Source organism: Roseivirga ehrenbergii, assembly GCF_001593005.1.
Taxonomy (GTDB): Bacteria; Bacteroidota; Bacteroidia; order Cytophagales; family Cyclobacteriaceae; genus Roseivirga; species Roseivirga ehrenbergii.
The window spans coordinates 1-57,671 of sequence record NZ_LQZQ01000002.1 but is presented as its reverse complement, the minus strand read 5'-3'; the positions used below and the strand labels follow the sequence as shown (position 1 = coordinate 57,671).

At 38.9% G+C, this 57,671-nt stretch carries 46 protein-coding genes and 1 pseudogene (1 of these 47 running past the window's edge); 17 read left to right on the top strand and 30 right to left on the bottom strand.

The features are described 5' to 3' along the window. The 4 genes from crtID to MB14_RS02205 all read left to right on the top strand — a co-directional run. Window positions 1-1,089, top strand: the 3' portion of a protein-coding gene (gene crtID, locus MB14_RS02220) for a bifunctional phytoene desaturase/3,4-desaturase (RefSeq protein ID WP_062588260.1). Its footprint begins 387 nt before the window's first position; 1,089 of the gene's 1,476 nt are visible here — the last part of the coding sequence; its start codon lies beyond the left edge, outside the window; its stop codon occupies window positions 1,087-1,089. Window positions 1,090-1,115: 26 nt separating this feature from the next. Then, window positions 1,116-1,952, top strand: coding sequence for a phytoene/squalene synthase family protein (locus MB14_RS02215; RefSeq protein ID WP_062588258.1), 837 nt, complete (start codon window positions 1,116-1,118; stop codon window positions 1,950-1,952). 74 nt (window positions 1,953-2,026) lie between these two features. Further along, the gene (locus tag MB14_RS02210; protein ID WP_062588256.1) at window positions 2,027-2,872 is read left to right on the top strand and encodes a 4-hydroxy-3-methylbut-2-enyl diphosphate reductase; all 846 of its coding nucleotides are present in this window, start codon (window positions 2,027-2,029) and stop codon (window positions 2,870-2,872) included. Between the two features lie 23 nt (window positions 2,873-2,895). Beyond that, window positions 2,896-3,576, top strand: a complete 681-nt coding sequence (locus MB14_RS02205; protein ID WP_062588254.1) for a fatty acid desaturase — start codon at window positions 2,896-2,898, stop codon at window positions 3,574-3,576. Window positions 3,577-3,647: 71 nt separating this feature from the next. Here MB14_RS02205 and MB14_RS02200 read toward each other — a convergent pair whose 3' ends face one another. Both MB14_RS02200 and MB14_RS02195 read right to left on the bottom strand, forming a co-directional pair. Beyond that, the gene (locus MB14_RS02200) at window positions 3,648-4,322 is read right to left on the bottom strand and encodes an ABC transporter ATP-binding protein (RefSeq protein WP_062588252.1); all 675 of its coding nucleotides are present in this window, start codon (window positions 4,320-4,322) and stop codon (window positions 3,648-3,650) included. A gap of 160 nt (window positions 4,323-4,482) precedes the next feature. Further along, on the bottom strand, window positions 4,483-5,703 hold the full coding sequence (locus MB14_RS02195; protein ID WP_062588249.1) for a Pycsar system effector family protein: 1,221 nt from the start codon (window positions 5,701-5,703) through the stop codon (window positions 4,483-4,485). A gap of 86 nt (window positions 5,704-5,789) precedes the next feature. On the opposite strand from MB14_RS02195, the gene MB14_RS02190 reads away from it, so the two are divergent. Both MB14_RS02190 and MB14_RS02185 read left to right on the top strand, forming a co-directional pair. Beyond that, a complete protein-coding gene (locus tag MB14_RS02190) occupies window positions 5,790-6,626 on the top strand; it encodes an SdiA-regulated domain-containing protein (RefSeq protein ID WP_157716531.1) in 837 nt (278 codons plus the stop codon). 32 nt (window positions 6,627-6,658) lie between these two features. Next, complete coding sequence (locus tag MB14_RS02185; protein WP_062588245.1) at window positions 6,659-10,345, top strand: metallophosphoesterase; 3,687 nt, start codon at window positions 6,659-6,661, stop codon at window positions 10,343-10,345. 8 nt (window positions 10,346-10,353) lie between these two features. On the opposite strand, the gene MB14_RS02180 is transcribed toward MB14_RS02185, so the two are convergent. Further along, window positions 10,354-13,377, bottom strand: a complete 3,024-nt coding sequence (locus tag MB14_RS02180) for a PAS domain-containing protein (protein WP_062588242.1) — start codon at window positions 13,375-13,377, stop codon at window positions 10,354-10,356. Between the two features lie 106 nt (window positions 13,378-13,483). Between MB14_RS02180 and MB14_RS02175 the strand changes: the two genes are divergently transcribed. Then, window positions 13,484-14,263: a LytR/AlgR family response regulator transcription factor gene (locus MB14_RS02175; protein WP_062588240.1), complete on the top strand. Its 780-nt coding sequence runs from the start codon at window positions 13,484-13,486 to the stop codon at window positions 14,261-14,263. Here the strand turns inward: MB14_RS02175 and MB14_RS02170 are convergent. From MB14_RS02170 to MB14_RS02155, 4 genes are all read right to left on the bottom strand, one after another. Beyond that, window positions 14,260-15,198, bottom strand: a complete 939-nt coding sequence (locus MB14_RS02170) for a hypothetical protein (RefSeq protein ID WP_062588238.1) — start codon at window positions 15,196-15,198, stop codon at window positions 14,260-14,262. The two genes, MB14_RS02175 and MB14_RS02170, sit on opposite strands and share 4 nt — an antisense overlap. Before the next feature lie 82 nt (window positions 15,199-15,280). After that, window positions 15,281-15,694 carry a c-type cytochrome gene (locus tag MB14_RS02165; protein WP_053223362.1) on the bottom strand — a complete coding sequence of 138 codons (414 nt, stop codon included), beginning with the start codon at window positions 15,692-15,694 and terminating at the stop codon, window positions 15,281-15,283. A 129-nt stretch (window positions 15,695-15,823) separates the two neighbouring features. Beyond that, complete coding sequence (gene lysA / locus MB14_RS02160) at window positions 15,824-17,056, bottom strand: diaminopimelate decarboxylase (RefSeq protein ID WP_053223361.1); 1,233 nt, start codon at window positions 17,054-17,056, stop codon at window positions 15,824-15,826. A gap of 95 nt (window positions 17,057-17,151) precedes the next feature. After that, the gene (locus tag MB14_RS02155; RefSeq protein ID WP_157716530.1) at window positions 17,152-18,153 is read right to left on the bottom strand and encodes a T9SS type A sorting domain-containing protein; all 1,002 of its coding nucleotides are present in this window, start codon (window positions 18,151-18,153) and stop codon (window positions 17,152-17,154) included. Window positions 18,154-18,293: 140 nt separating this feature from the next. On the opposite strand from MB14_RS02155, the gene MB14_RS02150 reads away from it, so the two are divergent. The 3 genes from MB14_RS02150 (at window position 18,294) to MB14_RS02140 (ending at window position 21,460) form a co-directional block, all read left to right on the top strand. Further along, window positions 18,294-19,844, top strand: a complete 1,551-nt coding sequence (locus MB14_RS02150; RefSeq protein WP_165899471.1) for a sensor histidine kinase — start codon at window positions 18,294-18,296, stop codon at window positions 19,842-19,844. Continuing rightward, complete coding sequence (locus MB14_RS02145; protein ID WP_053223358.1) at window positions 19,837-20,547, top strand: response regulator transcription factor; 711 nt, start codon at window positions 19,837-19,839, stop codon at window positions 20,545-20,547. Before MB14_RS02150 ends, MB14_RS02145 begins: the two co-directional genes overlap by 8 nt. Before the next feature lie 178 nt (window positions 20,548-20,725). Next, window positions 20,726-21,460, top strand: coding sequence for a 1-(5-phosphoribosyl)-5-[(5-phosphoribosylamino)methylideneamino]imidazole-4-carboxamide isomerase (locus MB14_RS02140; RefSeq protein ID WP_062588232.1), 735 nt, complete (start codon window positions 20,726-20,728; stop codon window positions 21,458-21,460). Between the two features lie 5 nt (window positions 21,461-21,465). Here MB14_RS02140 and MB14_RS02135 read toward each other — a convergent pair whose 3' ends face one another. Then, complete coding sequence (locus tag MB14_RS02135) at window positions 21,466-23,844, bottom strand: TonB-dependent receptor (RefSeq protein WP_062588230.1); 2,379 nt, start codon at window positions 23,842-23,844, stop codon at window positions 21,466-21,468. A 77-nt stretch (window positions 23,845-23,921) separates the two neighbouring features. After that, window positions 23,922-24,293, bottom strand: coding sequence for a hypothetical protein (locus MB14_RS02130; protein ID WP_132644034.1), 372 nt, complete (start codon window positions 24,291-24,293; stop codon window positions 23,922-23,924). A 130-nt stretch (window positions 24,294-24,423) separates the two neighbouring features. On the opposite strand from MB14_RS02130, the gene MB14_RS02125 reads away from it, so the two are divergent. Further along, entirely contained in the window at window positions 24,424-24,765 is a 342-nt protein-coding gene (locus MB14_RS02125) for a tRNA-binding protein (protein WP_062588226.1), read from the top strand. A 9-nt stretch (window positions 24,766-24,774) separates the two neighbouring features. Then, window positions 24,775-27,210: a bifunctional UDP-N-acetylmuramoyl-tripeptide:D-alanyl-D-alanine ligase/alanine racemase gene (locus MB14_RS02120; RefSeq protein WP_062588224.1), complete on the top strand. Its 2,436-nt coding sequence runs from the start codon at window positions 24,775-24,777 to the stop codon at window positions 27,208-27,210. Window position 27,211: 1 nt separating this feature from the next. Here MB14_RS02120 and MB14_RS02115 read toward each other — a convergent pair whose 3' ends face one another. From MB14_RS02115 to MB14_RS02070, 11 genes and pseudogenes are all read right to left on the bottom strand, one after another. Further along, window positions 27,212-27,778 (bottom strand): RNA polymerase sigma factor, encoded by a 567-nt coding sequence (locus tag MB14_RS02115; protein WP_062588222.1) that lies wholly within the window; start codon window positions 27,776-27,778, stop codon window positions 27,212-27,214. 112 nt (window positions 27,779-27,890) lie between these two features. Further along, entirely contained in the window at window positions 27,891-28,454 is a 564-nt protein-coding gene (locus tag MB14_RS02110; protein WP_062588220.1) for a hypothetical protein, read from the bottom strand. Between the two features lie 13 nt (window positions 28,455-28,467). Next, window positions 28,468-30,357, bottom strand: coding sequence for an ATP-binding protein (locus tag MB14_RS02105; protein ID WP_062588218.1), 1,890 nt, complete (start codon window positions 30,355-30,357; stop codon window positions 28,468-28,470). Continuing rightward, window positions 30,354-33,833, bottom strand: coding sequence for an Eco57I restriction-modification methylase domain-containing protein (locus tag MB14_RS02100; RefSeq protein WP_062588215.1), 3,480 nt, complete (start codon window positions 33,831-33,833; stop codon window positions 30,354-30,356). Before MB14_RS02100 ends, MB14_RS02105 begins: the two co-directional genes overlap by 4 nt. A gap of 3 nt (window positions 33,834-33,836) precedes the next feature. Then, window positions 33,837-34,940 carry a PDDEXK nuclease domain-containing protein gene (locus tag MB14_RS02095; protein WP_062588213.1) on the bottom strand — a complete coding sequence of 368 codons (1,104 nt, stop codon included), beginning with the start codon at window positions 34,938-34,940 and terminating at the stop codon, window positions 33,837-33,839. After that, window positions 34,937-38,164: a helicase-related protein gene (locus tag MB14_RS02090; RefSeq protein WP_221405450.1), complete on the bottom strand. Its 3,228-nt coding sequence runs from the start codon at window positions 38,162-38,164 to the stop codon at window positions 34,937-34,939. The genes MB14_RS02095 and MB14_RS02090 overlap by 4 nt, the downstream gene beginning before the upstream one ends. Before the next feature lie 175 nt (window positions 38,165-38,339). Next, entirely contained in the window at window positions 38,340-38,705 is a 366-nt protein-coding gene (locus tag MB14_RS02085) for a YccF domain-containing protein (RefSeq protein ID WP_062588209.1), read from the bottom strand. Beyond that, window positions 38,702-39,748: a hypothetical protein gene (locus tag MB14_RS02080; RefSeq protein WP_132644033.1), complete on the bottom strand. Its 1,047-nt coding sequence runs from the start codon at window positions 39,746-39,748 to the stop codon at window positions 38,702-38,704. Before MB14_RS02080 ends, MB14_RS02085 begins: the two co-directional genes overlap by 4 nt. 223 nt (window positions 39,749-39,971) lie before the next feature. Beyond that, window positions 39,972-40,610: a hypothetical protein gene (locus tag MB14_RS02075; protein ID WP_062588204.1), complete on the bottom strand. Its 639-nt coding sequence runs from the start codon at window positions 40,608-40,610 to the stop codon at window positions 39,972-39,974. 381 nt (window positions 40,611-40,991) lie between these two features. Further along, complete coding sequence (locus tag MB14_RS19210; RefSeq protein WP_342775939.1) at window positions 40,992-41,801, bottom strand: PA14 domain-containing protein; 810 nt, start codon at window positions 41,799-41,801, stop codon at window positions 40,992-40,994. Next, window positions 41,781-43,274 (bottom strand): annotated as a pseudogene (locus MB14_RS02070) (beta-N-acetylhexosaminidase); the annotation flags it as partial. The pseudogene MB14_RS02070 and the gene MB14_RS19210, both read right to left, overlap by 21 nt. A gap of 94 nt (window positions 43,275-43,368) precedes the next feature. Here MB14_RS02070 and MB14_RS02065 point away from each other — a divergent pair. Beyond that, window positions 43,369-44,343 carry an isoaspartyl peptidase/L-asparaginase family protein gene (locus MB14_RS02065; protein ID WP_062588202.1) on the top strand — a complete coding sequence of 325 codons (975 nt, stop codon included), beginning with the start codon at window positions 43,369-43,371 and terminating at the stop codon, window positions 44,341-44,343. Here the strand turns inward: MB14_RS02065 and MB14_RS02060 are convergent. The 4 genes from MB14_RS02060 to MB14_RS02045 all read right to left on the bottom strand — a co-directional run bounded on the left by MB14_RS02060 (window position 44,340) and on the right by MB14_RS02045 (window position 49,650). Then, on the bottom strand, window positions 44,340-45,578 hold the full coding sequence (locus MB14_RS02060) for a DUF418 domain-containing protein (RefSeq protein ID WP_132644032.1): 1,239 nt from the start codon (window positions 45,576-45,578) through the stop codon (window positions 44,340-44,342). The genes MB14_RS02065 and MB14_RS02060 overlap by 4 nt on opposite strands. Window positions 45,579-45,618: 40 nt before the next feature. Further along, window positions 45,619-45,945, bottom strand: a complete 327-nt coding sequence (locus MB14_RS02055; protein ID WP_062301365.1) for a Rieske (2Fe-2S) protein — start codon at window positions 45,943-45,945, stop codon at window positions 45,619-45,621. A 4-nt stretch (window positions 45,946-45,949) separates the two neighbouring features. Continuing rightward, window positions 45,950-49,063 carry a S41 family peptidase gene (locus MB14_RS02050; RefSeq protein ID WP_062588197.1) on the bottom strand — a complete coding sequence of 1,038 codons (3,114 nt, stop codon included), beginning with the start codon at window positions 49,061-49,063 and terminating at the stop codon, window positions 45,950-45,952. Between the two features lie 155 nt (window positions 49,064-49,218). Beyond that, on the bottom strand, window positions 49,219-49,650 hold the full coding sequence (locus tag MB14_RS02045) for a VOC family protein (RefSeq protein WP_062588195.1): 432 nt from the start codon (window positions 49,648-49,650) through the stop codon (window positions 49,219-49,221). A 126-nt stretch (window positions 49,651-49,776) separates the two neighbouring features. On the opposite strand from MB14_RS02045, the gene MB14_RS02040 reads away from it, so the two are divergent. Further along, window positions 49,777-50,226 carry an Lrp/AsnC family transcriptional regulator gene (locus tag MB14_RS02040; RefSeq protein ID WP_053223333.1) on the top strand — a complete coding sequence of 150 codons (450 nt, stop codon included), beginning with the start codon at window positions 49,777-49,779 and terminating at the stop codon, window positions 50,224-50,226. A gap of 113 nt (window positions 50,227-50,339) precedes the next feature. Then, the gene (locus MB14_RS02035) at window positions 50,340-52,601 is read left to right on the top strand and encodes a TonB-dependent receptor (protein ID WP_062588193.1); all 2,262 of its coding nucleotides are present in this window, start codon (window positions 50,340-50,342) and stop codon (window positions 52,599-52,601) included. Window positions 52,602-52,618: 17 nt separating this feature from the next. Here MB14_RS02035 and MB14_RS02030 read toward each other — a convergent pair whose 3' ends face one another. Next, window positions 52,619-53,026 (bottom strand): helix-turn-helix domain-containing protein, encoded by a 408-nt coding sequence (locus tag MB14_RS02030; protein WP_062588191.1) that lies wholly within the window; start codon window positions 53,024-53,026, stop codon window positions 52,619-52,621. 133 nt (window positions 53,027-53,159) lie between these two features. After that, a complete protein-coding gene (locus MB14_RS02025) occupies window positions 53,160-53,372 on the bottom strand; it encodes a helix-turn-helix domain-containing protein (protein WP_062588189.1) in 213 nt (70 codons plus the stop codon). Between the two features lie 172 nt (window positions 53,373-53,544). On the opposite strand from MB14_RS02025, the gene MB14_RS02020 reads away from it, so the two are divergent. Continuing rightward, a complete protein-coding gene (locus MB14_RS02020) occupies window positions 53,545-53,826 on the top strand; it encodes a hypothetical protein (RefSeq protein WP_062588187.1) in 282 nt (93 codons plus the stop codon). Window positions 53,827-53,845: 19 nt separating this feature from the next. Here the strand turns inward: MB14_RS02020 and MB14_RS02015 are convergent, their stop codons facing one another. After that, entirely contained in the window at window positions 53,846-54,493 is a 648-nt protein-coding gene (locus MB14_RS02015; protein ID WP_053223328.1) for a porin family protein, read from the bottom strand. 43 nt (window positions 54,494-54,536) lie between these two features. Between MB14_RS02015 and gldB the strand changes: the two genes are divergently transcribed. Beyond that, the gene (gene gldB / locus MB14_RS02010; protein ID WP_132644031.1) at window positions 54,537-55,520 is read left to right on the top strand and encodes a gliding motility lipoprotein GldB; all 984 of its coding nucleotides are present in this window, start codon (window positions 54,537-54,539) and stop codon (window positions 55,518-55,520) included. Here the strand turns inward: gldB and MB14_RS02005 are convergent. The 3 genes from MB14_RS02005 to MB14_RS01995 are packed head-to-tail and all read right to left on the bottom strand — an operon-like array spanning window position 55,517 to window position 57,631. Continuing rightward, window positions 55,517-56,707 (bottom strand): glycosyltransferase family 4 protein, encoded by a 1,191-nt coding sequence (locus MB14_RS02005; RefSeq protein WP_062588183.1) that lies wholly within the window; start codon window positions 56,705-56,707, stop codon window positions 55,517-55,519. The genes gldB and MB14_RS02005 overlap by 4 nt on opposite strands. Before the next feature lie 19 nt (window positions 56,708-56,726). Beyond that, window positions 56,727-57,380 carry an endonuclease III gene (gene nth / locus MB14_RS02000; protein WP_062588181.1) on the bottom strand — a complete coding sequence of 218 codons (654 nt, stop codon included), beginning with the start codon at window positions 57,378-57,380 and terminating at the stop codon, window positions 56,727-56,729. A gap of 14 nt (window positions 57,381-57,394) precedes the next feature. Continuing rightward, window positions 57,395-57,631 carry an aspartate-semialdehyde dehydrogenase gene (locus MB14_RS01995; protein ID WP_062588179.1) on the bottom strand — a complete coding sequence of 79 codons (237 nt, stop codon included), beginning with the start codon at window positions 57,629-57,631 and terminating at the stop codon, window positions 57,395-57,397. Between the last annotated feature and the right edge of the window lie 40 nt (window positions 57,632-57,671).

Genomic DNA, 57,671 nt, shown 5'->3' with positions numbered 1-57,671 from the left:
GCCGAGTATAAGTATGAAGTAGGGATTAATAAATTCGTTTATAAACCTAGCCGTTCCGTACTTGAGTTTGCAAACCCAAAACTAGCCATTGACGCTGTGAGGCTTCAAATCTTTCAATCAATGGCTAATCACGTTCGTAAGTTTTTTAAGAACGAAAGACTTATTCAGCTAATGGAGTTTCCAGTGCTGTTCTTGGGAGCCCTTCCAGAAAATACTCCGGCCATGTACAGCCTAATGAACTATGCGGATATGGCATTAGGAACTTGGTATCCTAAAGGTGGAATGTATAAAATCATCGAAGCGCTGGAAAGTTTGGCTAAAGAAAAAGGGGTTGAAATTCTTACCAATCACGAAGTAACTTCCATCAATTATATAGGAAAGAAGGCCACTAGTGTAAGTACAAACCATGGTGATTTTACGGCTGATGTTGTGGTGGCTGGCGCAGACTACCATCATGTAGACAGCCTTTTGCTCGATAGTAAGACTAGAAATTATGATGAGACTTACTGGGACAAACGCGTAATGGCGCCAAGTTCACTCCTATATTATGTTGGGGTAAACAAAAAGCTAAACGGACTTCTCCATCACAATTTATTTTTCGATACAGACTTTGGGCCGCATGCACATGATATTTATACTGAAGCAAAATGGCCTGAGAAACCGCTTTTTTATATTTCGGCACCCTCCAAAACAGATGACACCGTTGCGCCAGAAGACTGCGAGAATATTTTCATGCTTATTCCAGTGGCCCCAGGTTTAGATGATACCGAAGAAATTAGAGAACACTATTTCGACCTGATTTTGGAACGAATGAAAGATAGAATGGGACTCGATTTCAAGGAAAACATAGTATTCAAACGATCCTTTGCACATAAGGATTTTGTCAAAGATTACAATGCTTTTAAGGGCAATGCATATGGTTTGGCAAATACATTAAACCAAACTGCCATTTTAAAACCACAGTTGGCAAACAAAAAGTTAAACAATCTGTTTTACACCGGTCAACTAACAGTTCCTGGCCCTGGAGTTCCACCAAGTTTAATTTCTGGGCAAGTGGTAGCCAAGGAAATTTTTAAGGTTTTTGCCTAAACGGTGAACAAATTTTGTAACTTATAATGATGGATTTATTCAACCAAACCTCGTTGGAGTGCAGTAAGCTGATTACTCAGCGCTATAGCACCTCATTTACTTTAGGTATAAAAACCTTGGACAAGAAATTCCATATGCCTGTTTACGCCATTTACGGCTTTGTGAGGTATGCCGATGAGATTGTAGATACTTTCCACGATTATGATAAAAGAACTCTTCTTCGAGGTTTCAAAGAGGAAACCTACAAGGCGATTGAAGATGGCGTAAGCTTTAATCCTGTTCTGCATTCGTTTCAGTTGGTGGTGCACCAATACAAAATTGACCATGATCTGATTGAAGCATTTCTATACAGCATGGAGCTGGACTTGGAAGAAACCACATATGACAAAATGGGCTATGAACAATATATATATGGTTCAGCCGAAGTGGTGGGATTAATGTGTTTAAAGGTGTTCTGCGAAAACAATCAAGAACTTTATGACTCGCTTGTGACGCCTGCTAAAAAGCTTGGTGCGGCTTTTCAGAAAGTAAACTTTATAAGAGACATTAAAAGTGATTACGAAGAAAGAGGGCGGGTTTATTTTCCGGGTGTAGATTTTAACCAGTTCACCAAACCCGCAAAAGACTTGATTGAACAGGATATTCAAAAGGATTTTGACGAAGCACTGGAAGGAATTCTTCGTTTACCCAAAGGAGCTAAATTGGGGGTTTACTTGGCTTATAGATACTATTTGAAGCTTTTCAGAAAAATAAAAAGGCTACCAGCTTCGCGCATTAAACAAGAAAGAATAAGGATAAAAGACAGCATGAAAATGCGTATTCTGCTGATGACTTACTTCCAACATAGAATCAAAGTACTCTAGTTTTCGTTTAAAATTAGAGTTTAGATAATCGTAGAAATTTTAAACAAAATAGTTAAACACTTGTTTGTTACCGCATGTTTGACCTCACTGTAGAAATCGATCCTAGTTCAGGCTTCTGTTTCGGAGTAGTATACGCCATTGAAATGGCCGAAGATATTCTGGACGAAACAGGTATGCTTTATTGCTTGGGAGATATTGTGCATAATGATGAAGAGGTTAGACGACTTGAGTCTAAAGGATTGAAAATTATTAATCATGACGAGCTCAAGGAAATAAAGAATGCTCCGGTCTTGATTCGTGCTCATGGCGAACCGCCTTCTACATATCAATTAGCTTTAGAAAATAATATTGAATTGATCGATGCTTCTTGCCCTGTAGTTTTAAAACTTCAGAATAGAATCAAAAACTCTTTCGATAAGGAAGAAAATATCTATATCTATGGCAAACATGGCCACGCTGAAGTAGTTGGGCTTTTAGGTCAGACCAATGAAGAAGCTGTAGTTTTTCAAAATCTAGAAGAACTTGATTTAACTACATTACCTAAGGAAATAACCCTTTACAGCCAAACCACAAAAAGCACCGATAGCTTTTACGAGATCAATAAGGTGCTGGCGGAAAACGGAATTACGGTAAATACGAATGATACCATTTGCCGTCAGGTTTCAAACCGTGACAAAGAATTGAGAAATTTTGCCAAGAATTACGATCGAATTGTGTTTGTGAGTGGCACAAAATCATCAAACGGAAAGGTGCTTTATAATGTGTGTTTAGATCAAAATCCACATACTTACTTTGTTTCCTCGGTTGCTGATTTGAAAGCTGAATGGTTTGGGAAGAATGAGCGTGTTGGTATTTGTGGAGCTACCTCTACGCCAATGTGGCTAATGCAAGAGGTTCAGCAACACTTGCAGAATCTCTAATTGATTATTCCTTTCTTTGTAATATGAATAGCATCAAAAATCATTTTGGGGTGATTATCGCGCTAATCATTATTATGACCTGGGGAGTTTGCCTGGCCTTTGGCTTGAATTTGAATATCAACTTTTCATCTCCTTTCACTTATCTGCTTATTCTGGTTCAAATGCATTTGTACACAGGGCTTTTCATTACCGCCCATGACGGAATGCACGGCACCATTTCTAAAAACAAGCAAACCAATAAACTTATAGGCACGATTAGCGCCTTATTATTCAGTTTCAACTTCTACCATAAACTTTTTCCCAAGCACCACGAACATCATAGGTTTGTGGCTACGGATAAAGATCCTGATTATCACAACGGGGGCTTTTTCCCTTGGTATTTCAGCTTTTTAAAACAGTACATCACTTGGCAGCAAATTGTGCTAATGGCCATTAGCTTCAATATTTTAAAACTCTTTTTTCCGGTGGAAAACCTAATTGTTTTCTGGATGCTACCAGCGGTACTCTCTACTTTCCAGCTTTTCTATTTTGGCACCTATTTACCCCATAAAGGCCATCACTCCCCCGACAATAAGCACTTTTCGCGAAGCCAAAATAAGAACCACTTATGGGCTTTTTTAAACTGTTATTTCTTTGGCTACCACTATGAACATCATGATTCTCCAGGTACACCTTGGTGGCAGTTGTATAAGGTGAAAATTTAATCTGGGTTTTTAGAAAAAATAAAGGCCACACTGAAAGTGTAGCCTCAATTCAAAATTTGGATTATTTTATCTTAATGCGTGCTATCTGTGTCAATGGCGCCATCTACAATATTAATGGTTCGTTTGCCATAGGCTGCATTTTCTTTGGAGTGTGTCACCTGCACAATGGTCATTCCTTCGCTGTTCAGTTTTTGGAAAAGCTTCATAATTTCTTCAGCTTGATCCGAGTGAAGATTACCCGTTGGTTCATCTGCTAAAAGCAATTTTGGCTGGCCAATTAGCGCACGTGCTACGCCTACCAATTGCTGCTGCCCGCCTGAAAGCTGTTCTGGGAAAAGATCTTTTTTGGCTACCATTTGGAAACGGTCTAGCATTTCGGCCACCAAACTTTTTCTTTCAGAAGATTTAACGCCTTTATATAAAAGTGGGGTTTCGATGTTTTCGTAAACTGTCAGTTCATCAATTAAATGATAAGCCTGAAATACGAATCCGATATGGTGTTTATGAAGTTCAGATCGTTTTCTTTCCTTCATCTTATGAATAGGCTCATCTAAAAAGTAGTACTCACCTTGTGAAGGCTCGTCAAGCATGCCAATAATATTCATCACCGTGGATTTTCCAGCGCCACTTGGCCCCATGATAGTAACAAACTCGCCTTGCTTAATTTCTAGATCGATACCTTTTAGAATGAACGTTCTTTGGTATTTTGAATCGATGAACTTATCGACATCTTTTAGTTTAATCATTGTGGTTGATTTAGATTCTGACCTTTCTGCATTTACCAATTAACATGCCAAGGCCTAATTTATTCATACTAAGTAGTTAAGCAAAATTTCCTTGTTCAATAATGTACAAATTCGGTCACCTTCGTTCGATTTTGAGACTTCTTTTAATTTGTACCAGCTTCTAAAATGTATAGAAACTTGGGGTGTCTTGAGGCGGGAAAAACATCATGGCACATAAAAACGCAATAATTGAAAGCACAAAACCTATCATAAAGATAGTGTATGCTATTCGCAACAGGCGATATTTCTTACCCAGTACGACCCCTAAAAAGTAAATGTCTTTGGTAAGGCTACCATATAGATACTCGCTGTCCTTCATCATCTCTCGCATTCCCCATTGGTAGCGGTCTAGTTTCATTTTATGAAAATTACCAAAGAAGAGTAGGTTGGTTTTTTTGTTCAATACATCTTCGTCTGTAAACACGCCAGACGAAACATTGGGTCTTGTGGCTAGAATGGCAAACACTATGGTAAACAAACATACCACCACTAGCATAATGGTTGGAATAACTAGGTTTGGATATTCGTATAGTTTTCTAACCAAAACAGAAACCACTACAGAAAGAATAATGGTGTTTACCGAAATCATAATGTTGGCCTTGTTATCTGCCATAGCGCTCAACTCTAAATGATTTTTAGAGGTAGTTCTAAACATTGTTTCAATTCCTCGGTCGGGTTTTTGGGCTGCTTTTCGTTCTAGCTTTTCTACTTTCTCTTCGAGTTTCTTAATGTAATTGTCATTCTGCCCCTTATTTTTCTTTTTTATTGACTTGAGGTTTTTCTTTTTAATAGGCTCTAAATGTTGTTTGCCATATTCAGTAAAATACTCATGATCTTTAAAGAAGTTGAAGTTCATGGTATTCCAGTCCTCCAATTTTATTTCATGTCCTTTAATTTTTTCTACTTCAGTATGCATTTTTTCCGCCATCATACTGTAGTCGTTGCATGCCAAGTGATGTAAGTCAGCATCGCATAGTACCTCTTCCACCAAGTTTTTTGGAGCTTGTGGCATTTGAGTAGCCATAATACAGCCTTCAACTTTTTGGATTTTCTCTTCGGGGTAGCCTTCTTTTACCAAAAACTCACGGGCCATTTTAGCACTCGCCTTTTCATGTTTTATACAGCCCGACTTATAGCCTAAATCGTGAAACCAAGCAGCAATGGTTACCATTTCAAGATCTTCATCAGAAAGGCCACTTTCTTTACCTATGGTTTCTGCGGCCTTAACTACCCTACTGGTGTGGTATAGGTCGTGATAAACAAAGTCAGAAGGAATGTCGTTTTCTAAGACTTCTTTCGCATACAGTGCTACCTTTTCTAATATCAAATTCTGATCAATCATTCCTTAAATATAATCTGCTCATTTTGGATTACATAAAACTACCTTTTTTGGTGAATTATATATCTATTATTTTTGTTCGGATGAACATGAAACGAACGTCTATTCTATTCATTATTATATACCTGCTTACTTTTCCCTCTTCGGCTTGGGCTCAAAATAAGGGTGATTTCCCCTATAACCTCGAATCACCTTCTGAAACTTATCGACTTCCAGCCATTTTAGAAGAGGTATCAGCCCTTAGTTATTACGGACCCAGCCAATTGGCTACACTGAATGACGAACAGGGTAGGGTTTATATCTATGACTTCAACAAACGGGAGATAGTTCAACGCATTCGCTTCGAAGGCAATGGAGATTTTGAAGGCTTAGAATTAGTAGGTAAAAACATGTATGCTATTAAAAGCAATGGTAAGCTGTATAAGTTCAATATTGATATTGAAGGGGTTGTTGAGTCGATTGACACTCCCTTTACTTCTGAAAATGATGTTGAAGGCTTGGGGTACGACAAGAATAGTAATACATTATTGATTGCTCTAAAGGGAAAGGGAGATATTGACAATGTGAAAGTAAAAGGAAAAGCAGTGTATGGCTATAATCTAACTACTGAAAAATTCTCGAAAACACCTCTGTTTGTTTTACAAGACAAAGACCTTGAACGCGTACTGGGTTCAAACAGTACAAAATTTCGCCCATCTGCCATAGCGGTTCACCCCATTAGCAATGAAATTTATATGATTGCCTCGGTGGGCTCCGCATTGGTTGTTTTTAATAATGACGGAAGTCCTAAAAATCTAAGTATTTTAAAGAGAAGTCTTTTTCCTCAACCAGAAGGCATTGCCTTTATGCCTAATGGCGACTTGTTTATATCTAATGAGGGGGGAGATGGAGGAACTATCCATCGTTTCAAAATGAAACAAAAGTGAACCAGTTAATTTTTACACAGTATTACTGCTCTATGAAAAGCATTGTTATAGTTACCTTAAGTCTGTTTTTATTCGCAACGTCAGTATATGGTTTTCAGGAAAAAGAACAGCCCATTTACTCTGTTTTTTTAGTTGGCGATGCGGGTGAACCAGGTGAAAACCCGGTACTAGACTTGCTAAAAATAGAACTAGATAAAGTGGGCGATCGTGGTGCAGTGCTGTTTCTAGGCGATAATATCTATCCTCAAGGTATGCCACCTAGAGGGCATAAGCTAAGGCCAGAAGCAGAAATTGCTATTGATGGACAAATCAACGCGGTTAAGGATTTTCAGGGCAAAAAATTCTTTGTACCTGGCAATCACGATTGGGCACAAGGCCGGCCTGATGGTTTTGATTGGCTAAAGATTCAAGAGAAATATGTGGAAGATAAACTCGATAGCCAAAATGTTTGGGTTCCGACCAGAGGTTGCCCTGGCCCCGTTGAGGTTGATTTAAATGAAAATATCACACTGATTGTGGTAGATACCCAATGGTTTTTACACCGCGGTGACAAACCTGCCGAAGGCTCAGACTGTGAGGCGATTACTATTGTTGATGTAATGGCCAATTTTCAAGATGCACTAAAAAGGAATGCTCATAAAAAGGTAATAGTAGCTTCGCATCACCCTAAATACACTTATGGAATTCATGGAGGTATTTTTAGTCTAAAGGATCACCTTTTCCCTCTAACGGCCTCTAGTAGAACTAAGAATTTATATATCCCTTTGCCTGTTTTGGGCTCTATATATCCTTTATACAGAAAATGGTTTGGTAATATTCAAGATACAGCCCACCCAGTATACCGTCAATTTAGAGACGCGATGGTTTTGCTTATGAAAAACCATCCAGATATTGTTGATGTAGCTGGTCATGAACATGCCCTCCAACATATTAAAAAAGAAGGGATAGACTTTGTAGTAAGCGGATCGGGCTCGAAAAATAATGCACATGTAAAGCAAAAAGGAGATGCCTTGTTTGCCACCAACACCATGGGTTATGGTCGTTTAGATTACTATTCAGATGGAAAAACGGAATTAAAATTTATTACTCCAGAGAATGAAAAGCCTTCTGAAATATATAGTAAAGTTCTTTCTGAAAAACCTTTTAAACCAGCTCCGGCTGATTTGTTAAAATCCTTTGCTAATGTATCTTTTGCTGGAAAAGACACTCTTTTTGCGGCAAGTGAGCTTTATCATGAGCGAAGTAACTTCCATTTAAAAATGTTTGGAGAGAACTATCGAAATGAGTGGGCAACTAAAATTAATGTTCCGTTTTTTGATATTGGAAGCGAGAAAGGCGGTTTAAAAATTATTAAAAGAGGAGGAGGGCACCAAACCATTTCGCTTAGGTTAGAAGCTGCAGATGGAAAACAGTATGTGCTCAGATCGATGGATAAGAACCCAGCGCTTACCTTGCCTCAAGAGTTTCGCCAAACCTTTATTAAGGAGATTGTTCAGGATGGAATTTCGGCTTCGCACCCGTATGCACCTTTTATTATTCCCACACTTGCCGATGCCGCAGGGATTTTCCATGCCAACCCCAAAGTGGTTTATATTCCTGACGATCCAAGGTTTGGAATTCACAGACAAGATTTTGCGAATACGCTGGCATTGTTTGAAGAGAGAGCCAACAAAGAGAATATTGAAGAGCCCTTTTTTGGAGAAGGAGACGATGTACTCTCCAGTCCAGATTTGTATGAAAAACTTAGAAATGATAACGACAACCATGTAGACCAAGTTTTTGTGGCTCGAAATCGCCTTTTTGATTTTTGGTTAGGTGATTGGGACCGTCATGATGACCAATGGAGATGGGTAGAGTACGATAAAAAGGATGATGAAAAACTATACAAGCCCATTCCAAGAGATAGAGATGTAGCCTTTTTTGCAGGTGAAGGAATTTTTAAAAAAATAGCGTCTTCAAAATGGGCTCAACCTGCGCTTAGGGGTTTTCACGATGACATTGATTATATGCCAAGTATGGGTTCTTACCGAATTCGCTACTTCGACCGTATTTTTATGACTGAAGTTTCAATGGAGGATTGGCTTGAACAGGCACGTGAATTAAAAGCTGCCCTAACCGATGAAATCATTGAATCTTCGATTAGACAATGGCCCAATCAAATCTATGATTTACACGGAGAGGAGATTATTCGAAAACTGAAAAACAGGAGGGACAACCTAGAGAAATATGCTAAAGAATATTACCTGTTGATTTCAAAAGAGGTAGATATTTTGGCTAGTGACAAACAAGAACTCTTTAAAGTAGAAAGGTTGGATGATGAGCATACTAAAGTTGTGGTTCATAAAATTTCTAAAAAAGGAAACCTAGATAAAATCATTTATGAACGCACATTTAAAACCTCGGAAACAGATGAAATACGCCTTTTTGGTTTTGATGGAAACGATAGGTATGAAATTACTGGGGATGTAAATAAGGGCATTAAAGTAAGAATTATTGCTGGAGACGATGATGATGTTATTGTTGACAATAGTAAGGTGAAAGGCCTCGGAAAAAAGACAATTGTATATGATTCAAAGAGTGGAACTGATCTAGAAACCAGTTCAGAAACAAGAGATTTAACAACAGATAAAGATCCCAATATTAATGCTCACAATCGTCAGGAGTTTGATTTTAACCTGTTGGCTCCTTTGGTATCTGTAAATTACAATTCAGATGATGGGTTGTTTTTAGGAGGCGGTGTCTTTATTAAAACTGATGGTTTCAGAAAGTCTCCTTATGCTACTAAACATAAGATTTCTGGTAACTATGCCGTAGGAACTTCTTCGTATCAATTCTCTTACGACTTAGATGTAATTGATGCTTTCGGAAAATTGGATTTTGCGTTATCGGCTGATGCTAAGGCTCCTAATTTTGTGAATAACTTCTTTGGAATGGGTAACGAAACGCCTTATGATAAAGACATTGAAGAGAGGTATTACCGTACCAGATTTGAGGAGTACTCAATAAGACCAACTCTCACTTTGAATTTGGGCAAAGGCGCTTCTCTAAATTTTGGGCCTACTTTTAGAGCCATAGAAGTAGAAGAAAGCTCAGATAGATTTATCAATGATTTTGCTAATACTGACCCTTTAGGGGCAAGTGTTTTTGAACAAAAAGTTTATGCTGGGGGAACCTTAGGTTTTCATTTTAACGAAACGTTAGGTCAGCTTATTCCAAAGACTGGGTTAAATTTTAATGCTGTTTTAGACTACAACGCTGGTTTTAATTCCTTTTCTGGAAATAGTGCCCAGCTTAAAACCGATGCTTCATTCAGGTGGAGTTTTCGAGAGCCGTCTAGAACGGTATTCGCCACCAGAATGGGCTACCAAAAAGTATTCGGAGATTATGAGTTTTTTCAGTCGGCTCAGCTCGATGGTTTTAATACCTTAAGAGGCTATAGACGTTTCCGTTTTTCAGGAGAAAGCAGCTTGTATCATCAAGTGGAAATGAGGGTGAAACTATTCGATTGGAGATCTTTTTATTTGCCTTCCCAAGTAGGAATGATCTTGTTTAACGACTTAGGTAGAGTTTGGGTAGATGGAGAATCATCCAATAAAATTCACCATGGCTATGGAGGTGGATTCTATGTTACCCCGTTCAATTTTGCTGCTATCAACATCTTACTAGCTGTTTCTGAAGAAAGTGTTTTGCCACTCGTTAAGTTTGGTTTCTATTTTTAAGTCTGTAATTAAACATCAGGTAAATCTATAAAGAAGGAAGTTCCTTTTCCGAGTTCGCTTTCAAATGAAACCGTACCTCCATGGATTTCTACAAACTGTTTAACAATGATAAGGCCTAACCCTGTACCATCAATGTCGCCAACATTGGTGGCGCGCGAAAAGGATTCGAAAAGCCCTTTTTGATCTTTCTCTGGAATTCCGATACCATAATCTTTGATTTGCACACGAATGCCCACCTTTTTATAAGTTACGATAACTTCTGGGTCGGGTCTGTTTTCAGAATATTTTAAGGCATTATTAATGAGGTTTGAAAGTGAATGACCAATAAGCTGACTGTCGAGTTCAACTTGCCTTTCTTCACCTTTAATTTTAACCAGTACATTCCGAGATTTATGCTGAACGCTGTTCTCTAAAACGACTTGTTTAATAATACCTGTTAAAGAGGTAATGTCCTTTTTAATTACTGTTTTACCAACATCCAATCTACCAAGTGTAAATACATCTTTGAGTAAGGAATTCATTCTTTCTAGCTCCGTTCTTATTCGGCCAACATGTTTTTTGAGTTTGGTATTGGGGTTAGGGTCAGCATCTAAATACATGTTTATGAGCTCGTTACTCGACTGAATTGTTGTGAGGGGAGTTCTAAATTCATGAGAGGCCATTGAAATGAAACTCGACTTCAGTTTTCCCAGTTGCCTTTCTTTCTCTAGCGCTTTAATTCTTTCAGAAATATCTCGAGTAGATGACTGAAGGTATAAGAAGTTGCCGTTAGAATCTTCTATTGAACTGTACGATGATTCTACCCATACCCATTCTTCATCTTGGGCCTGAATTCTATAGGTAACCTTAACGTTTTTGCTTTTATTTTCAATTACTTGATTAATAACCGATTGAACAAAGGGTTGTTCTTCAGGATGAATTAAATCAGAATAAAAAGTGTCCAAAAGGGCGTCCTGCTCATAGCCAAGTAAGAATTTTAAAGATGGTGAGATGAATGAAATTCTGCCTTCAAAGTCTTGTAAAGCAATAACATCTCCTGAGTTTTCAGAAACCAGTTTGTATTGTTCTTCTTTTTCATGCAGTTTCTGTTCTGTTAGTACTTTTTCTGTTATATCACGCTTATTGCTTCTAATAAAGATGATTTCACCTGACTCATTCAGAATTACTCCCCCTTGTGCTTCTAACCAACGCCAGTTATTCTGTTTGTCTCTAAATCTGAAATTAATTTTTTCGTCTTTTAATTTTTCATCTATAGTAGCTTTCATTCTATTAGCCACCTCAGGCAGGTCTTCGGGGTGAATAAATGACATGGAGTTTTGGCCAATCATTTCGTGGGTTTCGTAGCCTAGAATATCTTTCACCGAAGGCGACACAAAGTCATAAACACCATCTGGATTCATGAGCGTAACTATGTCGTGCGAGTTTTCTGTAATGAGCTTGTAGCGTTCTTGGCTTTCTTTTAATTTTTGAGCCGCAATAAATCGCTCCGTTACATCTCTGGTTGAAGTAAGCAGATATAAAGGGTCTCCCTCATTGTCGGTAATTAAACCTCCTCTACTTTCTAACCATACATAATGGCCATTTTTATGCTTGGCTTTGAAGGTGACGCTGGCCATTTTCGTCTCTTGATTAATTACGCTTAGCATGGCTTGCGATACCTGAATGAGCCCATCTTTTTCGATGAACTCACGTAGTCTAAGCTCTTCTAATTCTGTGGCGTCATAACCGATAATATCTTTAGACGCGGGGCTTACAAAAATGAAAGTTCCATCGGGAGTTTGTAAACAAATACAATCACTAGAGTTTTCAGAAATGAGCTTATACTTGGCCTCACTTTCTCTGAGTTTCGATTGCGCTTGTTTTAGTGAAGTAATGTTAGAAAGCGAGCCTACAATTCTTTTTGGAAGGCCTTTTCCTTCACTATAGAGTATTTTTGCCTTAATAAAAATCCATAGAATTCGGCCATCTTTTCCTACCATTCTAGTCTCCACTTCAAGCTCTTCATTTTTGGTTTCGAACTTATTGTGAATGAGCTGAAGAAATTCTAACCTGTCCTCTTCATGAATAAATTTTGCTAGCAGATTTTTATCAAGCGGATTTTTTTCAGGCTTTAAATCCATTGCCTCCCAGAATTGAGGTGAGAGATAAGATTTAGATTTTTTAAAATCGTATTCCCAAATCACATCATTGGTTCCTTCCACCGCCAGCTGGTATCTGTCGTTACTTTGCTTTAGCTCCCTTTCAAGTGATTTTCTTACCGTAATATCTTGAAGAATAGTAATGTAACAAGGCTCGTTTTGAAACTCTAGTGGCATTGTTGAAGCACTAACCCAGTATGATGCTCCCTTATTATTCTGGAGCATGAGTTCGTGGTTTTGTACCGATCCGTTTTTTACTAAGGTTTCGAGGTATGACTTACGCCCTTCAAAGTTTTGGTAAAACTGAATTACTTTCTTCCCCAAAAACTCGTCAGGGTTCATTCCATACACCTCAAAAAGCATCTCGTTGGCAAAAATTGCTTTTCCAGTATCTTGTGTTGAAATAAAAACGGGGTCGGGCAAAGCCTCTACAATGCTTTTAAGTCGTTGCTGGCTTAACTCCAAATCTCTTCTGGATCTTCTGATATCATCAATATCAGTGGTGATGCCATCTAACCGAACAGGTTTACCATCTTTATAAAATACTTTAACCCTATCACGAACATATCGGTAGTTGTCTTTCCCCCTTAAAGCCCTATACGCATAGTTGCCGCTACCTACATTAAGAACATTTACAACTTCGTCAAGAATTCGCTCTTGGTCATCAGGGTGAATTGTGCTTTGCCATTCCTCAATAGTGGAGGCTGCTTTGTCATAAATTTCACCCGGAGTTCTGGTTAATGGATCGTTTAAATAAATAATTTCATAGGGCTCTACCGACATGTCGATACTCCAAACTACTTCTAAGAGGTTTTTAACTACAGACTCATAATTGATACTTTTTGCGTTTGTATCTGGTATTTCGTCTGTAGAATCATTGAAAACGTTTTGCATAACAACTATGGCCTCTGTGAATTAATTTGTCTAAATTTAAGATAGCATATTCAGTAATTACTGACAAAAAAACAATTCACCCAACACACCTAAATAGAAATTAAAAATGGCTGTAATCAACAATGACTATGACCAATCGCCACGAATTCTCATAGTTGAAGATGAACCTTTTATTGCGGAAAACCTGCAGGAAATGCTGGGCATTTTCGGTTATGAGCAAACCGAAATAGCCAATTCGGCAAATCAGGCGATCAAAGCAATTAAAGCTTCATTACCCGATCTTATATTGCTGGATGTAAAGATTAAAGGCGACCAAGATGGGATAGAGCTAGGCGGTATTATTCACGAGCAGTATAAAGTGCCTTTTGTTTACATTACCTCTTATTCCGACAAGGAAACCGTTAACCGCGCAAAACACACTCGTCCATTAGGTTTTATTGTAAAGCCTTTTACCAAAGATGACGTTTATGCGGCCATTGAGGTAGCATTATTTAATAAACAAAGAATTGCAGCCAGCTCAGGCATTAGCAATATATCCACCCTAAACCCAACTACTTACAGCAATGACTCCATCTTCATTAAAAAGAAAACATTGCTAGAAAAAGTAAAGTATTCTGACCTAATGTGGATTGAAGCAGACGGGAATCATATCACTCTACATGCCACAAAGGACAGAAGCTATACCGTTAGAAAATCACTCAAGGAAATTACAGATAAGCTTCCGAAAGATAAATTTCTCAGAGTACATAAATCGTTTGTAGTACAAGTAGACGCAGTTACCGCCATTGATACGAATCATGTGCATATGGAAGATAAGAAAATTCCGATTGGCAGATCGTATTACAATGCCTTTACAGCTACTTTGAATACGATTAGCGCAAGTTAATTTCTTCTATAAAAAAGCAACGGAACAGGATCGGCAGAATTCTTTTCGCTTACAGTAAAAAATCCGGAGCCATCTGTTGAAAAGCAGATGGCTTCTCCTTGTGGCTCGGCTGTATAGGCTAATCTGCTAGGTTTTTCAGTTAGCGCATCCTTAACCGTTGTTCCATTGGCTCTGGGCCAGTGGTAAATTTCAAAATAGGTTTTGATCAAAATTTCAGAACCATCCATAGAAATATCGCCTCCCACAAAACCAGAATAAGGCATGTTTATTAAAAACTCTGCGGTGTCCATTTCTATTAATGACTGAGGGTAAGGCAATTTGTAAAGTCCTACTTGTGACTCACGTTTAGAAACGATATAAATGTCTTTGGTCAATGGGTCAACCATTAGGCTTTCGGCATCTCTTGCTCCATTTGAATACACGTAATTAATGGCCTCTACATTTGAAAGAGTTTGCGAACTTGGAATATTTGTAATGTTCAAATCAGGTTCGGATACTCTGTATATGGTTAAATTAGATCTTCTCGCACTATTGTCTCCAATGTCGCCCACGTATAAGTACTGAATGGCATCATCAGGCCCAGGACCCATCGCAATATCTTCCCAGTCTATATTTTGAGCTCCTTCTAATCTGGCTTTGCTGGCATCGGCTCCAGTTTTCGACATTAGATATACGATGGGTTCGCCACCGCTATCATTGTGTGTCCATAAATAGTTGCTGTTAGAACGGCTCGCTACAAGGCCTGAGGCTTCATCAATATCTTCAGAAGCAATTGTACCTACTTCTTGAGCAGCGGAAAATAAATTACTGATTTCAGCACTGTCTGCTGGAGTATCATCACCAGAAACTTCTTTACAGCCTGCGGCTACAAATGTTGTTAGCACAAAAAGTGTCAGTCCAGTTTTTAGGGTTTTCATTACAGCCTTAACGCTCATTTTCTTAAAAGTATTTCTGTTTGTTTTAGAAAAGACTTGGTGTAAACAAAAATAGCCTCAAACGAGGCTATTAGATATTGTTTTATTTTTTTGCCCGAACTTTGGCTACGTGTTCTGCCGTAACTTTATCGCCTTTATTGCCCCAAGAGTTTCGAACGTAGTTAAGTACATCGGCAATGTCTTTGTCGTCTAAACCGGTTGCTGGCATCACTCCTTTATACTTTTTGCCATTTACAGTGATTTCACCTTGCTGGCCTTTAATCAATACGTTAATTGATCTGTCGAGGTCTTTCATTAAATAATCAGACTTAGCTAATGGAGGAAAAACATTGGCAATACCTTGTCCTTCGTTCATATGACAAGCCATGCAAAGCCCTTCGTAAACACTTTTGCCGTCAGCCATGCTCTTTTTTAACTCGGCATCTTGAACGGTAGTGAAGCTGAATGAAATTGTGGCAATGGCCAAAACCGCAAATAGAATGTATGTTTTTTTCATCTCTCTTAGATTGTATTGTTAGTAAAAGTATGAGAATATTTTGAAACCCGTAACTCTAAAAACAAAAAAGCCAGAAGCCGCTTGTTTCAATTTGTTCTTATACAGAAACCGAACCAAAAACTAATTATTCTAAATGTCTATCTCAACCTGATTGCGAACTAAATCCTCGAACACCTCTCTTTGTCTGATTAGCTTTGCTTCGCCTTTGTAAATCAGAACTTCGGCAGGCTTTAACCTTGAATTATAGTTAGAGGCCATACTAAAGGCATATGCACCAGCATTTTTGAAGGCAATAATATCGCCTTCTTTTACCTCATTCATTTTTCTGTCTAATCCAAAAGTGTCGGTTTCACAGATATAGCCCACTACGGTGTAAATTCGCTTTGTGCCATTTGGGTTCGACAAGTTCATTATTTCATGGTACGAATCGTACATCATAGGACGAATCAGATGATTCATTCCAGAATCAACCCCTACAAAGGCGGTGGCTGGTGTGGTTTTAACTACGTTGGTTTTTGTGAGAAAAACACCTGCTTCACTTACTAAAAACTTACCTGGTTCAAACCACATTTCTAACTCGCGGCCATATTCTTTACAGAAATCCTTGAAAGCGGCACTTAATTTCTCGCCAAGCTCTTCGATATCGGTTACAATATCGGCCTCTTTATAGCCTACTTTAAAGCCACTACCGAAATCGATAAATTCTAAATCTTTAAAACTTTTAGCGGCATCAAATAAAATAGCGGCAGCTCTTAAAAACACCTCGGCATCTAAAATATCAGAACCCGTGTGCATGTGTAAACCCGTAACATTCAGTCCGTATGTATTTACAACTCTAACAATATGCTGAAGTTGATAGATAGAAATTCCGAATTTAGAGTCGGCATGACCGGTTGAAATTTTCTTGTTTCCACCCGCCATAATATGTGGGTTCAAGCGGATGCAAACCGGTACGGTATCATGGAATTCGTTTCCGAATTGTTCAAGAATAGAAATATTATCGAGGTTAATCATCACCCCTAATTCCACCGCTTCTTTTATTTCAGAAATAGAAACACAGTTGGGAGTATATAAAATTTGATTGGGCTCAAAACCAGCTTTTAGTCCCAATTGTACCTCTTGAATAGAAACACAGTCGAGTTCGGAACCAATGCTACGTAAGAGCTTAAGAATTGAAATATTTGTAAGGGCTTTAGTGGCATATTTTACCTTCATTTTAACTCCGCTAAAAGCAGAAGTAAGCTTTTTAAACTGAGCTTCAATTTTATCGGCATCATACACATATAACGGAGAGCCATACGTTTCGGTAAGCTCTACTAAATCTACACCTTGAATGGTGTATCGGTCATTCACTAAATCCATTTCAAATAAATTAAGGGGCAAATATACTGTGTAGAAAAATAAAAAAGAGGAAGATCGACCAAACCTTCCTCTTTGAAAATGAGAATGAATATTTTTTACTCAATAATCACCCTTTTTGTAAGCGTTTTATTGTTCTGAATTACTTGTAAAATATATAAACCTTCCTTTTCATCTGAAATATCAATGTTGAAGCTAAAGCTCGATTCGCCTGATGAATCAGTTTTGCTATATATTACCTTTCCAGTTGGGCTTACAATTTTGACTTGTAATGGCCCGCGGCTAGTAGTTTCTATTTCTAGATCAAACCGCCCATCGCTTGGGTTCGGGTAAAAGCTTATGTCTTTAATCTCAATCGGCTCCATTTTATCTGCTCCAACTACTTCTTTATCCTTGTCTTTTGCTGCGCGAACAAAAACTCGAGCTCGTGAGATTAAATGGAAACCTTCATCATCATTATCGTTGCCAAAACCCCATGCGCTAGAGTTTCCACTGTCATTATCAAAATCGAAGTCAAAATTCATACTGCCAAACCTGTTTTTCAAAGCATCTCTGATCGAGTCCATGTCCATAATCTCGTCTCCATTCCGAAACATTTTTCCATTTTTGAAATGAAAGTTCAATCGGTTTTGGAGTGAATCCATGTTCATAAAAAAAGGATCGTCATTATCAAAATTGAAGAAGAAGTTGTTGGTTCCAAAGCCTCCGCGCATCATTGATTCCATGTATTTGCGCATATTATCAATGTCGAAATCAAACATGGATGGGCCGCTGCCGAAGGACCTTAATGAAGAGCCAAAACCTGAGTTTCCTCCGCCAAAGTTCCAGCCACTTAAATCGATGCCATTTTTCTCTAAATCTGGATCACCGTTAATTTCATCGTAGCTATCATATGTTTTTTCAAAAGTCTTGGTGTCATTTCCCTCTTTCATTACCACCTTGAGCTTTATTTTACCATCTTCAGTGGTATTTATAGAAACCGACTGCGATTGACTACGTTCTTGGGTTTGTGCATGACCAACAAAACTGGTAGCGATTAAAATTACTATGGCAATGAATGCCACGATTTTTAGTGTTTTTTTATTCCCTGACCTATTCATCTTTTTAACCTTTAAGTTGTTGATACGAAAGTATTTAATAAACGAAAATGGCATTGTTAAAAGGCGGTTAAATCATGTTAATTTTTGTTAAGCCCATAACCATGACCATTTTATTAAAGTACTTTTGAACCATGAGTAGAATGAAGATAAGATGGTTGATAGGATTGCTGAGCATAGCCATGCTTGGTTTGATCGTCTTCCAATTTTATTGGATCAAGGAAGTAACTAAGGTAAACGAAGAGCGGTTTACCCAGAATGTTCAAACCGCATTAAATGAGGTAACCAATAAGTTGGCTCGGCAAAATGATACTAACTTTTTGCAGACAGATGTTAGCCAAATGATGCCAAGTTTGCCCGAAAGAATGAGGCAAAGGGATAGTTTGATCAATCAATATAAGCCTCAAAATAGGCGGCCAATGCCCTATCTCGATCCAAGTTTGATTACATATAACCTTGCAATAGATGAGACCAATAATAAAATTGATTTTGATATAAATCTGGGCTTAATGCTTCAAGATTTTTATTCTCAAACCTATCCTAACCTTGAGCAGGAGCGCTTTCAGTTAGAACAACAAATGAAGAATAGATTAAGATCTATTCAGAAAGACTGGGCAGAACATTTGGTAGGAAGTAATAATCTCTTTTCTAGGGTAAACCCAGCAGAGTTAGATACGCTTCTAAAAAGAGAAATGAGAAATCGCGGGATTGACTTAGAATACAATTATGGAATTATTGAACGTAGAACAGGAAAGACCAATTTGATAAATACTTCAAGTGTAGATGATTTAGAGAATATCAAAAACTCAAAATTACAGGCCAACCTCTTTCCAACAGATTTACAACCTAAAGATTATTTTCTAAGCGTTTATTTCCCTAGCCAAAAGCAATTTCTTTTGAAGCAGGGTTTGTTGCCGCTATCAGCTTCTGGGCTGTTAATGCTAATTTTGATTGGTTGTTTTACTTATGCTGTTGTAGTCATTCTTCGTCAGAAAAGGATTTCTGAAATCAAGAACGATTTCATTAATAACATGACGCATGAGTTTAAAACGCCTATTGCTACGGTTTCTTTGGCTACCGAAGCACTTCAAGATGCCGACCTTCGCAAGAATGAAGGCATAGTAGACCGATACATTCAAGTTATTCGGGACGAGAATAAAAGGCTAGGGATGCAAGTAGAAAAGGTACTTCAAATTGCTAGTCTGGATAAAAAAGACTTTAGGTTGAAATTTGAAACTGCCGATGTGCATGATATTATTGAGAAGGCATTGGTGAATATTGACATTTTAGTACAGAAACGTCAGGGCTCCATTTCTAGCCAGTTATTGGCTTCAAATCCAATTATTGAGGCGGATAAGGTGCATCTTACTAATATCATTTACAACCTGTTAGATAACGCCAATAAGTATTCTCCAGAGCCCCCAGAAATACATATTAGAACGGAAAACATTTCAACAGGCGTTATCATAAAAATATCCGATAAAGGTATTGGTATGAGCCGAGAAGATATTGACAAAATTTTCGAAAAATTTTACCGTGTTTCTACAGGCAATATTCACGATGTTAAAGGGTTTGGCCTTGGGTTATCTTACGTAAAAAACATTGTTGAAATGCACAAAGGAACCATTTCTGTGAAAAGCGACCTAGGAAAAGGAAGCACATTTAAAGTATATTTACCTTTCAATCATGGCTAGTTTTAAAATATTACTTGTAGAAGACGACCCTAACTTGGGTCAAATTTTAAACGAATACCTTTCGCTGAAAGGATATGAAACGAAGCTTTGCCGCGATGGTGAGGAGGGCGTTAAGGCATTCAAACGCGAAGCTTTTGACCTTTGTCTTTTTGATGTGATGCTTCCAAAAAAGGATGGTTTTTCTATGGCTAAAGAGATTAGGAGAGACGATAAAGTAACTCCAATTATTTTTCTCACGGCCAAATCTATGAAAGAAGATACCATTGAAGGCTTTAAAATTGGAGGTGACGACTACATTACCAAGCCTTTTAGTATGGAAGAGTTGCTACTACGTATTCAAGCCATACTTCGAAGAACGGCTGAAAAGAATCCTCAAATTTCTGATCAAAAGATTTTTGAGTTTGGCTCATTTCGATTTGATTTTGATAAACAAATACTCTCTTGGGATGGGGGTGAGAATAGGCTTACATCCAAAGAATCTGAGCTTTTAAGGTTATTGTGTTTGCATGAAAATCAGCCCTTAGACCGATCTACTGCTTTGAAAATTATTTGGAGAGACGATAGTTATTTTAATGCTCGAAGCATGGATGTGTACATTGCTAAGCTCAGAAAAATGTTGAAAGCAGATGAATCGGTTCAAATCATTACCATTCATGGGTCTGGTTTTAAGTTAATAACGGAGGGACATGCAGAAAAGGAATAGGTAATTAAAAGGTGTTGTCTTTTAACTAGCTAATATTTCGCCCTTCTGCGCTTTGAATTTTGACCCAAAAAGCCTATTTTACTAGGCTTGAATTCTAACATAATATTAATATCGTTTTTTTCTTTTTGGTGTTAGAAACTGCTAATTTTGGCTCTGCAAGCTTTATATTCTCAACTATATGATAAAAATTGTTCCTTCTATATCGATTATCAACGGAAAACTAACCCGCTTAAAACAAGGTGATTACGAACATGGTACTGTTTACAAAGACAGTCCTGTAGACATTGCTAGAAGGTTTGAAGATTGTGGGGTAAAGAAAATCCATATCGTTGATTTAGATGGGGCAAGAAGCGGCACTCCCGTAAACTACCATGTATTAGAGTCAATAGTAGGTTATACAAAACTGAAAGTAGACTATAGTGGTGGTATTGCAACTGATGGTGATATCAGTAAGGCTTACGAATATGGAGCTACTTCAATTACCGCTGCCTCTATTGCTACTTCAGATAAAGAGCAGTTTGGTTCTTGGCTTGTTTCTTACGGAAGAGAAAAAATTATTTTAGGAGCCGATGCTAGGAATGGGAAAATAGCCATTAGAGGATGGCAAAAAGACACCAATATTGATTTGTTCGATCATATTGATTACTACTACATGCGTGGACTCAAATATGTAAAGAGCACGGATGTAGCTAAAGACGGTATTCAAGAAGGCCCTAACTTCGAGATGTACAAGGAAATCGTATCTCGCTTTAAAGGAATTCACGTGTTGGCCAGCGGTGGAGTAAGAAATATAGACGACATCAAAAAGCTAGAAGAAATTGGTGTTAAATCTGTGATTTTTGGAAGAGCATATTACGAAGGTAACTTGACTCTTAAAGACATAGAGAAGTTTATAGTAAGCCAATCTAAGTAGGCCTTTTAAAAGCTATAATTCAGTTTTATACTAAAGTTTCTGCCTACCTCATCTGAGTAGTAGCGTAATCTATTCATGTAGTCACGATAGCTATTGTTGAACATGTTCTCAACAGAAGCGTAAACGGCAATGTAGTTTTCAGATACTGGCACTTTAAAGCCAACGCTAAAACCAAAATTGGTATAACCCGCTGGTGCGGCCAAAAAGTCAAATACGGTTTTATCGTTCGAGAAAAGATCAGAATTTGTGGCATTCGCTTCTATTACTTCAGAAATACTCACCACCCTTGGTGCATTTCTTTGCTTGTCTACCATATCGGCTGATAATGAAATGTATGGGTCTGTTAACCAACCGTCATTAAAATTGTAGGTAACTCCAGCCGAAAATCTATTGGTCGGAATATTAATTAACGGTCCGTTATTCAACTGATCTTCTGCCTTTATCAATGAAAGTTTACCTGTGACATCAAAATGCTCATTGAGATGATATTTTAGATCTGTGTCTAGTCCAATAAACGAAGCATCTGTTTGAGTGTAACTCAACAACGGAAAAGCGCCTTGAATGGTCAGTTCAACATTCTCTGGTCTTAAATAAATGTAATCATATATGTAATTGTAGTATGCAGATATGTTTACATCGAAGTTCTCAGAGGCCTTTTCAAAGCTACTGATCCACTTAATGGCCTTTTCGCTTAGAAGGTTCTCATTCCCCATTTCAATGGCTGCAGAGCCATGGTGAAGTCCCCCACTGTACAGCTCATTAATATGAGGTGCACGCCAGGCAGTTCCTAAATTGGTTCTGAAATTCCAGCCTGAGGGAAGAAAAAATACGGCTCCAAGCGAGCCGGTAATATTATTAAAATCAAATTCTGGTTTTAGAAGGTTGTTTTGTGAGTCAAAGCGTTTGACTAGGTAGTGTTTATAGTCATATCGAACCCCCGCTTCCAATTCATATGAATTTTGAATGTATCGCCATATTCCATGTACCCCTACAGTCCAATTGTCAAAATTGGGGATCAATGGTTTAATACCGGTTTCTGAGTCGTTCGAATTTCCTTGAAAAAGAAAACTGGCGCCAATATCTCCCTTAAAATCACCAATCGGCTTCATGTCTAAGTCGAGTTCCACGGTATGAGTGATGAGCTCTAGCGAAAGCGCAGGAATGGTAGATCGGCCTCCTCGTCTAATGTCAAATTCTTTTCTTTGGTTTCTCTGAAGCCCATATTGCATGTTAAAAGTACCAAGGTTACTCCAATCCGTATGTCCATTTAATTTGAGTAATTGATGCTGAACATGTTGCCTGGGGTTGTTGATGTCGTAACTGAAATCGCTGATGTATAACGGTCTGTCACTTCCAATAGCACGTTCTAAATCGGTGAGGTTTCCCGTATGGGCGCTTCTGAGCACACCCATTTCGGCATCAAAACTACTGAAGTATAATTCCAGTCCTCCTTTTTCTTTATGATAACCCAGCCCAATTGAAAAATTTTTTTCTAGTGTACCGGTGTTAGTAAGTCTATAATTTGGTGCTTTAGAATCTCCAGCCTTTTTATAACTGCCCTGAAGTCTCCAACCAAAGCCATTAAGTCCTTCAATTCCTCCTTCCACCATAGCACTACCAGTATACATGCCATTATTTGAGTTACCCACAGCATTTAGTGAACCTGAAACTCCAGCCGATTCAGGTAAATCAGGTGGGTTTACTAAAATAACGCCCCCTATAGCATCTGACCCATACTTTACTGCCGCAGCACCTTTAATTAATTGAAGGTTAGTCGCTACAAATGGGTCAATTTCTGGCGCATGCTCTTGTCCCCATTGCTGACCTTCTTGTCTTATACCGTTATTCAAAATTAGAATACGGCTGCTGTGTAAGCCGTGAATTACGGGCTTGGCTATATTTGGGCCAGTCTGAAGCATATTTACTCCAGACATACCTGAAAGGGTCTTTCCTAAAGATTCGCCACTCTTTCTAAAAAGCTCTTCTTTTTTAAATTCAAGTTGTTTTAAGGTTGCAATTTCTTCCGCTTTTTCAGCTTCAACTGTTACTTCACTTAAATCCTTGATTTCTGGAACCAATTCTACCTGAATTTTGGTGTCCTTTGTAATACTTATAGTTTCTTTATAAGGGGTATAGCCAACAAATCGTATTAAGATTTCATAGCTTCCTGGACAAAGATTCGTTATTTCAAATTCGCCATTTTCGTTTGCAATTGCCCGGTTTTGAGTATGTGTAATTTCGATTGTGGCTAAAGGAATTGTTTCACCACTTTCTTTTTCAACGATAATTCCAGAGAGTTTTAAGTCACAATTGGTTTGAGCTAAACCAGAAAGGTTAAAAAAGCCGAGAAGTAAAACTAATAAAGATAGACGCTTGAGAATCATAGGGGCAAAGTATGCGTAAATGCAACGTCATTGCAATAATGAATTTTCAAAAGGTCAAAAGAGGTTAAAGAAGGTATTTATTTCTTCTCAAAAACCTCAGAGGGCTTAAATTTATAGAAGATGTAGTAAAGAAAATTGAACGAAAGCGCAGATTGGCTATCTTCTTTATTCGCAACTTTCGGTTGGTTGTTCTTTTTCTCTGGTGATTTTTCTAGAGAAATAGAATTTAACTCGCTGCCTAAAATGGTAGACTCAGAAGTGCCAAGAGGCATATCGCGTTTGCCTTCAGTAAGAAAATCAACTGGAAGAATACTGTCTTGACTAGCTGTGTTTTCTTGTCTAGGAATAGGTAAGAGCACTTCTTCACCCTCTTGACCCAAGGCACTCATAGAATGCATGGACATCCCTAAAATTCCGAAAGTGAAGATACGAAGTAGTTGTCTATTCATAGTATTTATCTCATGGGGCGATAAAATTAATAAAAAATCGCAATTATCTAAACGGTCAATATTTTATTTTGTTTAGTTTTCTTACCTAACCACTAACTTAGTGTTAAAACTCTGTAAACAATAATCTTATATGAATAATCTTATCAGTTGGTCGGATTTTGAAAAAGTTGACGTTCGGGTCGGGACAATAATACAAGTGGAGGATTTTGAGAAGGCAAGAAAACCAGCTTGGATTCTACATGTAGATCTTGGAACTGATTTGGGAATTAAGAAATCAAGCGCCCAAATTAAGCATCACTATGCTAAATCAGATTTGCTTAACACTCAAGTAATATGTGTAGTGAATTTTCCTCCAAAACAAATAGCTAATATTAAGTCAGAAATTTTAGTGACGGGCTTTCCTGATGAGGACGGAAATATAATATTGGCAAGACCCGACAAGGCCGTGCCGAATGGTGCTAAACTTTTTTAATTTTAAGCCTTGAAACTCTCTCAGATTTTTGAAGCAATTGATGGCGAATATCTATCTAAAGGAATTGATAACGATATCGCACATTTAATGACCGATAGTAGAAAGGCCTTTGATCTAGAGTCTGGGCTTTTCTTTGCTATTGATGGTCTCCATCATGATGGTCATTCTTTTATTCCCGAATTGATTAAAGCGGGGTTTCAAAATTTTGTGGTTGAAAAGGAGATTGGGCCAGTACCTTCTCAAACAAACGTTATTAAAGTGTCTTCCTCAGTTAAGGCGCTGCAGGCAATAGCGGAAGCCAAAAGGGCTTCGTTCAATAAGTCAGTTGTGGCAATTACAGGTAGCAATGGAAAAACCATTATAAAAGAATGGTTGGCTCAAATGCTTTCCGAAAAGTTGAATGTTTGTAAGAGCCCAAAGAGTTTTAATTCGCAAATTGGTGTACCTCTTTCCGTTTGGCCTTTAAGCGCAGCGCATGATTTAGGAATTTTTGAGACAGGAATTTCGGAGCCTGGCGAAATGAGTGCTCTGAAAAAGGTAATTAAGCCTACGCACGGAATCCTTACTAATATTGGTTCGGCACATGAGCAATACTTTAGCTCAATCAGTCAAAAGCTAGATGAAAAGCTCATTCTGTTTGAAGGCATAGATGAGCTCTACTATCGCAATGATAACCCCCTGATTGATGAAGGGCTGAATAGGATGGGAAATTCTCCCAAGCGTAGAATCTCTTGGGGCTTTAATTCCAAAGCCGATCTTCAAGTCGAAAAAAAGGAAGGTTCGTTTTTTATGCTCAAAAGTAAAACCGAGTCCTTCAGCTTAAAAGTACATTCTGTTAATGATACTTATGTAGAAAACATAATGCACTGTATCTGTTTCGCATATTTTAATGGTTGGTCTCCGTCAGAAATTCAAAAAGGGATAGATGCTTTGCGGCCAGTAAAAATGCGTCTGGAATTGAAAAAGGGAATTAACCAAACCTACATTATAGATGATACCTATAATAATGATTTGGCTGGGCTTGAAATTGCGCTCGACTTTTTGTCTCAACAAAAGCATTACCCCAAAAAATCACTGATTCTTTCCGACATTCCACAGTCGGCCCCGAAAGAAACTACATATGCGCGTGTGGCCGAACTGGTACAAGAAAAAGGAATTACACAACTTTATGCTATTGGAAACGAACTTGCCGACTTTAAAAGCTTATTTCCAACTTCAACCAAATTTTACCCTTCAACCGAAGACTTTCTTCAGCATTCGACAGATAGTTTTGAGAAAGAAGTTGTTCTGATTAAAGGCGCCCGAAGTTTTGGCTTTGAACAAATCGCGAAGCAGCTAACAGAGCGTATTCACCGCACGGTACTAGAAATTGATTTAGATGCGGTGACGCACAACCTTAATGTATACCGTCACCTGTTAAAGCCAGAAACCAAACTGTTGATAATGGTGAAGGCATTGGCTTATGGAAGTGGAGGATCTGAAATTGCTCATCTTTTACAGTTTCATAAGGTAGATTATTTGGGCGTGGCTTATGTAGATGAAGCCGTTCAGTTACGAAAAGCAGGAATCAACCTTCCGATTATGGTGATTAACCCTTCGGAGGAAGATTTACCTAATTTGGTGACTTATAATATCGAGCCTGAAATCTACAGTTTCGCGCAACTAAAAGTTTTTTCAGAGTTTTACTCGAAAAGGGGCATTGAGCTGAAAGGCCACTTTACCATCAATACTGGAATGAACCGCTTAGGTTTTGACCCAGAAGATTTGGAAGCTTTAGTCAATGAAATTAAGCATCTGCCCCATGTTAAAGTACTAAGTTTGTACACGCATTTGGCGGCATCAGACGAAGCAGAGCACAATGAATTTTCGCTTCAACAATTACGCACTTTTAAAAACTATGTTGAAAAAGTAGAGCAGCAACTGGGTATAAAAACTATAAAACATGCATTAAACTCAGCCGGAATTGTGGGTTACCCCGAATACCAATTCGATATGGTGCGATTAGGCATTGGGCTTTATGGAATTGAGCCTAGTGGTAATTTACAACATGAGCTGAAGTCGATTAGCACCTTGAAAACGGTGATTTCGCAAATCAGAAATGTGAAGAAGGGGGAAACGATTGGTTACGGAAGAAAAGGAAAAGTGACCAAGAACATGCGCATTGCTACCATTGCGATTGGCTATGCCGATGGCTTCTCAAGAATTTTCAGTAACGGAAATGGCGAAGTAATGCTGAACGGACAAATGGCCAAGGTGATTGGCAATGTGTGCATGGACATGACGATGATAGACATTTCTAATATTGAAGCCGAAGAAGGGGATTCCGTCATCATTTTTGGTGAAAAGCCGACCATTTCCGACTTGGCTAAAAACGCGAAAACAATTCCTTACGAAATATTGACCAATGTAAGCGATCGAGTAAAACGGGTTTACTTTGCCGAATAGATTAATTGTGATTGCTGTATTTAGAATATAGCTTGTTGATTTTTTCTTTGGCTCTGGAAAGACGCATTTTCACGGCACTTTCCGAAATGCCCATGGTTTGCTCAATTTCTTTAATCGAGTGTTTTTCTTTGTATTTGAGTAGTAGAATCAACTTTTCTTCAGGCGTAATTTCTTCCAATAGTTTAAACAAAGCGGTTTCCATGGCGTCTTTGTCCAATACATCCTCATCCACCAAGTCGATCATTTCGTCCATCAACTTTTCAGAAATTACGGTGTGCGTTTTCTTTTTCTCCTTCCGCAAATAATCAATGCAGGTGTGGTGGATAATGGAATAGAGCCAGGTTTTAAATTTTGCATCGCTGCGGAAATTCTTGAGCTGCATAAACACCTTGATCAGAATCTCCTGACAGAGATCTTCTGAAACGTCTTCATTCTTTACGTAGCTACGACACTTCTTAATAATATAAGTTTCATACCTTCTGGTAATGATCTCGAAATAGCGTTCGTGCCCTCCTGCTCTAAAGAATGCAATTACCTCCTCGTCCGATAAGTTGTCGTTTTTTAGCATAAAGCTTTAACCCAATGTTGTTTTCTTAAGCCTTGACTCAAGAAATACAAAGGTAGAAAAATACATGATCGTTTTTTGGAAAGGTTGGTGTGGTTAATTTCCTTTTGCAATGCTATTTCCTAGTCATCAATGTCACGAGCTTTTCACCATTAGGCAATTTGAATTTACTGTTGGCCTGAGAAGTACCTTGACCATATTTTGAGAAATAGTGAACAAATGTTCTGTTATGAGCTTCATTGAGTGAGCCAGCATTAATAGACTCAAAGAAGAGTAAGTTTCCAGCAACAATTCTATTTACAATACAATTGCAAGAAGCAAGACTAACGGAAGTAGTTTTATAGTAGTAGAGGTCTTCCAATAGCTCGGTTTCAAAAGTAACCTTGATCTTTTCTTGGTCATCTGAGGTTAGAATTTGAGAGTTGATGGTAAAGTATAGTTTGTCTCCTTTTGATAAGATTTTCTTATGCCATTGAAAATGATCGAGCCTTTCAATGTCCTGCTCTATTTCTTTGGCAGTTCTCGGTTTGTGTATTTCATTAAGCGGATCATTCTGCAATAAAGCAGCATCAGATCGCACCACTAGCACCAGCTCTTCCCCATCCTTAATCAATACTCGCTGATTAGTCTTTGTGTCGTAAAAGTGACCGTATTTGTAAATGACATTAAGTGGTTTCATAATGTTTGTTTATTTACCAAGCTAGAGAATTCTTGTAATCTTCAATTGTGGTTTGGTTTCCGCCTCTGGGAGTATAGGCTAATTCTGTAAGTGGATTTACTACGGCTATTAAATGCGCAGTTGCAGGTTGTGCTATTAAATAAGCATGTATAGTATTGTAACTACCTAAGAATGAATTGTAGTTGAAGTTAACATCATTGGCAGTATGTGTTCGGACCTGAGTTTTAACCCCATTAATTGTGTCATAACTGACAACACACCGACACTTCCCGGATGATACTTGTATAGCGCCATTCGTATCTTTGTATAAGTAGTGGTTTTCTTCCGCTCTCAATTTAAAATGCCCTGTATGACTAGGGTTGACTTGAAAAGTGAGATCGTATTTTTCATTGACTGAGATGAATAGGCGGTATTGATGACTGAGAGAGATTAGATGACTTTCCAATGAGGGAAGCACTCTTTGGAGGTCTATTAGTTCTGCTTTATAAATAGGCGAGCTCAAATTATTATGAGATAAGGGATGCAGTAAAGAATGTAAATATGGATTAAGACTAGCCAACATGACCAACCCAACTGAGTCATTAATTTTACTGAGAAATTTCTCGGCACTTTTTAATAGATCTTTTAGCCTATAAGCTTCGATCTTAGACTGGTCTTCATTTCTAATTTCATGCTCAGGCAGCTGCTTGGAAAGGATTTCTTCTAAATGCTTCCTAAAGTAATTAGCAGAAGCAGGATAATCAGGGTTCGAGTCGTGATGTAGATATTGAACTGCTTTATCATAGGCACTATCCTTTTCGATAATCAGTGGTCGAGTAAAAGTTACGTTGACTGGCTTTTCCTTTTTGGCATAGAACTCCAAGAACTTCCATGACTGACCAGAATTTTTGAATAGGTTTTTGGCGAGTTCAAACCAATGTCTATCATAGGTAGTAATGAACATCTGGTAATCTGGAAAGGAATGCTGTAATATTTTGGTCACAGGAATGCGGTTACCAGAGTCCAAGCCAATAAAAATATCGTCAAGGAAAAGCACCTTGTATTGAATGTTTTGAGGAATGTTTCGCTGAGCTGCTAGGTATAAGCAAATGGCCAATGCCGACATTCTAGCCTCATTCAAAATGTCAGAATAATTGGTCAAGGCTACTCCATCAAGAGTAATATCAAGCCTCAAATCTTTAATGACATTCCATTGCCATTTGCCTCTGCCATAGTCAAAACGCATTGGGGCTAAGGTATAATTAACTCGCATGTTTTGTTTGAAGAATCGAAGTAGATAAGCATTGACCTGCCGGGAGATTCTATTAAGTGTCAGCCTAAGGTTGGATTCGAATTCTGCCAGATCAGTTATGGCATTTCCATGTATCCGTTCATTCCGGTTATATACGTTGAAAAGGTCGTGATCAATCTGTTTCCATTTCTCTCCAATCCTATATCGAGCTGCGGGAATGGGATATTTGTAAAGCAAGTTTAGGACGATAAATTCAAATAAATTAGGCCTTTCTTCCTTATGTAGGTATACCTCTAAGAGTCTTCGATAATCTAAGAAACCCTTCACCAAATCGGCATTCTGTATAAATGGCTGGTTATTAGTAAACCCCGGATCGTTGAGTGAATGGTTGGTATCTGTACCTAGTATTTTATCCTTTGTTTGATCATCAAAATCAGTGAATGTCACCTGAAGGCTTCCTCGTGTTTGTGGATCATGATGATTCCTAATAAATGAAAATGTTGGATCATTCGAAGCCTCTAAAAAATCTCGCAACCCCTTAAATAACGAAGACTTGCCACTGCCATTTTCCCCATAGATTAGAACGTTTTCTCCATTTTCCAGTAAAACAGGGTCATATTTACCATAAAAGGCACGATAATTTTCTAGCGTTATGGAAGTGATCTTTTTCAAAGGCTCTCTTCTATCAATTTAATCTCGGGAATATTGGTGGCGCTTACAAAGACCGTCATGATGGGGTGACTTGGTTTTGTGAGGTCTTTATGCGTTTTAAAGATCAGCCTGTACTTTTCTTTATCTTCAGGGACATCTGAAATATTAGGTAGCTCGGTGAGGTGCTTGGCCACTTCGCAGCCATGGGTTTTCATCGAAGCCTCAAAGTAGAGTTCATAAACTAGCAGTTCCAGTAGGTTTTGGAAAAAATCAACGATGGAAAGTGCTTCATTGAAATCTGCTTCGTGCTTTTTGATGTAAATGATGTAATCTACTAGCTTATCAAAAACCGAAGTATCTTCAATTCGCTTGATTGGAATCTTTTCAAAATAGGTTTTGCTCAACTCATAGGTATCTCCAAGCAACTCAGGAAAGCGTTTTCTAAAAGCAAATTTCCATAGCCTGGAATTAAACACTGCGGTGAGATATTTCAGTTTTTCACCCGTCATGATAAAACACTTCTGATTGGTATAGTAACCATCTTCATCATAAGTGAAAGGCATATACTTGGTCATGTTCGGAAATATGATCTTAGACTTCTCAAATTCCCTATGATAAGAAATACTATCCTGTGTCTCAAACCACTTGTAGGAGCCTGCCTTCCTGCCCTTCCAGGCACCTTTGTGTCCTTTTGGCTTTGGCTCCAGCCTTTCCTTTCTTGTCTCAAGAAAATCTCTAATGGCAGGATAACTATCTATCTCTATGTTCAGACTAGGAAATGTAGCTATCAAATATAAATCCGAAAAATCAGGACAGTAGGCCTTAACATCCTCACCTCGTAAAACTGGTTTTATTAACTCCTCATTCTTCGAATCCAAGTTGAAAAGGGTTTCAAGCTCCTTTGCCTTTATAATAAAGGCATCATTGTAACCTGTGACAACACCTCGAAACATTATATTCTTCCAGCTTGTCAATGGCTTCCCTTTGAGTTCAATTTGCTTAACAAGTTTGTATTCTTCTGGTAAATAGGCAATCCAAGATTCTTTGTTTGGATGATCTACAAAGGCTAGATTATGGAGTACGAATTGATAGAGATTAGAGGTGTTTTTAAAGGAGTTAGGAATGCGGCAAATAGGCAGAATATCCTGCTCAGTCTTCTCAGATTTGAAAATTAGAATATTGGTATAGGTAGTAGCACTGGTAAACATCTGGGCCATACCAAAATCTACCAGTGCCAAAATTTTGGTGTTTTTAGTAAAAAACTCACGGGTCTTTATCCCATAGTCTGTTTTCATCCATTTATTGGAAGTAATATAGGCCAGTATGCCTTTTTTGCGCAGCAACTGTTGTCCACGCTCATAAAAGAGGCTGTATACATCACCTGATCGGGCAAAAGTAACAAAACCTTCATTTTGGTATTTTTTACCAAGTGCCCCGCCATCTTTCTGCAATTGCACATAAGGCGGGTTGCCAATTACAATATCAAAGGCTTTTACCCCATACATCCATTCAGGGTCAAACCAATTGGCCTTTTCATGGCTAAAGGGCTTCCAGGTGCTGATTTTAAAAGCACGGCTATTGGTATCTACATTTTTACCCAGCTTTAGCTGCTCTTTTTCTATGCGTTTTCTTATCTCTTCAAAACGCTGCTTAATTTGTTCCTTTTCAATGCCATAGCTTTGCAAATAGTCTATGCGCAATCGCTTCAGGTTGTCTAGATCGTCATTGACATTAAAGAGGCCACCAAAGTCAGTTTCTTTGGGCAGTTTAATTAAAGTATCCGCTGTTACAAACTTAAACTCCAAGTTCGGCAGTGGTTCTATGCCCCGGTTGGGTTTTTGATCATCGATATTTTCATCTACAATCAGGGTAAGGAAGCAACGCAGTTTGGAGATTTCAGCAGCAATCGGCTGAATATCTACCCCATAGAGTGAGTTTTGGATAATGCCAATTTTGCGAGAGTATTCTGGGTTACCTTTCAGCTTCTCTTTTACGGCCTTGCGGGCTGTAGCATCATTATTTTCATTGATCCGCTGCTGGGTCCACCAAGTTGCTTCAGTATCTAGCTTTTGCAAGCCCGTTACTATTTTCTGTAATACCCCCATGGGGAAGGCTCCCGAACCACAAGCAGGGTCTAATATTTTTACTTTATCCAAGGCTTTAAGTACTTCGCTACGATCGGTCTCGCTCAACCCTTTTTGCTCTCCTTCTGCCATATTAAAAATAGGGCGGAGTAGGTCGGGTTCTAGTGAGGTTTTGGTATGCAGGTATTGCACCAGGCTTTCGGTGGCCATATAGTCCACAATTTCACGGGGAGTATAAAAGCTACCCGTGGCTTTTCGGGCGGTCTCACCGCTGTCGGGGTCTATTTCAGCTAGCAAGTTCTCGAAGATACGGCCTAGCATTTCGGGGTCAACGCTTACTTCCACATCGGCCACCGAGTTTTCATCAATGGTAAAGTTGTATTTCTCCAGCTCTTCAAAGAAAGCCAGAAACCACTCATCGGGAATGATGAGGGTATTAATATTGGTGGAAAGGCCTGTTCCAGCATCTACTTTATAAAAGTCATCTTTATCAGGTTCAAACAGCCCACCGTTGAGAAAAGGAACTTGCGCTGTGCCCTCGGGCAATCCTTCAATGCGCTCTTCCATTTTGGTATTGAGAGTTTGGAAGAAAAGGGGTTCTAGAATGCCATGATAGTAACCAGGGTTTTGCTTTACCGCTTGTGAGGAAAGTAAATTTTCTGGCAAAAGCGCTTGCTGGGTATCTGATTTCTTCTCTTTTAAAAACCAACAAAAAACTGCTCTACCAATTAGCCTCACTCCAAACTCCTGAAAGGTTCTTCGGCTGTCTTTACCAACTCCTGGTATTTTGAGTAAAGCTTGGTAATCATGCGCATTTCTACCTTTGCCATAGCTACCACCAATGAGTTGATAGAATTTGTCGGCAACGATGTGGTAAAACTCCTGATTGAGAGCTTCTACGCTGAATGCATCTAGTAGGTCTTTTAAAGCCAAGGCTTTCCCCGCCAACTTACTTAGGCGCATCGAAGGTGTGAGCGTTTTTTCTCCTTCACCTAACAGGTAGGTGTAGCGCTTGGGTTCAGTGGCTTGTTTTACCACCTCTCCTTCATCGTTGAGCACCTTAATTTCTGATACAAAAGAGAGTCGCCAATTTATGCCTTGTTCAAAAACAATTAAGGCTGCGTCTACATCGTATTGGTAAACCTTGCGGAGCAGTTCGCGCAAGCCTACTTTATTTCTTTCCAACCAAACTGTGGGTTTGATTATTACTTTGTAGATACCTACTATTCTGCCTTCGGCTGTAGTAAAACTCCCCAGTTCATAGGCTGCTTCGGCCCTGTCGTTGCTGGGCAATGAAATGGGTCGGGGACTATTGAACAATCGGTTGGCTCCAAATACTTCTCGGAGTACGCGCAGCCACTGACTTTCGTCATAGGCACTGGAGAAGATTAGTTGTAGTTCATTTTTGTCCATTTATTAAATGTTCTTTAATTCTTGTCGTACAAAGTCTTCCAGTTTCTTGGTAGTGGGCAGTTGCAGCATATACTTGCGTACAAATAGCTGATCGTCCATACCCGCTGTGGCATACTCTACGAGGGCCTCATTTTTGTCCGTAACCAACAATATACCTACCGGAGGGTTGTCAGTTGCTTCTTGTACCTCCTTTTTATAATAATTGAGGTAGGTATTCAATTGGCCAGCATTGGCATGGCTAAATTCTTCCACCTTTAATTCGATTAAGATATGGCATTTTAAAATCCGATGATAGAATACCAAGTCAATAAAAAAGTATTCATCTCCAATAAGGATTCTTTTTTGCCTTGCTTCAAAGCAAAAACCATGGCCTAGTTCGCGAATAAATTCTTGTAAGTGGTCAATAAGCGCGGTTTCCAAATCACTTTCTTCGACTGCCGCTTGCTGAGGAAGGCCAAGAAACTCAAGGGCATATAAATCTTTGATTACGGGTCTGTCATCTACCGAAGGCAATGTGTTTCGGTGAACGGTTTCAAGCAGTTTTTCAGGTGACTGAGACATGCCACTACGCTCGTATAGCAATGCTGCTATTTGTCTTTTCAGTTCATGGGTAGACCAAATGCCCCTGATGGCTTCTACAGCGTAAAAAGCGCGCTTGATAGGGTCATTGATTCTGAGCAATAGCGTTATGTGAGAAAAGGAAAGCTGATTGACGGTTTTTTCTTCTACTTCTGCATAAATGGGGGCTTTCGATTGCTCCGAAAGGAGCTTATCAAATTGGGCAGGCACCACCTGCCCAATTGAGAATTCGGTTTGCTGCAATTGGGCAGACACCGACTGCCCAATTGAAGGATAGCTTTCATAGAACTGCCGGAACAACTTTAAGTTTCTTACAGAGAAACCCGGCTTGTCAATTTTTTTGGAGATATTTTCTAATACCTTTTTACCATAGGCCGCTCTATCTTCCCCCTTTTGCTCATACTCAACAATATAAAAGCCGATTAACCAATTGCGTAAAGTCAACAGTCGGTTTACTGCCTTATTGGCTTCATTCTTTAGACCTGAGTCCAAAAGTTCTATATGACCTATGACTTCCTCGAACTTCATGAAACAAAGGTTTCAGTGATTACAATTTCGGGGGAAACATTCAGATCGATTTCATCTAATAAATCGTCATCTCCTTCCACAAAGGCATCATATTTTTTAGCAAGTCCAATTACTAAATTGTCTGCTTGAGCATAGGTAATTGCCTTTTTCTGAAGCTGATTTTTTAACTTTCGTAGCTCATTCGGTAAAGGCGTATAAGTACCTTCATCTACTAATAATATTAAGGCATCGGCAGCTTTTTTCACCTCCTTGCGTTGACTAATTCCTTTAATATCATCTCTGAGAAACTTCTTGGCCTGAGCTGAAATGGCATCAGCCTTGTCCTGAGTGGTTACGATTTCAGTGGTACCTCCTAAAAAATCTTTATCGAATTCATTAAGTGCCGCTTGCACATGTGTATAGTGGTGTTTGGGAATCTCTCTTATTCCCTGTTCATTCAATTTCGCTTCAAAAGCTTCGGCTACTTCTAGAAAAGTCAAAGGCTTCACTTTTTTATCATGACTTACATGGTAAAACTCTGTTCTATAAGCGGACTTCAAAAAGATGTAGGTGGCGTCTAAAGAAGTATCTGTATTGGCATTTTTATTATTTCTAATCGTTCGGGCTTTGAGCGGGAAGTTTTTAATGCGTTTAAATTCGGTTGGGTAATCGTCTTTGAATTGGCGAATAAACTGCAAATAGAGTAATCGCTTATCTTCTTGATCGACCATACCTTCTTTGAAAAGCTCAAACTGCTCTACCATCTCTTCATGGGTAAAGATTTGGGCATCTTCACCAAAGGCCGTATGGAAACCTTGTAACTTTGTTAATGCCTTTTTATAAAGTTTAATTTCTTCATCGCCTTGCTGTGACGGGTAAAAGTTATAATTATAAATGACCCCAGCCACACTACCAATTCTATTGACACGTCCCAATCTTTGCATTAAGCGAGTTGCATTCCATGGCGTGTCATAATTGACTAAAACATTGGCGCGGTGCAAGTTTACTCCTTCGGCCAATACGTCCGTTGTGATTAAGATATCATAGTCACTTTTCTGCTCGCCAACATAGTTCGCGTCAAAGTTCTGTAAAATGGTTTCAAATATTTTCTTTCGATTGGCCGAAGAAATCTTCAATACTGTTTTACCAAGTCTTTCGAGTATGTTCTCGGCCAAATATTCAGCGGTATCATTACTTTCAGTAAAAATGATCAATTGCCCCGTTGGATTAATTGCCTTGTCTAAAAGCTGATCTTCTAACTTAAAAAAGAACTCATCAAGTTTAGGGTCTTCTTTTACTCCTTCCCAGGTTTTAACAAGTTGCTTCAATAAGCCGCGATCTTTTTCCAACCCTGTCAAGAACTCCTCTTGAAAATCTTCTTTATAAAACCTGCGATTCTTCGGCTTTTCAATCCCTAACTCATCAATCAGACCTTCAATTTCCTCCATGGTATGACCTTTCTCGATAAGCGCGTTAATGTTAAGGTCAGGAGCGATAAGTACCCTGTCATTATTGAACATTTCGATCATACGCTCTGTAGACACCAGCAAATTGTTCAATGTAATTTTAAAAGCATGAAAACTACTCTCAAGCCTTTTTATCATCAAGGTTTTCATAATACTGGCTAATGATTTAGAAACCAATTCTGCCTGATCATAGAATTCTTCCTGAATTTCTGGTTTTAAATAACGGATAGCCTGATATCGGTTATAGTTAATTTTATCCTCATCGGTCAGGTAAAAAATAGTTTTATAAAAAAGCTTACTAAGCCTCGGATTTAGATCATATACAATTGCTCGGGGTAAGGAAAGTTCAGGAAAACGAATTCCTTGATCGGATAGGTCATTTTCATACTTTGGATAGTTTTTAAGGTCTTTTCGAGTTCTCCTTACTGTAACTTGTTCAATAATCTTTTCCCGAATATTGGCATATAGCGCTCTAATCTTATCAAGATTCGGTTTCTTGGATGCGATTAGCTCTCGGTATTCTCTAGTAATTGGGCCAAAGAATGCCTGTAAGTTAGTTACATGAAGAGTGCTTTTCCGTGCATTTTGAAATAGTAGTAGTTGATGATAAAGGTCTTGCGGTCGGTTATTTAGTGGGGTAGCAGAAATTAAAATTACTTTCTTATTCTTACCCTCAATAAGCCCTTCTCCATTTCTAGGGGCTTTACAAATTCTTTGTAATTGCCCAAACATTTGAGAGGTATGGTTTCTATATCGATGCGCTTCATCTACTAAAACCAAGTCATAATCCTCTTTAGCCCAATAGTTCAGGTCACTTCCCTCTACAAGCTTTTCTAACCTTCCATTAGTGACAAATTTAGCGTGTCTATCAATGCCGAATAGACGGAAAGTATTCTTCCAGTTTTTCTCTAATGCAGGAGGATAAACAACTAGAATTTTTGTGTTCAGAGAACCATTTGCAATAAGAAACCTCTTAGCAATCATAGCTGCAACAACTGTTTTTCCTAAGCCCACAACATCGGCCAAAAAAAAGCCATTATGTTCCATAAGCATTTGAAAACCTTGATTTACTGCATCAACCTGATAGCTTAACTTTTTGTAGCTTTTAGGTAAGTCCCCAACTGTATCTGGATCGTAATCAATATTATTTCCAAAATATTCGATCAAGAGCTTAATGTATAATTCAAACGGGGTGAACTCTTGACCTATGTGAGTTTTCTTTTTGAAACTCTGAATATCGGCTGGAAGAATTGATGTAGACTCTTCCCAAAGCCTTCGAAACTCCTCTTTTGTGTAGCTGACATCATCATAATCTTTCAGAGCAATATTTAGCTCATAATTTGGTGATTGCTTTATACCCAAACCTGCCATGGTCAGGTTAGAAGACCCCATAACAACCCAACCATCAGAGTGTTCATTGTGAAGCTCTGGGAGAAACAGATAGAATTTAGCATGAATTGCTTTTGACGTGTGTGCTCTTACCTCTATTCTCCCTTCAATCAAATCATTAACAAAATCCAAAATACCATTTTCAACCTCTTGAGAATATTTCGCTTCTTTTAAGTCTTGAATAAACCATTTCAGAAATTCTGACTTGGCCTTTTCTTCACTGCCAAAATAAAGCAATCCCTTTCTCTGCGAATCCGCAAACATTTGATCGACATTAATACCAACAAGTATTTTGATTTCCTTTATATTCTTGAGGTAAGGTTGCAGCGCGAAGTAACCAGATGATCTAAAATAACCCACGACAGCATGAAATGCATATACGCTTTTCATGTGTTCCAGAATGCCGGAGAACTTTTGAAAAAGGGTATTAGATTGTGTGTTGTTAAAAAACTTGGTCGACATTCAATTGTTGTATTATAATGATTGTACTTAGGGTGTAAATTCCATTTTACAAAGTCCGAAATTATATCTCAATAATAAAAAAGTAGGCCTATTATTCTCGACATCAAATCCCCCTCCCAAACGGAGCAAAGGCCAAGCCTGCGAGTTTGAAGTGTTGCATTCCGAAAGGAATACCTATGATAGTAATGCAGAAGATAACGCCCCAAAAAAGATGGGTAAGAAAGACCCAGAAGCCACCAAAAATAAACCAGATAATATTTAGCGGAAGCGAAAGGCAGCCGGTAAGCGTTCTGCCCGGTTGAACTTGCTGCCCAAAAGGTGCAAAGCCTACAATGGCCAGTTTAAAGCACTGAATTCCAAACGGAATTCCTACAATGGTAAGACATAAGGCAATGCCACCAATAATGTATTCCAAGGCGATCATCCAACCCCCAAATACAATCCAGATTATGTTTCCGATTAAACTCATTTTACTTTCTTAAGCTCATAAATATAGAACTTATTATAATCGAGTTCCTCTTCCTCGTTTACATAAGGGACTAAAAATTGAGTTTCACTTAATCTTACATATCTGCCAAGGTCAATATCAGTTTCTAGCACCATTTTATCCTTAACAAAAAAAGAATATAGAGTTTCACTTTCAGACTTGGCGTATTTGAGTGCTTCCTCAAAGCGGATAATGTTGGTTGGCTCTTTAGCCCCTGTTTTATACCTAATCATAGTAATTTCACCATAGCTATTCACATCTAAAATACTACTGTTCAGTACTCTATAAACATAATTTAACTCGTTAGACCTGCCGAAATTTTTGAGTGGGTTCTTATGCTGATCTTCATAAGGTATACCTTGTGGTGTTCTGAAATTTTTCAAATCCAAATTAGATGTACTCACAAATTCGAACCGGTTATTCTTGAGTTCATATTTGTACATTTTCGGCTCCAAAGGCAACATTAAAATCAGTTCTTCCTTCTGCTTATTATAGCTAATTTTAGGCTCATGTCCGTCAAAATAAAGCTCACTAGTCCTGTAAATTGAATTTTCTGGATAAGGTAGCAATTCTGTTGGCTCTTGGCTTTTTGAATTAAATGCCTCCAACATCATAGCAGTATTAAAATGGCCTTCCTTTAATTCGACATTGCCGTTATAATTCTGACTTTTCGCCTTGATTACAGTGTTTACTCCATTTATTTCTACCGCATCGGGCTTCCCGCTAATATATGATAATGGTATATAGCCAGAGCCAGGAGTGAACTTTTCAAGATAATTCCAGTCGGCATCGAAGAAATAGTAAGCGCCAGCTCCCTCTACAACTATATTATCTCCCAAATAGCCCAATCCACTCATTCCAGGACCAAAGTGCCCCGGCCCCTCTCCAGTCAGATCGACTGAACTTAACACATTCCCTTCTGCATCAATTTCCATACAAGCCTTACTTTGAGTACCATAGGCTAAGAAACGATTCGTTTTTGGATTGAAATCTGTGATCTGAAGTGGCTCTAAAACTGGTACCATTAAAGAATCTACTTTAACCAGCTCATAATTCCCTTCAAGGTTTGAGTTTTCACTCTCGGTGGAACTGTTTGAAGAACAGGAAACTATAGCGAATGTTGAAAAAATTGCTATTCCGAGGGACTTAAAATGGTTTGCTTTCATATCAATATGAAAGCTAATAAATTATTGAAAAAAGAATAAACTATTCCGCCATTTTATTCAATCAGCAGACCAGTCAATGAGCCTAAATGTCCTTAAAAGAAAGCACCTCTAAACTCTCGGTATTCAATTCAAAAACCGTTGTGATGTTTTGCGCTTGATTGAGTTGGTACTCGTGTAAATAAAAAGTAGATGCTTTTCCGCTGAGGTCAAGATGATAAGCAGAAAGATTAAAGTGGCTCAAAGCATTATTAATAGCAAAAAGCTGATCGGTGAAAAGCTGCTGCTGTGCACGATAGTTTTCGGGGAAAGTTGATTGGTTTGATTTAAGTTTGGTCTTAAGCGCATTGTCTAATTTTATGTTTTCCAGAATTAACTCATCAATCAAATCGATTTCAAAATTGTTTTCCATGCTAAGAAAGGCTTGGATGACAGGGCTTTCAAATTCCACAGAAAGGTTTAAGGCCATGTTTACCTTTGTTCTCACCGTATCTTGAATGGCCAGAACGGAAGTCATTAATGTCATATCAGACGATAGAAAATCATTGTCTATACGTTGAAAACGAACGGGGTTATAGGCAATATCATTATCCAAATGCTCTAGAATGAAATAGCGAATTTCGGCCTGAAATCGATCTTCATCATTTCTCCGGTCGCAACTGAACAGAGAAAATGCAGTCAGGACAAGGGCTAGCAAGATGTTTTTCCTAAATATTTTATTCATAACATAGTGTAATCGTAGGTGTGAATTCGGCAATTTTCAGAGTTTGAAAATTCATCTTGAAAAATAGACATACCTAGGTTAAGACTAGAAATGCTGAGCAAAGAAAAAACCTGTTTTTAACTCGGCTTCGTGAAGCCATTCGAATATAGGAGAATGACATGATAGTGTTTTTTGAGTTTGACCTATCCAATATCTTTAAAATAAATGAGTTGCCAAAGGATAGTTTTCTTCATTTTTAATCTGTCTGTTCAATTGAGTTAAGCCAAATACACCCACCTATTGATAGCACTACGGACGGATTCTTTCAGCCGATATTTGTGTATCGAGAAATATGCTTTCTGCGATTTGGCGTGAGCCTTCAGGATCGCATAAATGCGAAATCTAATGCTTAAACATGTTAGCCGGAATAGCTTGCTTCTCTATATCAGGACCTTGAAAGGCAACAGATAAGGTTTCACCCCCACCAGCCTCAAAATACTTAAGTAGAAAATTATGATAGCCAGCCCTCAAGGCAATTTCTCCCATTCGTTCCTGAGCGCCATGAAGACCATCATTATCAACCACCTTTTCACCATCAATATTAAGTACACTACCATCATCAGAAGTGGTGTAAAAAATGTAAATGCCATCGGTAGGAACATTGATGAGCCCCTGGAATACCAGACCAAATTGATCGGGTTGATTAGTAGGCAAGACTACATTGTCGGAAACAAAAGTAGAAGAAGCTATTCCTTCAATTTGGTTTACGCTTGAATAATTTCGAGCGTAAAGCATGGTTTGTAATCCATTATTTACTTTTAGCGGGTTCAAGGATTCAACCAACTCAGCTTTCTTGTAAACTCCCTGAACGATAGGACTGGATTTTCCTGTGGAAGTAACGGTTACCGCCTTTACTTGCAATTCTTTTTCAGCTATATTCAGAATGAATGGAGCGGTATATTCTATTGAATTTTCCGAAGGCTCACTTCCATCTGTTGTATAGAAAATTTTGGCGTCCGAATACGGCACTGAAAGTTCAATCTCAATTTCTTCGGAAAGTGTTAAGCCTTGCTTCAAACCTGCCGGAGCAGCCACATGATAATTGATGTTCTTTGAATCGAGCAGCTTGTATTGGTATTTTAGCTTCTTCTGAAACCTTTCCCAGTTCTTATTTTCAGGCTTCGTCCAAACTGTTTCCGAAAGGGCCAGCATACGCGGAAAAACCATGTATTCAACATGATCAGAGGTTTTCATATACTCTGTCCAAACATTGGCCTGAGCACCTAGCACATGCTTTTGGTTCTCTTTAGAAAGTTCTTCAGGAATTGGTTCGTAATCCTACACATCTTGAAGTGTAGTAAAACCGCCAATGGCCAAAGGTTCTCCTTCTGGGCCTGCTTGGTAATGGTCAAAATAGGCAACGCTGTTTGGTGTCATAATTACGTCATGGCCTTGCTCTGCCGCTTCAATGCCTCCGGCTTCCCCTCTCCACGACATTACCGTGGCTTCAGGTGCTAGGCCTCCTTCTAAAATTTCGTCCCAACCGATGAGTTTTTTGCCCTTACTAATTAAGAACTTTTCAATTCTTTTGATGAAATAACTCTGTAACTCAAACTCATCTTTTAAACCTTCACGCTTAATTACTGCTTGTGCTACTGCGCTTTCTTTCCATCGGTCTTTTGGCGCTTCATCGCCTCCAATATGGATGTACTGACCTGGGAACAGCTCAACGACTTCTGAAAGTACATTTTCTAAGAAAGTGAACGTTTCTTCGCTTGGGCAGTAGATGTTCTTATCGACACCCCAGATGGTACTCACTTCAAACGGACCTGGCGTACAGCCCAGCTCTGGATAAGCCGCTAAAGCTGCCACACTATGCCCTGGCATTTCAATTTCTGGAATCACATTGATCTGTCTTTCCATGGCATAAGCCACAATTTCTTTTACTTCTTCTTGGGTGTAAAAACCACTATGAGGAATACCGTCTCCTACATATGGACTAAAGTTTTTCTCTACCATGGTTTCCTTACGTATGCTGCCCACTTCGGTAAGTTTAGGGTATTGCTTGATTTCAATTCTCCAACCTTGGTCTTCGGTAAGGTGCCAATGGAAGTTGTTCATTTTGTAAAAGGCCATCATGTCCAAGTACTTTTTCACGAACTCAACAGGAAAAAAATGACGACCCACATCAAGGTGCATTCCACGATATACGAACCGAGGCTCGTCATTAATTTTCATTACAGGAAGTTTTACAGCCTCTCCATCGAGGGGCAGCATTTGAATTAATGATTGAACGGCATAGAACAAACCTTTGCCATTGGCAGCTTCTATTTTAACACCCTCTTTAGTAGTACTCAGTACATAGGCTTCGAGGTTATCTGAACCAATTGACTTTTGTTGAATAGCAATGAAATTATTGCTTGGTACATCTTCTTTTACTTTCACCGTCCAGTTAATTTCAGCAAAATAGTCTTTCAAATAATTGGCGATTTTTTGTTCTTCTTCATTTACGGCCACAATGGTTAAGCCCGAAGAAATGACCATCGTTTCGTTGTTTGTGGTTTCAATGCTTTGAGGCTGAGGAACAATTTGAACCGAGCTAACCGCCAGATCTTCATAAGAATTAGATTGGCATGAAGAGGCCAGAATGGCGAATACGCCAACAATCGCTACTATTTTTTTCATTCGGGAAGATATTGAGATTCAAACAAATATAAAATCAATGTGAAAAGGTATGTCACAGGTCGGTACATTTTTTTAACTTCCTAAAATTTTTACCATGAGCAATCGCAGAAAATTCATCAAATCAGGCATACTAGGAGGCCTTGCAGTAACCACCGGAAGTTTATCCACTTTGGCTTGTGCCACTCCAGCCAAAGCGGGCCAAAAACCCATTGTTATTTCTACCTGGAACCACGGAATGCAAGCCAATGTTGGCGCTTGGGAGGTTTTGTCTAAAGGAGGAAAATCTGTTGATGCTGTGGAACAAGGGGTAAGAATTACCGAAGCCGACCCTGATAATGCTACGGTAGGAATTGGTGGTTTTCCAGATCGCGATGGCATCGTAACGCTCGATGCTTGTATTATGGATCATAATGAAAACTGTGGATCAGTCGCTTTTCTTCAAGACATTATGCACCCCATTTCTGTGGCGAGAAAGGTGATGGACGATACACCTCATGTGATGTTAGTGGGAGAAGGCGCCAAGCAATTCGCTTTAGAAAAAGGCTTTAAAGAAGAAAACTTACTTACGCCAAAGGCTGAAAAGGCTTGGAAAAACTGGCTTAAAAATCAGGACTACAAACCGAAGATTAATGTTGAAAACCACGACACCATCGGTATGTTGGCTTTAGATGCAGACGGTGACCTTTCTGGCGCTTGTACGACCAGCGGTGCGGCTTGGAAAATGCACGGTCGAGTGGGTGATTCACCAATTATCGGAGCTGGACTGTACGTTGACAATGAAATTGGAGCTGCCACTGCCACTGGCTTGGGTGAATTTGTGATTAAGATTTGCGGATCACACATGATTGTTGAGCTGATGCGCCAAGGTTATCCTCCACAAGAAGCTTGCAAAGAAGCAGTAGATCGAATTATAAGAAAGTACAAAAACAACTACATGGATTTGCAGGTGGGCTTTTTGGCTTTAAGCAAAACAGGAGAGTATGGAGCTTATGGAATTCACAAAGGGTTCAATTATGCTGTGAAATCTAATACACAAGATGAATTGATAGATTCTAAATCTGCGGTTTAATCTACTTTTCGAATGGCCTGTAAACGGCCATAGCTGAGCGATCGCCAAATCCATTCGAAGGGACCATACTGAAAATAGCTAAGCCAAATAGTGGAAAAGGCAATCTGGAAAATCCAGATGAGCAATACAGCTACCGCTTGAGCCGAACGGTCTAAATCGCCATAGAGGCTTAAGCCATGTCCGTAAAATATAAAACTGCATATAATAGACTGAAACAGGTAGTTAGAAAGACTCATTCTACCTACGTAAGAAAGGCTCTTGGCAATAAAACTTCGGGTGGAAATCTTACAGATGAAAGCAATTAGTCCACAATAGCCAATGGCCAATAAAACACTGCCCCAATAGTTAAATTGAGAAAAATAGAAGTAACTCAATTCGAAATCCCAACGATAATGGAAATCAAGTATAACACCTCCAATTACCATTGGTAGTCCGATTCCAATACCATAGATGGCCATTTTAGACAGGTACTTTTTCGATTGTTTAGTGGTAAGTGCCCCTTTTTTGTAAAAGGCCATGCCTAAGAGAATAAGCCCGCTTACTTTCCAAAATATTTCCGATAGAAACACTTTGGTTTGCATGTTTAATGCTTCCGGAACTCTGATAAGCATTTGCCTTTCCCAACTGCTAGTGTAATGGTCAATCTGGTAAGAAATTGTAGCTGCACTTGGGTTCCATACTTCCTCTTCAAGGCTTTGAAACTGACCTGCTTCCCAAAACGGAATGCTGTACGCCAATAAAAGTTTAAGCACCGAGCCTAGTACTAGAAATATTATTCCAGCCCTAAAAAGATAGGCTTTACTCTTGCTTCGGAAAGCAAACATAAAGAAGCCACAAATGGAAAAAGCGACTAGCAAATCCCCGTACCAAAGCAGATATGCATGGAAAACACCAATGATAAGTAGCCAGAAAAGTCTGCGGTACTGTAAGTTGCCTGATCGTAAATGCTCTTTTTTTGCTTTTTGAGAGATCAGAATAATGCTGGCGCCAAAAAGCATGGCTAAAATGGCCAGAAACTTCTCATTGGCAAATACATGGCTCAACAACCAAACATAGAAATTTATGCCTTCTAGGTTTTCGAAAGAGGTTGGGTTCAAGTAGGCGGAAGCTGGCATTGCAAAACTCTGAATACTCATTAATAGAATACCGAGCACGGCAACTCCCCTCAAAATATCTAGAGATATTACCCGTTTTTGGGTGTCGATGGGCTGAAGAATGTATGATGAACCTGCCAAAACTGGACTAATATTAGTGAATTAGTTTTTAATCGTGAAATCAATCATTGACTTGCAGAAAAACGCCATCATTTTCAATTTTTAAAGAATGAATTTTCAATGGCTTTGTTCGTTGTTCACATTCCATCCCATCTTTCAAACTAAAACGATAAGCATGAAGCGGACAAACCACTTCATGCTTATAATTAATTGCCCCTTCAAGCAAAGAATGCTGATTATGAGGGCAAAGATGGTCAAACACGTGGAATTCTCCTTGATTTAAAACTAAGCAAATCTTTTTGTCTCCAATTCTAATAATCTTTCGCCCTTCATCTCCTAGCCTTTGCAGCAGCTCCTCTTTGGAATCAAAGAGTTTATATGATGTCATGGTGCTAATTTTTCAGTTGCTTCATCACTTCTTCAATAGCTCGATCGAGCTGTGGATCTCTGCCATTAATGCGGTCTTTAAAATCCATGTTTACCAAAATATCAGGGCTTACACCTTCACTTTCCAAATTTTTACCGTCCATGGTATAACAACCCCAAGAAGGCAAGCGGTAAGAAGAACCATCGACCAAGCCTGCCGAGCTTGTGAAAATAATCCAGCGGTAAGTTTCGGTACCTATTATTTTACCCAAACCAAGTTCTTTAAAGCCTGCTGCAGTCATTTCTGCATCGCTTAACGATTGCTCGTTAATTAATAGCACCATTGGCTTGGCGCCTGCTCCAAAATTGGCCTGAGTAGTAAGTTTTCCTTCTCTGAATTTCCATTGCAAATAAGGCTTTTGGGCTAAGAATTTAAGCACCTCATCATGTACGTTTCCACCCGTATTGTATCTCAAATCTAAAATGAGACCTTCACGATTATAGCCTTCAGAAGTCATTTCGATTAAGAAATTTTCAAGCGAACCTGTACTCATGTTTTTCATGTGAACATAGGCCACTTGCTCATTGGTGGCTTTATCTACTTTGCTTTGGTTGTCGGCAATCCATTCGTCATACAAGTTGCCACGCAAGGCACCCATACTAGAAGGGTGCACTTTCACGGTTAAGCTCTCTTTTCCTCGTTTTATGCCCAACGTAATTTCCTCGTCTACCGAAGGTTGCGCCAAGTAATACTCGCGGTTCATTTGCGAATCCACTTCCATTCCATTAATCGAAGTGATAATGTCACCTTTTCGGATGTTCTTATTCGAATAATCGGCTGGCCCTTCACTAACCACTTTTGCGATTTCATATGGGTTTTCGTTCGAGAATAGTACTCCTAAATTCAAGCTTTGTGTCTCATAATAGGTGCGTTCTTCCCTTCCTCCAGAATTGAAGCCCATGTGCGAAGAGTTTAATTCGCCCAATAAATCATTCAGGAGCACACGTAATTCATCTCTACTTTTTACATGTGGAAGAAATTGGGCGTACTGCGTTCTAAGCTTTGGCCAATCGGCACCATGAAAGGTTTCGTTGTAGAAGTTCTCTTCAATGCCCGCCCAAGTTTCATCATACATCTGATCGAACTCGTTGCGTAGCGATTTTCTGAATGTAAAGTCCGTTTCAATCTCACTTATTTTATTTTGTGTCAGATTTAGCTTGCTAATGCTGCTAGCATTTAATAGGTAATGCGTTTTGTTTACGGTAATAATGTCTCCACCCACACGGCCTGTTCCAGCTATTTTTTCTGTCTTGTTTCTTTCGAAAGGTTCAATGGTCGTCACCCAAAGCGAACGCTGATTTTCATCGTGGTTAGAAGAATAAATCACATGGGTTTTGTCACCAGACTTGATTACTACGGGGTTGCTCTGTGCCCCAAAATTAGGGCTGATTCGCTCTAAACTTCTCAGCCAGTCCTGATCAAAGTCGATTGAAACCGCCACTTTGCTGCTGTCGTTTTTCTTCTCTTTTTCGAAAATCTCATTCAGTTTATCTGATTTAAACGCTTCTTCTTGACGAGAAAGTGGCACTCGGTACACTCTGCCATTCTGCATACCAAAAGGGTAACTCGGCTTGGTTCTGTCCGACACAAAATAGAGGTATTTACCATCAGGTCCCCAAAATGGGCTAGTTTCGGGCACTCCTGTTTTAGTGTAATTGGTTAATTTTTTGGAAAGAATATGATAGAGATAAACATCATCTTCGAAATCGTTTCTAACCGTAAAGGCAATGTATTGGCCATCGGGCGAGAATCTTGGTGTTGGGTTGTATAGCCCCCAAAGTTCTTCTCTGGCAATGGTTTCGCTTTTCAGCGTGTTTAAATCCAACAAACGCACCTCATTGATTCCGCTAAAGTAAACCCCATGCGTTTTTTCTTTATTGAGTTCAAGGTTTCTGGCCGACTGGTCATCTTGTGTCAGTTGCTTTTCTTTGGCCTGTAGGTCAGCCGCGTCAATGCTAAAAAGGTTGGTGTAACCCTTCACAGTTTGCGTATAAACCAAAGTTTTATTGTCTTTAAGCCACTTTACTTCGGTTACCCTTTCCTTAGGATTAGTGCTTACCTGCCGTATAAACTTACCGCTGATGTCTGAAACGAAAAGTTCGCCCCTCGATACAAAGGCCATTTTCTTTTCATCTCCAGAAATATCGAAGGCAGAAATATTTCCTTTGGTGTTAAAGTCTGTCGTTTTGGCTAGGGTTGAATTTTCAAAAATTGAGATTTTGAGTTTCTCGCTCTTCTTACTGGCTACATCGTAAACATATAGCTGGTAATCTCTTTCAAAAACAACTTTACCACCATTCGCATTTACCTGTGGTGTTTTAATAGAAGTATTGAAACTGGTCAGCTGAGTTTTATTGCCATTTGCAAGCGCATACAAATTGTATTGCTCATTGGCTTCGTCCGACACAAAGTATACATTCCCTTTTCGGTCGATTGTTGCCCACATATCTTTTCCATCGTAATTGGTGTGCACCTCAAAATCGCCTGTCTTTTGATTGTATGATTTGATTTCTGGATTAAAGGCGCCTTTGTATCGCTTTCGGGCTACTTGATTGCTGCTTTCCCAGCTTTCGTTAAAATAAATTGAACCATCGGGGTGAATGGCCAAGTTGTGTGGCCAGTTGAAGTAATGCTCGAAAAGGCGCTTAGGCGTACCTCCGTCAACCGTTACCGAATAAGCCGATCGGCTATTGTATCGGTTAGACTGAAAGTAAATGGTTTTGCTGTCCCAAGCCCAGGTTTCCATCTGGTCGTTTGATGAATTAAAGGTCAGTTGCTTGATTTTGCCACCGTTATAAGGCATCAAGTAGATGTCGTTATTTCCGTATTGTTCCGAAGAAAAAGCAATCCATTTGCCATCGGGGCTCACGCGCGGGTAACTCTCATTACCGTCCATGGCTGTAATTCGGCTGGCTGTACCTCCAGCAGTAGCTACTTTCCATAAATCGCCTTCATAAGCAAAAATAACCTCCGAACCATCTGGATTTAGGCTAGGCGTGGAGGCAAAGTATACATCACTTTGCGCATGAAGTGACGTGGCAAAAATTAGTAAAGCGAGTATCGAATAAGTCTTTTTCATACAAAATTGATTCATGATGGAAGCCTATTACATGGCAAAACGGCTGTTCTACCATGTAACTAGTGATTAAATGTATCAGATTTGTACTTTACTTTCAAACGTCTGCCAAGAATCGGTTGAATTCGCAATCGCAAAAACTGTCGATTTTAAGGAGTTTAACCTTTGGCAAATAATTGATCGATATTTTTGAAAGCTTTAAACTCTAGAGCGTTGCCGTCAGGGTCTAGAAAAAACATGGTCGCTTGTTCTCCAACTTCGCCTTTAAAACGGACATATGGTTCTATAACGAAATGGATTTCTTCAGCTTTTAACCGTTCCGACAAATCCACCCATTCGCTCCAGTCTAATACTACACCAAAGTGAGGAACGGGAACATCATGTCCGTCTACAGGGTTAGATTGAGCTTTGTCGATTTCTTGATCCTTAGAGGTTTTGTGAATAACGAGTTGATGACCAAAAAAATTGAAGTCGACCCACTTTTCAGCGCTTCTTCCTTCGGCACAACCTAAGGCTCGACCATAAAATTCTCGGCATACTTCCAAGTTTTGCACAGGAATAGCCAAGTGAAATGGATTAGGTTTTTTCATTTTGTTTAAAAGGTTAATTCATTACAAAGATCTTTTGAGATTGCTTCATTATAAAATTGATTGAATTGTGTAAATTTGATATTTCAGTTTTATGAACGCTTTTATTAGTAATTAGCAGTTGATTCAATGATTGATGTTTTAGATTTAAAAATCCTGAAGGTTTTGGAGAAAAACTCAAGGCTTTCCTTTGCCGAAATCGGGAGGCTTGTTGGTCTTTCCCCTTCTGCCACAAGAGAGCGTGTTCAAAAGCTAGAAGAGAAAGGGGTGATTTCTAATTATACAGTAGAAATCAACAGTCGGTTACTTGGGTATGATATTGAGGCTTTTATCTCGGTGAAGGTATTTCACGGCAAACTCAAGTCTTTTTTAAGTGTTGTAGGAACTTACCCTGAAGTAAAAAGAGCTTATAGAATTACGGGTGGTCAAAATGTTCAACTAGAAATCATTGCAAAAGACAGGCTGCAGTTACAGAAGCTTATCGATAAAATTATGGAATACGGTGATACGCTCACCCAACTCATATTATCAGAAGTTGAAATCGACAAAGAAAAAACCACTTACACTATTTCGAAATAACTAAGCCTGAAATCCTTTAAAACAAGGAGGAAAGTGTTCTCAATCCACAAAAAATCCGATCTTCGAGTGTGGAAAATTACATTGCAAAGAGAGGTCGAAAATCAAAACACTTTATGAAGCACGCTCAGTTAGTTTTGGTGCTATTCTTTTTGAGTATAAGTTTTTCAACTAAGGCCCAAACGGGAATAATACTCTTAGGCAAGAATGCCGAACCCGTAGAAGGTGCCTTAGTGAATGTACTAGGCACAAGCCAAGTGAAGGTAAGCAACCAACGGGGGATTGTAGTGCTGGAAATTACAGAGAACAGCAAAGTCAATATTTCTCATGTCGGTTTTAAAACTACGGAAATTGAGATTGAAGTAGACTCTTGGCAAACCATTACGCTTAGCCCAAATACAACCAATTTACAAAGTGTAGAGGTAGAAGGCTTTTTGGAAAACACTGACCTTAGCGAGCAAGCAGGTGCTATTTCAACCATTGGACTGAGGGATTTACAACGCTTCGATCGAAGCTCTTTAGTGCAAGCTGTTAATTCTGTCCCTGGCATTCGTTTCGAAGAAAGGGCCGGAGCTAGCTATCGCATTTCTATTCGTGGAAGTTCGGTTCGTTCTCCCTTTGGTGTGCGAAATGTGAAGGTGTATTGGAACGACATTCCCTTTACTGAACCCGGAGGAAATACCTTCATCAACTTACTCGACCTCAACAATATTTCTGGAATTGAAATTATAAAAGGCCCCGCTAGTAGTATTTATGGTGCAGGAACAGGGGGGGTAATTAAACTGAAAAGTACAGTGCCGGGCGATCTGAACAATAGCATACAAGCATCAGCCACGGTGGGTTCTTATGGAATGCAAAAAGCGGATGTGATTTTCAATCAGTTGAGCGAGAAAAACAGCCTTACCGTAAAAGCAGCCATTCAAAAAGCAGACGGCTATAGAGAGCACAACGCAATGGACAGGCGTATTTTGGAAATGGATGCCTTATTTTTTCCGAATAACAAACAGACCTTTTCGATTTCATGGCTATACTCAAACCTGTTCTATGAAATACCCGGGGCGCTAAATCCTTTACAACGAAGTGAAAACAGAAGGCAATCGAGGCCGGGAAGTATAGACAGAAATGCTTCTGTTGATAATCAGTATTGGCTTATGAAATTGGGACAGGAGTTAGAGTGGGGCAGGGCTTGGAAAGGAAAAATGTCAATTTTTGGTTCAAAGATGGATTTCGAAAACCCATTTATTCTGGACTATAAACAAGACGAACAAGATATTTTAGGAGGAAGAATGGAGGTGAGTAGGGATGTGATTTTGGCTGAAAAACCCGCCTCGTTTGTAGTTGGGGCAGAGTTTCAGAAGTCCTTTTTTTCAGGGAAGAACTTTGGCAACGTGATGGGGCAAGCAGACACCATTAACTTTGAAGATGACATCAATTCAAGGCAGTCCATTTTGTTTGGTTCTTTTAAAATAGAGCCCATGAAAGACCTTTTTGTCACCGCTGGCCTTAGTAGGAATGCGCTTAATTACGACATTAATCGCTTGGTAGATAAAGTAAATAACAATCCTACTCAGTTCAATAAGGAATTCGAAACGGTATGGTCGCCAAGGCTAGGGGTATCGAAAAAATTGAATGAAGACCTATCGGTTCATTTCAGTATTTCACAAGGCTTTTCACCGCCAACCACCACTGAGGTCCGTACCAATGAAGGCAGTATCAACCGCGACATTCAACCTGAAAAAGGCACCAATTATGAATGGAATGTACGGGGCAATTTGCTGAATTCTAGACTGTCTTTCGACATGGCCATTTTTAGGTTCGACCTAAAGGAATCGATTTCATCTTATACTAATGGCGATGGTGTTGTGCTCTTTAGAAATGCAGGGAAAAACATTCAGCAGGGATTAGAGTGGCAACTTTTGGGCGAATGGATCAAAGATGAAAAACAGCCTTTACAGAATTTGAGAACATCGCTTTCTTACACTTTTCATGCCTTTGAATACAAAAATTATGTGAATGATGGTGATGATTTCTCAGGAAACGCTTTACCTGGAACGGCCAAAAATGTAGTGAACTTACAAGTAAATGCGAGCTTCATTTACGACATAGACGTGAACCTAAGTTATCATTATTCAGACGCTATTCCCCTCAACGATGCGAACACGGTATATTCAAGACCTTACAACCTGTGGAACCTGAATTACAGTTACCTCATCCCTAAAAAGAAAAAGACCCAATGGGAGGTGTTTGGAGGAGTGAACAATATTTTTGATGTGGATTATAGTTTGGGCAACGACCTTAACGCTTTTGGCAATCGTTATTTTCAGCCTGCACCAAGTAGAAACTACTTTATAGGTGCGAGGTTAAAATTCTCTTATTAATAGTGATTTCGGAAGGCTCAGCCTAATTGGCCTCTCTCCAATTTGTCAATACGTTGATTTACAGACTGCAGTTCTTTTTTAATTTCGTTTAAAACCTTTTGAAGTTCAGTATTTTTCGGCTTCAGAGCCTTGTATTCTGCTGCGGAGTCGGCCGCTAATAATGTTTCATTATCAAGTAACATTTCTCCTTCTCCAGTAATCAGCCAGTTTAAATTTATGTTCTCATATGATTCTTTCAGTTTTGAATAAAAATCATGACTCGGAGATGTACGTCTACCATTTTCAGAAACTATATTATGAACTGTGGTGCGACTGAAATTCAATTTTTTAGCCATTGAATTTACAGATAATCCAAAATGTCTCATCAATAACTCCAGACGATCATTTACTGACATAATTAAAATATTGTTATCATATGCTTGCATTAGTAATCAAATGATTACATATTTGTTTATCTGATTAATAGTTGAACCAAGACATAAACTCAAACTTAGCAAAAAGCACAGATAAAATAGCTCTGAAAAGAGGAGGGCTAAATTCATCAGGTGTACTGATAAGTTAATCTTTTGTTCTTACTAATAATTCTCTAACATCTACATCTAGTGCTTCGGCAATAGTAAATAGAGTCTCCATAGTAGGTTGCATATCGTTAGTACACCAACGAGAAACAGTGGTGATATTTTTCCCAGTATGTTCGGAAAGCCAATTATTGGTTTTTCCCTTCTCTGCTAAGACCGCTTTAATACGGTTGTAAATTTTTTTATTGGCCATAAAATTATCGTTGAACGCAAATTATTGACCAAAATAGGAAAATCAAAACTGGTATTAATAAACATAATTATCGTTATACGTAAATATTATATCGTATAATGAACTATTAATTGTGTTTAACGATAAAGATTTTAATTTTGAGTGAACATTACAAACGTTTAAACTAATTGTTATGGATAAAAAAGCCCTCGCCCTGCATCTAATAAAACAAGACCTTAAGTATCGTCAGATGGTTATTGGCTTAAACAATGTGGGTATTCATTTAGAGTTCTACCCCGACTTAGTTCGTGTTATTCGAGCTTTAATGGGGCACTCCAATGTGAAAACCTTAGACACATGGGCAGATGTATACGTAGAAGGAATGTCCAAGATAGAAAAGGTAGCTTGGGGAGATGAAGCAGGGCTTTACATAGTAGCACTTAAAATTTATAAGTCACTGGAAAGTTTCACTTAACCAAGCGTACTAAGGCCAGTTAAAACTTAATTCCAACTTCTAATGCAAACAGCCTGTTTTTAAGGCTCAGTTCATCGTAGGTTTCGTTTTGAGTTTTTACCTGATTGATAAAACCTAAATTATAGAAAAGGCCAGCGTAAAGGCGAGTATTAACGCCAATAGTTCGTTCTAAACCCCCGCCAAAATTACCCGCTACATCAAAGCTTCTGAATTCACGAATGATGTCTGAATTGTCGGATTTGGGAGAATTGCTCAGGCGTATTTCAGGTACTACTCCAAAATTGAAGTAGATTTTTGTGTCGAGGATTACTTCATTTGTGTAAAGCTTTAATAAGGCCGGAACCTGCAAAAACTCTTGGCTAAAATCGGCAGCTCCAATTACATTGGCTATGCTATTGGTTGATCGAGCAGTTACTCCAAAATCTTTGGAAGCATAATTAATTCCTGCACTGAAAAAGTAGTTCTCTTTAAATTGGTAGTCTACAAAAGCACCAATTAAAAACTGAACGGAAGAACCGTTATCATCGTAATTCGTGCTTGCACCATCCGTACTTGGTTTTGAATAAGTAAGTGTAGGGCCTAATTTAATGCCTATGTTATAATCTTGTGCCAGTGCTGATATGCTAAATAAGGTTAACAGAACTGCTGCAAAAGTGAATTTCCTCATGGGGAATAAAATAAATGAATACTTTTGTCATTTAAAATTAAGTATGAACAAAAGCTGGATTATTAGTTTCGTTTTCTTGTTGGTAATGGCTTGTGGCAAAGACGACCCTTGCAAAGATATTCCAAATATAGACCTTGATTTGGACTATAAGAGTTTGGTAGACCAAATTCATTCGGTAGAAGATACTGCGGCATTGAGTGCTTTTTTTGAAGAAAATCCTGTGGTACGCGATTACTTCTTTTTAGCGGCCGACTATCCGTCTAAAGCTGAGATGCTTACAGAGGTTTTTAATCTCATAAAAAACCCATTTGTGGATACACTCTATCAGCAAACCAAACAGATTATAAATGAGGCCCAATTAGAGCAAGATTTAGAAATGGCTTTTAAGCGGATCAAATCTTACTATCCAGAATACAAAGTGCCCAAAGTTCAAACTGTTTACTCGGCTTTTGGTAACGATGTGTTTTTCTCCGACTCACTTGTGGTTATTAGTCTCGATTACTATTTAGGTACTGAAGCTTCTTATCGACCAAATGTATATGATTACCTTTTAGTGCGATTAACTCCAGAGCACCTGGTTCCGCACATTGTTCAGTTCACTTCATTGAAATTCAACGATACTTTTGATAATGGCGAGCGTACTATTTTAGAGGAAATGGTTTACTACGGAAAGGCGCTTGAGTTTACGAAAACCATGTTGCCATGTTTGCCCGATAGTTTGATTATGGGCTATGATAGCGAAACCTTAGCTTCTTCAATTCGAAGTGAAGGTTTTCTTTGGTCGTATTTTGTAGATAATGCGTTGTTGTACAATAAAGATCCGCTCAATTTGACGAAGTATATTGATGAACGCCCGGGAGTTCCCGAAATTGACCCCATTTGCCCTGGTAGAATTGGCCAGTGGGTGGGTTGGAGAATCGTTCAGAAATATCAAGAAGAAAAGGATTTGGACTTTACTGAATTGATGAAGTTGACGGATGCAAATGACATTCTATTGCAGTCTAGGTACAGGCCTAAAAACAATTAGTCTTTATTGTTCGACTCAAGTACGGAAATCAACTTCTGTACTTGAAGTCTTCTAGAGTAAAGTTTTTCTGCCACATTACGTGCGTTGTTTTTGTACTCTTCTAGCCTTTGGGGTTGATTAATATATGGTGTAATCTTCTGAATAAAATCAGTAGGATCTTCTGGGTTAGCATAGAAGCCACACTTATTCTCTTCTACCAAATTTTTTGTCCAGCCGGTTGAGTTTACAATAGTAAGTTTACCCGAAGCCAGACTGTCGAACATTTTATTTGGGCTGTTGGTGCCCAAAACAGGGATGTTGGCAAAAGAGACATAAGTAGCATCGGTTACGTTCAATATTCTGCGCACACCTTCTTTATTCTGATGGCCGTAAAATTCTAAATTGTTGAGCTTTTTTAAATAGGCCTCAAGTTTAATCTGATGAAGTTTCGAGCCTTCACCCACAACCTTGAATTTTATATTTAGTCCTGCTTTTAAGCATTTTTCAGCAACATCCAGCAAGAACTCAAGGTGATTGGTAATACCAATACTTCCCAAATAGGTAACAACAAAGGCATCGTTTACATGGTAAAACGAAGTCAGTTTTGGGTCTTTTAACTCCTTACTAAAAAACTCGCAATCGGCCATGTTCGGAATCATGTGCACTTCCTTTTCTGGAACTACTTCTTTGATCCAATCTTCCATCCCAGGTGAAAGTGCAATAATCTTATCTGCATGATTGTATATTTTAGCTTCAAGCGCATAAAGCCGTTTTTTCAACCAGCCAGCCTTAATCGCCCCAATCTGAATAGGAGCTGTGGGCCATAAATCACGTACTTCAAAAATATAGGGTTTGCGTAATTTTTTCTTTAACCAAAGGCCTACCAAACCTACTGTTAATGGTGTGGAAGTCAAATATGCCAAGTCAAAACTCAAGTTCTCTTTTGAAATCAGGTGCTTGGCTTGTTTTTGAAATGAATAGAAAGAAAAAATGCGTTTGAGAAAACCCAAGTCATTGCTATAATAAACTGGTAAGTAATGGACTGTGATTCCATCAATTACGGTTTTCTGATAGATTCCTTCATTGTGGCTAGTAATCATTTCAACCTCAAAACCCTCGTCCACCAAGCCTTTTGCCAAGTAGTAGGAGCGAATGGCTCCACCTTCTTGAGGCGTTTTAAAATATTGGTGGATATACAGAATTTTCATGGTGAACAATCAACTGGCACTATCGCGCTATTCCTTCCTTTTTTTCGAAATAACGGCAAAAAGAAGTTAAAGCGCACGATTCACATTTGGGTGTTCGCGCTAAGCAAGTATAGCGACCATGCAATATGAGCCAATGATGGGCCAGGGGAATTACTTCTTTTGGAAGGTGGCTCACCAATTGCTTTTCTACTGCCAAGGGAGTATTGGAATTCTGATTTACCAAACCCAATCTCTTGGAGACCCTAAACACATGCGTGTCTACCGCCATACTGGGCTGATTCCAAATTACAGAAGTAATCACATTAGCTGTTTTTCTGCCTACACCGGGCAGTTTCTGTAAATCCTCAATGGTTTCTGGAATCTCAGAATTAAAATCTTCCACCAACATTTTGCCCAAGCCCAAAAGGTGCTTGGTTTTGTTGTTAGGGTACGAAACGGTTTTTATATAGGGAAAAAGTTCGTCAAAATGAGAAGCCGCTAAATGGGCCGGGGTAGGAAAATCCTGAAACAACTTGGGCGTAACCATATTGATTCGCTTATCCGTGCATTGCGCACTCAAAACCACAGCCACGAGCAGCTCGAACGGATTGCCATATTGCAGTTCCGTTTCGGCCTGTGGTTGGTTTTTACTAAAGTATGCTATAAAAGCCTCGTATCTCTGCTTCCTCGTCATGCCCCTAAATTAGGCTATTTCAAGGAATGAAGGTCATAGGATTTAGAGTAACTTAGTATTTTGTCGATAGTCGACTCAGAAGGTACTCGTTCAGCTGCGGTAATAGACTTCACTGTTTGCTCAAGTTCACGCAACTCATGCGCCAGCGAGCCATTTAAAATGGCGGCAGTTTGAATTTCGATATTTTCTTCTGTGTCGGTCTCCTGATATATGTATCTGATCAGGTCATTCTGGGTAGATGTTCTTATCATACGCAACGTTCATTTTGTCCATCTTTTTTCTAAGATTGAT

Excerpts from the sequence above, each read along its gene's own strand:
- MB14_RS02215 (WP_062588258.1), top strand. The coding sequence starts at position 1,116 with ATGATGGATTTATTCAACCAAACCTCGTTGGAGTGCAGTAAGCTGATT.
- MB14_RS02210 (WP_062588256.1), top strand. The coding sequence starts at position 2,027 with ATGTTTGACCTCACTGTAGAAATCGATCCTAGTTCAGGCTTCTGTTTC.
- MB14_RS02205 (WP_062588254.1), top strand. The coding sequence starts at position 2,896 with ATGAATAGCATCAAAAATCATTTTGGGGTGATTATCGCGCTAATCATT.
- MB14_RS02200 (WP_062588252.1), bottom strand. The coding sequence starts at position 4,322 with ATGATTAAACTAAAAGATGTCGATAAGTTCATCGATTCAAAATACCAA.
- MB14_RS02195 (WP_062588249.1), bottom strand. The coding sequence starts at position 5,703 with ATGATTGATCAGAATTTGATATTAGAAAAGGTAGCACTGTATGCGAAA.
- MB14_RS02190 (WP_157716531.1), top strand. The coding sequence starts at position 5,790 with ATGAAACGAACGTCTATTCTATTCATTATTATATACCTGCTTACTTTT.
- MB14_RS02185 (WP_062588245.1), top strand. The coding sequence starts at position 6,659 with ATGAAAAGCATTGTTATAGTTACCTTAAGTCTGTTTTTATTCGCAACG.
- MB14_RS02180 (WP_062588242.1), bottom strand. The coding sequence starts at position 13,377 with ATGCAAAACGTTTTCAATGATTCTACAGACGAAATACCAGATACAAAC.
- MB14_RS02175 (WP_062588240.1), top strand. The coding sequence starts at position 13,484 with ATGGCTGTAATCAACAATGACTATGACCAATCGCCACGAATTCTCATA.
- MB14_RS02170 (WP_062588238.1), bottom strand. The coding sequence starts at position 15,198 with ATGAGCGTTAAGGCTGTAATGAAAACCCTAAAAACTGGACTGACACTT.
- MB14_RS02165 (WP_053223362.1), bottom strand. The coding sequence starts at position 15,694 with ATGAAAAAAACATACATTCTATTTGCGGTTTTGGCCATTGCCACAATT.
- lysA (WP_053223361.1), bottom strand. The coding sequence starts at position 17,056 with ATGGATTTAGTGAATGACCGATACACCATTCAAGGTGTAGATTTAGTA.
- MB14_RS02155 (WP_157716530.1), bottom strand. The coding sequence starts at position 18,153 with ATGAATAGGTCAGGGAATAAAAAAACACTAAAAATCGTGGCATTCATT.
- MB14_RS02150 (WP_165899471.1), top strand. The coding sequence starts at position 18,294 with ATGAAGATAAGATGGTTGATAGGATTGCTGAGCATAGCCATGCTTGGT.
- MB14_RS02145 (WP_053223358.1), top strand. The coding sequence starts at position 19,837 with ATGGCTAGTTTTAAAATATTACTTGTAGAAGACGACCCTAACTTGGGT.
- MB14_RS02140 (WP_062588232.1), top strand. The coding sequence starts at position 20,726 with ATGATAAAAATTGTTCCTTCTATATCGATTATCAACGGAAAACTAACC.
- MB14_RS02135 (WP_062588230.1), bottom strand. The coding sequence starts at position 23,844 with ATGATTCTCAAGCGTCTATCTTTATTAGTTTTACTTCTCGGCTTTTTT.
- MB14_RS02130 (WP_132644034.1), bottom strand. The coding sequence starts at position 24,293 with ATGAATAGACAACTACTTCGTATCTTCACTTTCGGAATTTTAGGGATG.
- MB14_RS02125 (WP_062588226.1), top strand. The coding sequence starts at position 24,424 with ATGAATAATCTTATCAGTTGGTCGGATTTTGAAAAAGTTGACGTTCGG.
- MB14_RS02115 (WP_062588222.1), bottom strand. The coding sequence starts at position 27,778 with ATGCTAAAAAACGACAACTTATCGGACGAGGAGGTAATTGCATTCTTT.
- MB14_RS02110 (WP_062588220.1), bottom strand. The coding sequence starts at position 28,454 with ATGAAACCACTTAATGTCATTTACAAATACGGTCACTTTTACGACACA.
- MB14_RS02100 (WP_062588215.1), bottom strand. The coding sequence starts at position 33,833 with ATGGACAAAAATGAACTACAACTAATCTTCTCCAGTGCCTATGACGAA.
- MB14_RS02095 (WP_062588213.1), bottom strand. The coding sequence starts at position 34,940 with ATGAAGTTCGAGGAAGTCATAGGTCATATAGAACTTTTGGACTCAGGT.
- MB14_RS02090 (WP_221405450.1), bottom strand. The coding sequence starts at position 38,164 with ATGAAAAGCGTATATGCATTTCATGCTGTCGTGGGTTATTTTAGATCA.
- MB14_RS02085 (WP_062588209.1), bottom strand. The coding sequence starts at position 38,705 with ATGAGTTTAATCGGAAACATAATCTGGATTGTATTTGGGGGTTGGATG.
- MB14_RS02080 (WP_132644033.1), bottom strand. The coding sequence starts at position 39,748 with ATGGTACCAGTTTTAGAGCCACTTCAGATCACAGATTTCAATCCAAAA.
- MB14_RS02075 (WP_062588204.1), bottom strand. The coding sequence starts at position 40,610 with ATGAATAAAATATTTAGGAAAAACATCTTGCTAGCCCTTGTCCTGACT.
- MB14_RS19210 (WP_342775939.1), bottom strand. The coding sequence starts at position 41,801 with ATGCTGGCCCTTTCGGAAACAGTTTGGACGAAGCCTGAAAATAAGAAC.
- MB14_RS02065 (WP_062588202.1), top strand. The coding sequence starts at position 43,369 with ATGAGCAATCGCAGAAAATTCATCAAATCAGGCATACTAGGAGGCCTT.
- MB14_RS02055 (WP_062301365.1), bottom strand. The coding sequence starts at position 45,945 with ATGACATCATATAAACTCTTTGATTCCAAAGAGGAGCTGCTGCAAAGG.
- MB14_RS02050 (WP_062588197.1), bottom strand. The coding sequence starts at position 49,063 with ATGAAAAAGACTTATTCGATACTCGCTTTACTAATTTTTGCCACGTCA.
- MB14_RS02045 (WP_062588195.1), bottom strand. The coding sequence starts at position 49,650 with ATGAAAAAACCTAATCCATTTCACTTGGCTATTCCTGTGCAAAACTTG.
- MB14_RS02040 (WP_053223333.1), top strand. The coding sequence starts at position 49,777 with ATGATTGATGTTTTAGATTTAAAAATCCTGAAGGTTTTGGAGAAAAAC.
- MB14_RS02035 (WP_062588193.1), top strand. The coding sequence starts at position 50,340 with ATGAAGCACGCTCAGTTAGTTTTGGTGCTATTCTTTTTGAGTATAAGT.
- MB14_RS02030 (WP_062588191.1), bottom strand. The coding sequence starts at position 53,026 with ATGCAAGCATATGATAACAATATTTTAATTATGTCAGTAAATGATCGT.
- MB14_RS02025 (WP_062588189.1), bottom strand. The coding sequence starts at position 53,372 with ATGGCCAATAAAAAAATTTACAACCGTATTAAAGCGGTCTTAGCAGAG.
- MB14_RS02020 (WP_062588187.1), top strand. The coding sequence starts at position 53,545 with ATGGATAAAAAAGCCCTCGCCCTGCATCTAATAAAACAAGACCTTAAG.
- MB14_RS02015 (WP_053223328.1), bottom strand. The coding sequence starts at position 54,493 with ATGAGGAAATTCACTTTTGCAGCAGTTCTGTTAACCTTATTTAGCATA.
- gldB (WP_132644031.1), top strand. The coding sequence starts at position 54,537 with ATGAACAAAAGCTGGATTATTAGTTTCGTTTTCTTGTTGGTAATGGCT.
- MB14_RS02005 (WP_062588183.1), bottom strand. The coding sequence starts at position 56,707 with ATGAAAATTCTGTATATCCACCAATATTTTAAAACGCCTCAAGAAGGT.
- nth (WP_062588181.1), bottom strand. The coding sequence starts at position 57,380 with ATGACGAGGAAGCAGAGATACGAGGCTTTTATAGCATACTTTAGTAAA.
- MB14_RS01995 (WP_062588179.1), bottom strand. The coding sequence starts at position 57,631 with ATGATAAGAACATCTACCCAGAATGACCTGATCAGATACATATATCAG.